The organism is Bacillus sp. NTK074B, assembly GCF_017303375.1.
GTDB lineage: Bacteria > Bacillota > Bacilli > Bacillales > Bacillaceae_B > Rossellomorea.
The window spans coordinates 1-56,627 of the sequence record NZ_JAFKOH010000012.1; the positions used below are offsets into that span (position 1 = coordinate 1).

At 45.1% G+C, this 56,627-nt stretch carries 62 protein-coding genes and 1 riboswitch (1 of these 63 running past the window's edge); of the genes, 27 read left to right on the plus strand and 35 right to left on the minus strand.

Annotated elements, in window-relative coordinates:
• Positions 1–462: 462 nt before the first annotated feature.
• The 3 genes from JI667_RS17730 to speE form a co-directional block, all read right to left on the minus strand.
• Positions 463–1,503 (minus strand): SDR family oxidoreductase, encoded by a 1,041-nt coding sequence (locus tag JI667_RS17730; protein ID WP_206857560.1) that lies wholly within the window; start codon positions 1,501–1,503, stop codon positions 463–465.
• 127 nt (positions 1,504–1,630) lie between these two features.
• The gene (gene speB / locus JI667_RS17735) at positions 1,631–2,503 is read right to left on the minus strand and encodes an agmatinase (RefSeq protein ID WP_206857561.1); all 873 of its coding nucleotides are present in this window, start codon (positions 2,501–2,503) and stop codon (positions 1,631–1,633) included.
• Positions 2,504–2,609: 106 nt separating this feature from the next.
• Positions 2,610–3,440, minus strand: coding sequence for a spermidine synthase (speE, locus tag JI667_RS17740; protein WP_206857562.1), 831 nt, complete (start codon positions 3,438–3,440; stop codon positions 2,610–2,612).
• Positions 3,441–3,850: 410 nt separating this feature from the next.
• Between speE and JI667_RS17745 the strand changes: the two genes are divergently transcribed.
• Positions 3,851–5,911 (plus strand): transglycosylase domain-containing protein, encoded by a 2,061-nt coding sequence (locus tag JI667_RS17745; protein WP_206857563.1) that lies wholly within the window; start codon positions 3,851–3,853, stop codon positions 5,909–5,911.
• A 603-nt stretch (positions 5,912–6,514) separates the two neighbouring features.
• Here JI667_RS17745 and JI667_RS17750 read toward each other — a convergent pair.
• Both JI667_RS17750 and JI667_RS17755 read right to left on the minus strand, forming a co-directional pair.
• Positions 6,515–7,018, minus strand: a complete 504-nt coding sequence (locus JI667_RS17750) for a YwhD family protein (protein ID WP_206857564.1) — start codon at positions 7,016–7,018, stop codon at positions 6,515–6,517.
• Between the two features lie 14 nt (positions 7,019–7,032).
• Positions 7,033–7,638 (minus strand): site-2 protease family protein, encoded by a 606-nt coding sequence (locus tag JI667_RS17755; protein ID WP_206857702.1) that lies wholly within the window; start codon positions 7,636–7,638, stop codon positions 7,033–7,035.
• Between the two features lie 259 nt (positions 7,639–7,897).
• Between JI667_RS17755 and JI667_RS17760 the strand changes: the two genes are divergently transcribed.
• Positions 7,898–8,083, plus strand: a complete 186-nt coding sequence (locus tag JI667_RS17760) for a 2-hydroxymuconate tautomerase (RefSeq protein WP_034765056.1) — start codon at positions 7,898–7,900, stop codon at positions 8,081–8,083.
• 414 nt (positions 8,084–8,497) lie between these two features.
• A complete protein-coding gene (locus JI667_RS17765) occupies positions 8,498–8,686 on the plus strand; it encodes a DUF4083 family protein (protein WP_206857565.1) in 189 nt (62 codons plus the stop codon).
• Positions 8,687–8,744: 58 nt separating this feature from the next.
• Here the strand turns inward: JI667_RS17765 and JI667_RS17770 are convergent, their stop codons facing one another.
• From JI667_RS17770 to JI667_RS17780, 3 genes are all read right to left on the minus strand, one after another.
• A complete protein-coding gene (locus JI667_RS17770) occupies positions 8,745–9,254 on the minus strand; it encodes a YwgA family protein (protein ID WP_206857567.1) in 510 nt (169 codons plus the stop codon).
• A gap of 61 nt (positions 9,255–9,315) precedes the next feature.
• The gene (locus JI667_RS17775; protein ID WP_206857570.1) at positions 9,316–10,617 is read right to left on the minus strand and encodes an HD domain-containing protein; all 1,302 of its coding nucleotides are present in this window, start codon (positions 10,615–10,617) and stop codon (positions 9,316–9,318) included.
• Positions 10,618–10,884: 267 nt separating this feature from the next.
• Complete coding sequence (locus JI667_RS17780) at positions 10,885–11,109, minus strand: DUF1450 domain-containing protein (protein ID WP_034765044.1); 225 nt, start codon at positions 11,107–11,109, stop codon at positions 10,885–10,887.
• 246 nt (positions 11,110–11,355) lie between these two features.
• Between JI667_RS17780 and JI667_RS17785 the strand changes: the two genes are divergently transcribed.
• Entirely contained in the window at positions 11,356–12,171 is an 816-nt protein-coding gene (locus JI667_RS17785) for an RsfA family transcriptional regulator (protein ID WP_280515513.1), read from the plus strand.
• Between the two features lie 339 nt (positions 12,172–12,510).
• On the opposite strand, the gene JI667_RS17790 is transcribed toward JI667_RS17785, so the two are convergent.
• A complete protein-coding gene (locus JI667_RS17790) occupies positions 12,511–13,353 on the minus strand; it encodes a lipoate--protein ligase family protein (RefSeq protein ID WP_206857572.1) in 843 nt (280 codons plus the stop codon).
• 242 nt (positions 13,354–13,595) lie between these two features.
• Positions 13,596–14,567: a phosphate acetyltransferase gene (gene pta, locus JI667_RS17795; RefSeq protein ID WP_206857574.1), complete on the minus strand. Its 972-nt coding sequence runs from the start codon at positions 14,565–14,567 to the stop codon at positions 13,596–13,598.
• A 299-nt stretch (positions 14,568–14,866) separates the two neighbouring features.
• On the opposite strand from pta, the gene hemQ reads away from it, so the two are divergent.
• The 3 genes from hemQ to gerQ all read left to right on the plus strand — a co-directional run bounded on the left by hemQ (position 14,867) and on the right by gerQ (position 16,951).
• Positions 14,867–15,613, plus strand: a complete 747-nt coding sequence (gene hemQ, locus JI667_RS17800; RefSeq protein WP_206857577.1) for a hydrogen peroxide-dependent heme synthase — start codon at positions 14,867–14,869, stop codon at positions 15,611–15,613.
• A 414-nt stretch (positions 15,614–16,027) separates the two neighbouring features.
• Positions 16,028–16,450: a cell wall hydrolase gene (locus JI667_RS17805; protein ID WP_206857579.1), complete on the plus strand. Its 423-nt coding sequence runs from the start codon at positions 16,028–16,030 to the stop codon at positions 16,448–16,450.
• A gap of 51 nt (positions 16,451–16,501) precedes the next feature.
• A complete protein-coding gene (gene gerQ / locus JI667_RS17810; RefSeq protein WP_206857704.1) occupies positions 16,502–16,951 on the plus strand; it encodes a spore coat protein GerQ in 450 nt (149 codons plus the stop codon).
• 48 nt (positions 16,952–16,999) lie between these two features.
• On the opposite strand, the gene JI667_RS17815 is transcribed toward gerQ, so the two are convergent.
• The 5 genes from JI667_RS17815 to JI667_RS17835 all read right to left on the minus strand — a co-directional run bounded on the left by JI667_RS17815 (position 17,000) and on the right by JI667_RS17835 (position 19,410).
• Positions 17,000–17,371: a DUF423 domain-containing protein gene (locus JI667_RS17815; RefSeq protein WP_206857580.1), complete on the minus strand. Its 372-nt coding sequence runs from the start codon at positions 17,369–17,371 to the stop codon at positions 17,000–17,002.
• Between the two features lie 20 nt (positions 17,372–17,391).
• On the minus strand, positions 17,392–17,679 hold the full coding sequence (locus tag JI667_RS17820) for a YwdI family protein (protein ID WP_206857581.1): 288 nt from the start codon (positions 17,677–17,679) through the stop codon (positions 17,392–17,394).
• 80 nt (positions 17,680–17,759) lie between these two features.
• Positions 17,760–17,936 carry a uracil-DNA glycosylase gene (locus JI667_RS17825; protein ID WP_098351453.1) on the minus strand — a complete coding sequence of 59 codons (177 nt, stop codon included), beginning with the start codon at positions 17,934–17,936 and terminating at the stop codon, positions 17,760–17,762.
• 37 nt (positions 17,937–17,973) lie between these two features.
• Complete coding sequence (locus tag JI667_RS17830; protein WP_206857582.1) at positions 17,974–18,645, minus strand: uracil-DNA glycosylase; 672 nt, start codon at positions 18,643–18,645, stop codon at positions 17,974–17,976.
• 15 nt (positions 18,646–18,660) lie between these two features.
• Positions 18,661–19,410: a DUF4230 domain-containing protein gene (locus JI667_RS17835; protein WP_206857583.1), complete on the minus strand. Its 750-nt coding sequence runs from the start codon at positions 19,408–19,410 to the stop codon at positions 18,661–18,663.
• Positions 19,411–19,562: 152 nt separating this feature from the next.
• Between JI667_RS17835 and JI667_RS17840 the strand changes: the two genes are divergently transcribed.
• The 7 genes from JI667_RS17840 (at position 19,563) to JI667_RS17870 (ending at position 24,730) form a co-directional block, all read left to right on the plus strand.
• Entirely contained in the window at positions 19,563–19,913 is a 351-nt protein-coding gene (locus tag JI667_RS17840) for a general stress protein (RefSeq protein ID WP_206857584.1), read from the plus strand.
• 153 nt (positions 19,914–20,066) lie between these two features.
• Complete coding sequence (gene pdxK, locus JI667_RS17845) at positions 20,067–20,876, plus strand: pyridoxine/pyridoxal/pyridoxamine kinase (RefSeq protein ID WP_206857585.1); 810 nt, start codon at positions 20,067–20,069, stop codon at positions 20,874–20,876.
• A gap of 201 nt (positions 20,877–21,077) precedes the next feature.
• Positions 21,078–21,425: a YojF family protein gene (locus JI667_RS17850; RefSeq protein ID WP_206857586.1), complete on the plus strand. Its 348-nt coding sequence runs from the start codon at positions 21,078–21,080 to the stop codon at positions 21,423–21,425.
• Between the two features lie 35 nt (positions 21,426–21,460).
• Positions 21,461–22,144: a bacillithiol biosynthesis deacetylase BshB2 gene (gene bshB2, locus JI667_RS17855; protein WP_206857587.1), complete on the plus strand. Its 684-nt coding sequence runs from the start codon at positions 21,461–21,463 to the stop codon at positions 22,142–22,144.
• Positions 22,145–22,314: 170 nt separating this feature from the next.
• Entirely contained in the window at positions 22,315–23,043 is a 729-nt protein-coding gene (locus tag JI667_RS17860; protein ID WP_206857588.1) for an ABC transporter ATP-binding protein, read from the plus strand.
• Positions 23,033–24,049: an ABC transporter permease gene (locus JI667_RS17865; RefSeq protein ID WP_206857590.1), complete on the plus strand. Its 1,017-nt coding sequence runs from the start codon at positions 23,033–23,035 to the stop codon at positions 24,047–24,049. Before JI667_RS17860 ends, JI667_RS17865 begins: the two co-directional genes overlap by 11 nt.
• Before the next feature lie 33 nt (positions 24,050–24,082).
• Positions 24,083–24,730 (plus strand): TetR/AcrR family transcriptional regulator, encoded by a 648-nt coding sequence (locus JI667_RS17870; RefSeq protein WP_206857591.1) that lies wholly within the window; start codon positions 24,083–24,085, stop codon positions 24,728–24,730.
• A 42-nt stretch (positions 24,731–24,772) separates the two neighbouring features.
• On the opposite strand, the gene JI667_RS17875 is transcribed toward JI667_RS17870, so the two are convergent.
• Complete coding sequence (locus JI667_RS17875) at positions 24,773–27,154, minus strand: immune inhibitor A domain-containing protein (protein ID WP_206857593.1); 2,382 nt, start codon at positions 27,152–27,154, stop codon at positions 24,773–24,775.
• A 326-nt stretch (positions 27,155–27,480) separates the two neighbouring features.
• On the opposite strand from JI667_RS17875, the gene JI667_RS17880 reads away from it, so the two are divergent.
• Positions 27,481–28,275 carry an SDR family NAD(P)-dependent oxidoreductase gene (locus tag JI667_RS17880; RefSeq protein WP_206857595.1) on the plus strand — a complete coding sequence of 265 codons (795 nt, stop codon included), beginning with the start codon at positions 27,481–27,483 and terminating at the stop codon, positions 28,273–28,275.
• Between the two features lie 46 nt (positions 28,276–28,321).
• On the opposite strand, the gene JI667_RS17885 is transcribed toward JI667_RS17880, so the two are convergent.
• Positions 28,322–28,711, minus strand: a complete 390-nt coding sequence (locus tag JI667_RS17885) for a hypothetical protein (RefSeq protein ID WP_206857597.1) — start codon at positions 28,709–28,711, stop codon at positions 28,322–28,324.
• A gap of 236 nt (positions 28,712–28,947) precedes the next feature.
• On the opposite strand from JI667_RS17885, the gene JI667_RS17890 reads away from it, so the two are divergent.
• From JI667_RS17890 to JI667_RS22810, 6 genes are all read left to right on the plus strand, one after another.
• Positions 28,948–29,523, plus strand: a complete 576-nt coding sequence (locus JI667_RS17890; RefSeq protein ID WP_206857598.1) for a sigma-70 family RNA polymerase sigma factor — start codon at positions 28,948–28,950, stop codon at positions 29,521–29,523.
• 3 nt (positions 29,524–29,526) lie between these two features.
• Positions 29,527–29,748 carry a hypothetical protein gene (locus tag JI667_RS17895; protein WP_206857600.1) on the plus strand — a complete coding sequence of 74 codons (222 nt, stop codon included), beginning with the start codon at positions 29,527–29,529 and terminating at the stop codon, positions 29,746–29,748.
• 205 nt (positions 29,749–29,953) lie between these two features.
• A complete protein-coding gene (locus tag JI667_RS17900; protein WP_206857601.1) occupies positions 29,954–30,586 on the plus strand; it encodes a D-Ala-D-Ala carboxypeptidase family metallohydrolase in 633 nt (210 codons plus the stop codon).
• Between the two features lie 21 nt (positions 30,587–30,607).
• Entirely contained in the window at positions 30,608–31,153 is a 546-nt protein-coding gene (locus tag JI667_RS17905; protein ID WP_206857602.1) for an N-acetylmuramoyl-L-alanine amidase family protein, read from the plus strand.
• Between the two features lie 28 nt (positions 31,154–31,181).
• Entirely contained in the window at positions 31,182–31,334 is a 153-nt protein-coding gene (locus JI667_RS17910) for a YvrJ family protein (RefSeq protein WP_206857603.1), read from the plus strand.
• Positions 31,335–32,299: 965 nt separating this feature from the next.
• Positions 32,300–32,398 carry a putative holin-like toxin gene (locus JI667_RS22810; RefSeq protein WP_224944134.1) on the plus strand — a complete coding sequence of 33 codons (99 nt, stop codon included), beginning with the start codon at positions 32,300–32,302 and terminating at the stop codon, positions 32,396–32,398.
• Between the two features lie 39 nt (positions 32,399–32,437).
• Here JI667_RS22810 and JI667_RS17915 read toward each other — a convergent pair whose 3' ends face one another.
• Complete coding sequence (locus tag JI667_RS17915) at positions 32,438–33,529, minus strand: PQQ-dependent sugar dehydrogenase (RefSeq protein ID WP_206857604.1); 1,092 nt, start codon at positions 33,527–33,529, stop codon at positions 32,438–32,440.
• Between the two features lie 58 nt (positions 33,530–33,587).
• Positions 33,588–34,457 carry a Cof-type HAD-IIB family hydrolase gene (locus JI667_RS17920; RefSeq protein WP_206857605.1) on the minus strand — a complete coding sequence of 290 codons (870 nt, stop codon included), beginning with the start codon at positions 34,455–34,457 and terminating at the stop codon, positions 33,588–33,590.
• Between the two features lie 159 nt (positions 34,458–34,616).
• Here JI667_RS17920 and JI667_RS17925 point away from each other — a divergent pair, with 159 nt between their 5' ends.
• On the plus strand, positions 34,617–36,134 hold the full coding sequence (locus tag JI667_RS17925; protein WP_206857607.1) for a BCCT family transporter: 1,518 nt from the start codon (positions 34,617–34,619) through the stop codon (positions 36,132–36,134).
• A gap of 123 nt (positions 36,135–36,257) precedes the next feature.
• Positions 36,258–37,571 carry a short-chain fatty acid transporter gene (locus JI667_RS17930; RefSeq protein WP_206857609.1) on the plus strand — a complete coding sequence of 438 codons (1,314 nt, stop codon included), beginning with the start codon at positions 36,258–36,260 and terminating at the stop codon, positions 37,569–37,571.
• A gap of 90 nt (positions 37,572–37,661) precedes the next feature.
• Here the strand turns inward: JI667_RS17930 and sda are convergent, their stop codons facing one another.
• Positions 37,662–37,793: a sporulation histidine kinase inhibitor Sda gene (sda, locus tag JI667_RS17935; RefSeq protein ID WP_206857610.1), complete on the minus strand. Its 132-nt coding sequence runs from the start codon at positions 37,791–37,793 to the stop codon at positions 37,662–37,664.
• A 362-nt stretch (positions 37,794–38,155) separates the two neighbouring features.
• Between sda and JI667_RS17940 the strand changes: the two genes are divergently transcribed.
• Positions 38,156–39,514, plus strand: coding sequence for a YjiH family protein (locus JI667_RS17940; RefSeq protein ID WP_206857611.1), 1,359 nt, complete (start codon positions 38,156–38,158; stop codon positions 39,512–39,514).
• A gap of 60 nt (positions 39,515–39,574) precedes the next feature.
• Here JI667_RS17940 and JI667_RS17945 read toward each other — a convergent pair whose 3' ends face one another.
• The 9 genes from JI667_RS17945 to JI667_RS17985 form a co-directional block, all read right to left on the minus strand.
• The gene (locus JI667_RS17945; protein ID WP_206857612.1) at positions 39,575–40,822 is read right to left on the minus strand and encodes an ATP-binding protein; all 1,248 of its coding nucleotides are present in this window, start codon (positions 40,820–40,822) and stop codon (positions 39,575–39,577) included.
• Positions 40,823–41,113: 291 nt separating this feature from the next.
• Positions 41,114–42,055: an L-threonine 3-dehydrogenase gene (locus JI667_RS17950; protein WP_206857613.1), complete on the minus strand. Its 942-nt coding sequence runs from the start codon at positions 42,053–42,055 to the stop codon at positions 41,114–41,116.
• Positions 42,056–42,134: 79 nt separating this feature from the next.
• Positions 42,135–43,325 carry a glycine C-acetyltransferase gene (locus JI667_RS17955; protein ID WP_206857614.1) on the minus strand — a complete coding sequence of 397 codons (1,191 nt, stop codon included), beginning with the start codon at positions 43,323–43,325 and terminating at the stop codon, positions 42,135–42,137.
• Between the two features lie 486 nt (positions 43,326–43,811).
• A complete protein-coding gene (locus tag JI667_RS17960) occupies positions 43,812–44,990 on the minus strand; it encodes a MalY/PatB family protein (protein WP_206857615.1) in 1,179 nt (392 codons plus the stop codon).
• A 123-nt stretch (positions 44,991–45,113) separates the two neighbouring features.
• Complete coding sequence (locus JI667_RS17965; RefSeq protein WP_206857617.1) at positions 45,114–45,797, minus strand: DNA alkylation repair protein; 684 nt, start codon at positions 45,795–45,797, stop codon at positions 45,114–45,116.
• An 852-nt stretch (positions 45,798–46,649) separates the two neighbouring features.
• On the minus strand, positions 46,650–47,294 hold the full coding sequence (locus JI667_RS17970; protein ID WP_206857619.1) for a YczE/YyaS/YitT family protein: 645 nt from the start codon (positions 47,292–47,294) through the stop codon (positions 46,650–46,652).
• 338 nt (positions 47,295–47,632) lie between these two features.
• Positions 47,633–47,767: a VOC family protein gene (locus JI667_RS17975; RefSeq protein WP_206857621.1), complete on the minus strand. Its 135-nt coding sequence runs from the start codon at positions 47,765–47,767 to the stop codon at positions 47,633–47,635.
• An 11-nt stretch (positions 47,768–47,778) separates the two neighbouring features.
• Positions 47,779–48,798: an S-adenosylmethionine:tRNA ribosyltransferase-isomerase gene (locus JI667_RS17980; protein WP_206857623.1), complete on the minus strand. Its 1,020-nt coding sequence runs from the start codon at positions 48,796–48,798 to the stop codon at positions 47,779–47,781.
• Positions 48,791–49,525 carry an SDR family NAD(P)-dependent oxidoreductase gene (locus JI667_RS17985; RefSeq protein WP_206857624.1) on the minus strand — a complete coding sequence of 245 codons (735 nt, stop codon included), beginning with the start codon at positions 49,523–49,525 and terminating at the stop codon, positions 48,791–48,793. Before JI667_RS17985 ends, JI667_RS17980 begins: the two co-directional genes overlap by 8 nt.
• Positions 49,526–49,721: 196 nt before the next feature.
• Positions 49,722–49,817, plus strand: a riboswitch (ZMP/ZTP riboswitch).
• Between the two features lie 46 nt (positions 49,818–49,863).
• Here JI667_RS17985 and JI667_RS17990 point away from each other — a divergent pair.
• The 3 genes from JI667_RS17990 (at position 49,864) to JI667_RS23010 (ending at position 52,657) form a co-directional block, all read left to right on the plus strand.
• On the plus strand, positions 49,864–50,718 hold the full coding sequence (locus JI667_RS17990; RefSeq protein ID WP_414635248.1) for a bifunctional 5,10-methylenetetrahydrofolate dehydrogenase/5,10-methenyltetrahydrofolate cyclohydrolase: 855 nt from the start codon (positions 49,864–49,866) through the stop codon (positions 50,716–50,718).
• Positions 50,719–50,830: 112 nt separating this feature from the next.
• Entirely contained in the window at positions 50,831–52,372 is a 1,542-nt protein-coding gene (locus tag JI667_RS17995; RefSeq protein ID WP_206857625.1) for an FAD-dependent oxidoreductase, read from the plus strand.
• 150 nt (positions 52,373–52,522) lie between these two features.
• Complete coding sequence (locus JI667_RS23010; protein ID WP_280515512.1) at positions 52,523–52,657, plus strand: hypothetical protein; 135 nt, start codon at positions 52,523–52,525, stop codon at positions 52,655–52,657.
• A gap of 102 nt (positions 52,658–52,759) precedes the next feature.
• Here JI667_RS23010 and JI667_RS18000 read toward each other — a convergent pair whose 3' ends face one another.
• From JI667_RS18000 to JI667_RS18025, 6 genes are all read right to left on the minus strand, one after another.
• Positions 52,760–53,371 carry a hypothetical protein gene (locus JI667_RS18000; protein WP_206857626.1) on the minus strand — a complete coding sequence of 204 codons (612 nt, stop codon included), beginning with the start codon at positions 53,369–53,371 and terminating at the stop codon, positions 52,760–52,762.
• Positions 53,368–53,997: an ATP-binding cassette domain-containing protein gene (locus JI667_RS18005; RefSeq protein WP_206857627.1), complete on the minus strand. Its 630-nt coding sequence runs from the start codon at positions 53,995–53,997 to the stop codon at positions 53,368–53,370. Before JI667_RS18005 ends, JI667_RS18000 begins: the two co-directional genes overlap by 4 nt.
• A 10-nt stretch (positions 53,998–54,007) precedes the next feature.
• Positions 54,008–54,724 (minus strand): DUF2705 family protein, encoded by a 717-nt coding sequence (locus tag JI667_RS18010; protein ID WP_206857628.1) that lies wholly within the window; start codon positions 54,722–54,724, stop codon positions 54,008–54,010.
• On the minus strand, positions 54,724–55,452 hold the full coding sequence (locus JI667_RS18015) for a WxPxxD family membrane protein (RefSeq protein ID WP_206857629.1): 729 nt from the start codon (positions 55,450–55,452) through the stop codon (positions 54,724–54,726). Before JI667_RS18015 ends, JI667_RS18010 begins: the two co-directional genes overlap by 1 nt.
• Entirely contained in the window at positions 55,442–56,212 is a 771-nt protein-coding gene (locus JI667_RS18020; RefSeq protein ID WP_368077918.1) for a DUF2705 family protein, read from the minus strand. The genes JI667_RS18015 and JI667_RS18020 overlap by 11 nt, the downstream gene beginning before the upstream one ends.
• A gap of 90 nt (positions 56,213–56,302) precedes the next feature.
• Positions 56,303–56,627: the 3' portion of a DUF2712 domain-containing protein gene (locus JI667_RS18025; protein WP_206857630.1), read on the minus strand. The gene runs 101 nt beyond the window's last position; 325 of the gene's 426 nt are visible here — the last part of the coding sequence; its start codon lies off the right edge, out of view — the gene reads right to left on this strand; its stop codon occupies positions 56,303–56,305.

A 56,627-nucleotide genomic window follows, 5' to 3' on the forward strand; every position in this document is an offset into this window, starting at 1 on the left:
CGCCCCGCGGAAAGCGAGCACCTGTAGCGGAAATCAACCGCCACTCGTTACATCCAAAAGCAACAATGTTTACGAAAGCAGCCTATTAAATAGAGGGGAGGCACTTATCCGTTAGGAGATCAGGTTAAGCCCCTGTGCCGATAAATAGACGGAGAAATTCCGCTAAATAGTCATTATTTCTTCATAATAACTGAAATAGACGGAAAGATTCCGCCTATTCACTCGAAAAATAGTAAAATGGCTGATTCTTCTATGCATAAGCGGAAATTCTCCGCTTAATTATCCCGAAATAAGTTCCATTCTAGATGTAACCGGAAATTCTCCGCTTATTTTACTTATACTGGTTCTTCTATAGAGGGCGAGAGATCACGATAAAAAAACTCGCCAAGTGTACTGCGGCGAGTTCAATTCATTTCGTCAAAAAGTGCCCCACTTCATAGAAGCAAGGCACTTTGTAACTGTCTATTTTCTGATAAGCCCGTCCCGTTTCATCTGATTCACTTGATCTGTGAATGTCGTTTCGAGACTTCTATAGGTCATGCCAAGCTCTTTGATGCTTTTCTCCGTATTAAATTTCACCGGAAGCCCGACATTTTTGCTCACATAAGGTCTTGTAAGGCCCACTGCAGGTGCGATCAGCCAGATGAGAGGCTTGGGGACGACCCTGGTCGGAAGGGGATACTCGTTAGGGAAGTTCCTTTCAATCAGTTTCGCGATTTCTTTGAACGTGATTTCTCCGCCTGAAAGGATGTAGCGTCCTTTCGCTTCCGGAGTGAATGCCGCGAGCATATGGGCTTTCGCGATGTCCCTTACGTCGACGACACCTGTTGCGAGATCCGGTACGCCGGTTTTAAAACCTCCGGTCAGAAATGATAGAATCGTAGACGTGCTTGTGGAGTCTGTCCGTTTGGTGAGGGCCGGTCCCATGACGAAGGACGGATTGATGGTGACGAGATCCCAGCGGTCCTGGGATTTCACCATCTTCCAAGCTTCCTTTTCCGCCACGGTCTTGGAGTAATTGTAAGGCTGATGTTCCGTGGAACTCGTCGTATTCCAATCCTCTTCTGTGAAATGGGGTTTGCCCTTCATATCGAGATGATCCCCGAAGATCGCGACGACGCTGCTCGTCAACACTACACGCTTGACAGACTCAGCTTTATTCACGGATGACAGCACATTTTGCGTCCCTTTTTTCGCCGGCTCCACAAGTTCTTTTACTGGGTCTTTGATGCCGTTAATCAAAAATGGCGATGCTGTATGGAAGACGTACTCCGCCCCATCGGCGGCTTTATCGAAGCTTCCTTCCTTCAAAAGGTCCGCTTCGAAGAGTGTCAATGTCCCGGGAGTCGAGCTTTCGATGTCTTTAAGATGCTGGTATTTTTCTTTTTTTTGCAGGCTGCGGACGGTTGTTCTCACGTCATGACCTTGTTCCAGGAGTTCTTTCACGAGCCAGGAGGCCACAAACCCTGTTCCGCCGGTTACGAGTACGGTTGTTTGATTCATGCGATCACCCTTCTTTCGTTTTTTATACAAGAGGTCCGTCCCTCTAATTGGTTTATATGTTTAAAACTTTAAACATATAATATAAAAGCAAAGCCCCTTCTGTCAAATAGAAAGGGCTGTCAGCTGATTACTTTACCCAGCCAAGAAGCATTTCACGGATCAGCTTGCTTGCCGTGTTCGCTGTCTGCTCGGATGGGTCGTAGATCGGCGCTACTTCTACAAGGTCTGCTCCCACGACATTGACGTCTGAGTGAGCAATCGCGTGGATGGATGCCAATAATTCCTTCGATGTGATTCCGCCGCAATCCACGGTTCCTGTACCAGGAGCATGGGCAGGGTCCAACACGTCAATATCGATCGTCACATAGACAGGACGTCCTGCAAGCTCTGGAAGGATTTCCTTCAATGGCTCAAGCACCTCGAATTTCGAAATGTGCATACCGTTATCCTTCGCCCATTGGAATTCTTCTTTCATGCCGGAACGGATCCCAAATGAATAGACGTTCTTCGGTCCGATATGCTCGGCGATCTTGCGGATCGGAGTCGAGTGGGATAATGGCTCTCCTTCATACTCTTCACGAAGGTCGGTGTGAGCGTCCATATGGATGATCGCCAGGTCCGGATATTTCTTCGCGATGGCTTTCATGACGGGCCATGAAACCAGGTGCTCTCCACCCATTCCGAATGGGATCTTTCCGTCGCCCAGAACGCCGTCGATATAATCTTCTATCATATCGATGCTTCGCTGCGGATTACCGAATGGCAGTGGAATATCACCGGCATCATAGTATTTCACTTCTTCAAGCTCACGGTCTAAATACGCACTGTACTCTTCCAACCCGATCGACACCTCGCGGATACGGGCAGGACCGAAACGGGAACCCGGTCGGTAGCTCACCGTCCAATCCATGGGCATCCCATAAAGAACAACCTGGCTGTCCTCATAAGATGGATGACTCTTAATAAACACATTACCTGAATAAGCCTCATCAAAACGCATATTCTTCAACCTCTCTTTTTTAGGAGAGGGACGGACCTTTGTTAAGGTCCGTCCCTCCTTGATATTATAGGATTTCACCTTTAAATTTGAGGTCCGTCCCTCAAACTTATTTTGTCAGGTCTTTGACGAATTTCGGCAGGGCGAATGCTGCGTTGTGCAGTTCCGGTGTGTAGTATTTGGTTTCGATGTCGTGGAAACGCTCTGCCGGTACTTCGATCGGGTCGTGCTTTTTGGAGCCGATGGTGAATGCCCACAGTCCGCTTGGGTATGTCGGGATATTCGCTGTGTACAGGCGTGTAATCGGGAAGATTTCCTTCACGTCGCTTTGTACCTGGCGGATAAGATCCGCTTTGAACCAAGGGTTATCACATTGAGCAACGAAGATTCCGTCTTCTTTCAATGCTTTTGAGATTCCTGCGTAGAATCCTTTTGTGAACAGGTTGACTGCTGGTCCGACTGGCTCAGTGGAATCCACCATGATCACGTCATATTCGTTTTCACTTTTCGCGATGTGCATGAAGCCATCGCCCACTTGTACGTCCACGCGCTCGTTTTCAAGTTCTCCCGCAATCTCAGGAAGATACTTCTTGGAGTACTCGATCACTTTCCCATCGATTTCAACAAGAACGGCTTTCTTCACGCTTGGGTGCTTCAATACTTCACGGATGACGCCGCCGTCTCCTCCGCCTACAACCAATACGTTTTCTGGATTCGGGTGCGTGAATAATGGAACATGTGCCACCATCTCATGATAAACGAACTCATCTTTCTGGCTCGTCATGACCATGCCGTCAAGGAACAGCATATTGCCCCATTCTTCTGTTTCAGCCATTTCAAGATATTGAAAATCCGTTTGCTCTGTATGTAAAGTCTTCTTGATTTTCATCGTGATTCCGAAGTTTTCTGTTTGTTTCTCTGTGTACCAAAGTCCACTCATTGTTTCAACTTCCCTTCTTGTTTTCATATTTTTATCGGTTTTTCCAGCATAGGTCGATCTTCGCCGTCAAAATCATATACCACTAGTTTGAGTTTTCCCACATTCATCTAAAGGACAAGGTCAAGCGAAAGCCTGACATAACGGTCTTTACTCCTATTTATAAAAACATCCGCGTCGGACATCATTTTTATCCTTCCCTATCATGATAAATACAAACATGAGAAAAAGTATAGTGGAATCTAGCAAAATTTCAAGTGAAATTTTTTCTAAACCTTTGATGTTTAAAATCTCGTAAATCTTTTCATACTAATACTACACGTTAATCAGTATAAACCAATGCACTGATATAAAAAAATCCAAGGTCCGTCCCTCAAGAGATGCGGGCCATTGTAGAGAAAGTAGGGAGAGGTATGGAACTGATGGCTCGAATGGAGAAGACAAAGAAATATGCGAGATTTGCAGTGGTGGGGGCCCTCGCGGCTATGGTCCTCTTTATGATCGGGATCATGGGGGTTTTGATTTATGCCAAGGTACAGGGTCCCCCGCCCCTTGCCGTCCCTCAATCTACTTTGATCTACAGTGAGGACGGTTCTGTCATAGGAGAAACGAATACAGGGGAGAAGCGCTATTGGGTGGGGCTGAAGGAAATCTCGCCGGCCCTCATAGAAGCGACCATTTCCATTGAGGATAAAATGTTTTACGAGCATTACGGGTTTGATTTAAAACGGATGGCCGGAGCCGCACTCGCCGACGTCAAAGCCATGTCGAAGGTACAGGGAGCAAGTACCATTTCCCAGCAGTACGCTCGCAATCTATTTCTTTCCCATGACAAGACGTGGAAACGAAAGATCTCAGAAGCCCTCTATACGATTAGGATCGAGATGAACTACTCCAAGAAGGACATTCTAGAAGGCTACTTAAATACCATCTACTACGGACACGGAGCATACGGGGTCCAGGCAGCGAGTCAGTACTATTTCGGCAAGGACGCCAATCAATTATCCGTTTCAGAAGCGGCCATGCTCGCCGGGATACCGAAAGCACCGTCCTACTATTCGCCGGTCACCCATATGGACAATGCCAAGAAGCGCCAGGAACTCATCCTTCAGTCCATGACCGGGGACGGATTCATCTCTAAAGAGCAGCAAACCGTTTCCAAAGCAGCACCGATTCGCATCACAGGGGAACACGCTCATCAAAAGGTGGAGACCGCCCCATATTTTCAAGATGTGGTCAAAAGCATCCTGCGCTCCGATTTGGGGATCGAGGAACGCACCATCGAAATGGGCGGGCTAAAGGTTTACACGACCCTCAACCCCGTTCATCAAAAAATCGCCGAGAAAGTCGTGAAGGAACAGATTTCCGATGAATCCGATATCCAGCTTGGGTTCGTATCCATGAATCCGAAAAATGGAGATGTGACGGCTCTCGTCGGGGGACGGAATTATGAAGAAAGTCCGTTTAACCGTGCCGTACAGGCAATCCGCCAGCCGGGGTCGACCATCAAGCCGCTTCTCTACTATTCTGCTTTAAAGCAGGGGTTTACGCCCTCTACGACGATGAAAAGCGAGATGACGTCTTTCACGTTCGATAATGGGAAAAAGTATACACCACATAACTACAACAATAAATACGCAGATGGCGATATTACCCTGGCACAGGCAATCGCCCTGTCCGATAACGTCTATGCCGTGAAGACCCACCTCTTCATCGGCCAGGATACCTTGACGGAGACGGCTAAAGATAAGTTCGGATTAACCACCAAAGTGAAGAAATACCCGTCATCCGCACTCGGTACATCCGGTGCTAGAGTCATCGATATGGTCAACGCCTACAGCATCTTTGCCAACGGCGGTTACAAAGTAAAGCCCGTCTTCATCACCAAAGTGGAGGACTGGTCAGGTAACGTCATTTATGAACGTGAATCGAAAAAAGAGCAGGTATTGGACCCCGACCTGACGTATGTCATGACTCATATGCTAACGGGAATATTCGACCCCAAGCTCAACGATTACTCGACGGTGACAGGAATCCAAATTCGGAAAGACGCCACCCGCCCCTATGCAGGGAAATCCGGGACGACCAACACGGACAACTGGATGATCGGCTACTCTCCTCAACTGACGGCGGGCGTCTGGACCGGATATGACAGAGAAAAAGAAATCTCATTGGTCGACGATAAATACTATGCCAAGAAAATCTGGGTCCACTTCATGGAAGAAGCCCTGAAGGACGAACCCGTCAAAAACTTCAAACCGACAAAAGGCGTTGTCGGCGTAGCAGTGAATCCGCATAACGGACTGCTTGCAACCGAAGACTGCCCGGTGCAGCGCTTCACCTACTTCGTCAAAGGAACCGAACCGACTGAATACTGCCATGAACATCTAGGTGAGAAAGAAGAACCTAAAGAAAAAGCGCCGGAGAAAGAGAAAAAATCTTGGTATGATAAAGTGAAGGACTGGATTTTTTAACAGAAAAGCGGAAGGGGCTTGCCCTGGGGCGACAAGCATAAGACGAGTAACCCGGAAAGGCGCTCTTTGCCTTTTTGGGTTACTTGGCTTATGACCTCGAGCCCCAAGCCCCCGGAGCTGGACAGGACGAAAAGCGGAGGCGGCTCGGTCAGAGGCGACAAGCATAAGGTGAACCTACCGGAAAGGCGTTCTTTGCCTTTTTGGTAGGTTCACCTTATGACCTCGAGCCTCTAGCCGCCGGAGCTGGACACCTCGAAAAGCGGAGGCCTCTCGATCAAGAAAAAACGAGTGTTCACCATTTGGCACGAGTTTGGTCGAAGGTGGCACAAGTTTTCCCGGAATTGGCACGAGTTCGCCAGAAACTGGCACAAGTTCAACCAAAACTGGCTCAACGAAATCCTATTTTTCCCCACTAAACCTTAACCACACACGATATATCTATAAAATCAAAACGAAAGACCCCGGGTTTGTGCGAACCCGGGGTCTTTCATGTCCTAGTTTATGTGCAAACTGTGATTTAAGTGTACTTTTTTTCTTCCATAAGGGCAAGATGTGAACGACGAATTCAAATAAATGTCACACTTTGTTCACAAAAGGACATGTTTATATTTTTAACGCTTCCTTCAGCTCATCCTTTGAACGTTCCCACATGCCTTCATCATGTTTCTTTAAGAAGTCTGTAAGGATGCCTTTTGATTTGTCATCCAGATGGTCAAGGACGATCTTCCGTTTGATGGATTTATCCATATTGTTCACGTGCTCCGGCATGGACTTGTAGCCTCTTCTCTTCCCGCGGTTCACGACGAGCTCACAAGCTGTCACACCGGCATAATACGGGCCGTCTTCCATCCGGTCGATGGTCACCCAGATCAGCCAGTAAAGCTTACCGCCTGCGGAGTCCTCACGGTTATTCGTAAATTTGATTCCCTTTTCAATCGGGCTTCTTGCGTGCATGGCACCGATTTCGATTGTCGCTTCCCCTTCTTCCACATCGATCATCACAGGAGAAACATGATCAAGGCTTAATGACCCTACCCCATAGCCACCGTGGCCGTCTGTCGGATCACTTTTGATGATGTTGAATCCAATGTTCTTTTTCTTTTCCATGAAACTTCACTCCTCTAACTAAAGATTGAAAATATCGTCGTGAATATGGCACTGAATGCCTGGTTGGTTGCCGTCATTCCACCCTGTAATAACGGCCAGATCGTATATTCATCAAGCGGCGTGATCACAATGATTAAAAAGAGTAATACGCCGTATTGCTCATACTGGGACAATTTTGCCCTGACATGGTTCGGGGACAGATCTTCTATGATCCGGTACCCGTCCAGTGGAGGGAACGGCAGTAAATTAAAGACGAACAATAATACATTTAAGTAAACGATCATCTGCAAGAGATCGATGATGAACGGCGGCACACCGACACCACCCGTCACCCCTACAAAAAAGTAAAAGATCCCAAATGCAATAAACGCAAGCAGGAAGTTACTCAGTGGCCCGGCAACGGATACAAGCACACCCGCCAAACGCGGATTTTTGAAGCGGGATCTCATGACCGGAACCGGTCGTGCCCAGCCAAAGCCTGCAATTAATATTAAAAGGGTCCCGAACGGGTCCAGATGTTGAATCGGGTTTAGTGTGAGTCTTCCTTGATCCTTCGCTGTCGTATCCCCGAATTTATATGCCACGAAGGCGTGGGCAAACTCATGGACCGTAAAGGCCATGATGAGGGAAATCACCACAAACGGAAGCTCTTCCAACCGAAAGACGGAAATCGACTCAAAAAGTGAGCTAATGGTATCCAAAGTATGTATACTCCTTTAAAAAAAATGATTTACTTCCTTATTCCATAGTATACAGAAAAATTCCTGCATTCATGACAAGATCCTATCAAACTTGCTCTCTGATCCCCTACCCATTACATTTAAAGAGTACGAGCCTACCACAGATTGTACCAAATCCCAAAGCAAGGAGCGAATCATAATGCCTTATATCACCGTCAAAATGCTCGAAGGCCGTTCAGAAGAACAAAAACGCGCCCTCGTCGAAAAAGTGACCGAAGCCGTCAGCGAAACAACGGGAGCCCCTGAAGAAAAGATCGTCGTCTTTATTGAAGAAATGACAAAAGGTCACTATGCCGTCGGCGGCAAAAGATTAAGCGATCAATAACCTGTCTAAGTCTGCCTGTTCTCCAGGCAGGCTTTACTTTATCCCTCCAAATGGATCTTTTCAGAAGGCTGTTTTCGTAAACATTGTTGCTTTTGAATGTAACGAGTGGCGGTTGATTGCAGCGAGTGGTGCTCACTCTAGAGGGTGAAGGGAACTGCGTAGACTCCTACGGAAAACGGGCGTGCCGAGACCCCGGAAGCGGTTTTTGCTGAGGAGGGTCGGCCGAACGTCCGTGGAAAACGGGACTGTTCCCTTCACCCTCCTGCACCACATCCTACATGACAGAGCATCGTAAATCTTAGTTTGTGTGCGAATAGCAACAATCTTTGCGAAAACACCCATTCAGAAAAATGGGGTACCATTCTCATCTGAAGAATACGATATACCATACACATACGGAAAGGATAGAGTGAAATGGACTTCAATATCGGTGACGTCATCTTCCAATTGTTCATGGTGGCTCTCCTGTTAGCCATTGTCATATTCGCTTTTGTGTTGGCAAAAGGATTGCGGAATAAACGGCTCCAGCAGCGGAAACAAGATGAACAAATTGAAGAAAAGCTTGATCGGATCATTGAAAAACTGGATCACACGCCTAAATAGTGTGAAAAGGGGATCCCCTCAAAACGGGCGATCCCCTTGTCTCATATAAGAACGTTCTCTACTGAACGATTTTTTTCGTTTTTAATCCTTCGATGTAGGCGAAGGCTTCGTCTATTTCTTCTTCTGTATATTTCTGCTTGCTCTTGAGTGTGAATACTTTCTCCACGACTTCTTCTTTAGGAAGGTTGTCAAAATATAATACGGTTGAAACCAGTTCAAGGAAGCGTGCTGATTGGACGTTCATATCCGTGAGGCAATCCTTCAGAAAAGGCATTTCTTTTTCATAGATCTGCAGGAAGTCTTCCCCTTCTTTCGTGACCGTGTAGCGATATTGGTAGTATCCGCCCTTTTTCTCCTTTACTTCCGAGATGAACCCCATATTGCAGAGTTCCTCGACCCGAAGCGTCAATTCTTCCGAGTACGGACCATAAAAATGAAATTGGAATTTTTCCTGAAACGGGAATTCAAGCTTCTTGGCGATGAATATCATCTTCTGAAGCTTCTTCCTTCCCACCACTTCACCCGAGGCTAAGAAGGCACTCATCAGTTTTGCATGATCTTTCAACAATGTACGTCATCTCCTACTCCTAGTATTGCATATATCAGATCCTCATTGGCTGTAGTGTCCTTTATGTCAGTTCTAGAATCTTTCTTATTTGTCTCTTAATATTCTTCCTCGTTGATTCGTCATATAGTAAATCCACTGGATAGTATAATTTGTGATCGGTCCGGCGCTTTCCGGAGATGGAATCCACAATGTCCGACTGTCTGGACAATTCGCGCAGTTCCTCATTCTTCATCAGCAGATGGATCGGGAGCCTCTCCTCTTCCTCGCCCGGCCTGTAGAAATCGTATGGAAGGTCTGAAGATGAGTCCACCACCAGGTAGTAATCTGGATTGATTCCCGCCTTTTTGAAGAGGGCTTCAAGCTCACTGTGCTTCTTGTATTCCTTCGCAGGATCGAACTCCACGTACTTGAAGAGATTCCGGTTCATGAACCGCTCGCACAGGTCCCGTAGAATCGGATCTTCTTCTTCCTGCCAAATTTGAAAATAATACATGATGACCGCTTCATCCAGCTTTAGATAGTCCTGAAGCGACACTTCCCCTTCAAACAGGGAGTAGAAATGGATCGGGCTTTGCTTGAAGGAGTAGGACTCTTCATGAAGCTCCTTCGCCCTATGTAAAATCTTCGTCAGGATGACTTCGGCACTTCTCGTAACCGGATGGAAATACACCTGCCAGTACATCTGATAGCGGCTCATGATGTAATCTTCCACGGCATGCATCCCGCTCTGCTTGATTACGACCTGATCCTCACGGGGCCTCATGACGCGAAGGATCCGCTCCATGTCGAAATGTCCGTAGCTCACACCGGTAAAATAGGCGTCACGCTGCAAATAATCCATGCGGTCTGCATCGATCTGGCTTGAAATGAGGCTGACGACCAGCTTGTTTCTATACGTCTTCGCAATCACTTCTGCCACATGCTTCGGAAAATCCGGCGCCACCTTGCTTAGAACCGCATTCACCTCGGTATCCCCTAGTATAATGGCCTGGGTGAAATGCTCGTGATCAAGATGGAACACTTTTTCAAAGGAATGGGAAAACGGCCCGTGCCCGAGATCATGCAATAACGCCGCACATAGGGACAATAAACGTTCATCCTGGTTCCATTCAGGCCTTCCTGCGAAGACATCATCCACGATCCGGCGGATGATCTCATATACGCCAAGAGAATGGTTGAACCGGCTATGCTCCGCCCCATGAAAGGTCAAGTAGGTGGTCCCGAGCTGCCTGATTCTGCGGAGTCTCTGGAACTCCTTCGTACCAATCAGATCCCAAATCACGCGATCCTTTACATGAACATACCGGTGAACAGGGTCTTTAAATACTTTTTCTTCATGTAATTTCTGCTTGGCATACTCCATCTTCTACCCTCTTCCTAAACTAGCATATTTCTATTATAGCGACTTACGTCCTGGTCTTCATCTCGAATTTTGTCGAAAAAAATAGGTATTTCGCTTCTGACTGATCATTCCCAAGCGTTCCGATTCCATCAAAAAAAGTTGGACGCTTGACAAAGAACCCCTCCTCATTTAATTCTCTGCCTCTTAACTAGTTTCCTTTTCCTTCAGGATGCAAACCTGAATTTTTTCAAAAGAAAAGAAAAAACTTCCTCAGGTGGAAGTTTCCCTTTATTTCTTTATTTTCTTGATTACCTTTTCCATAAGCTCTTCTTCAGTCAACGCCGCTACAGGACGATTATTCACAAACGCGAATGTTTTTTTGCGCCCTGGACCACAATAGGATTGGCACGCAATGTCGATTGGTGCATCCGGGTCGATTTCTTTTAATTTCGGAATCAAGGTCTTTAGGTTAACGGCCTGACAATCATCGCAAACACGAAATTCGTTTGCCATCTGTCCCCAACCCTTTCTATCTATTGAAATGGATATTATTCATCGTAAACATCGATTTATAGAATACAGTCTTCTGTCATGATTTGCAAGAAAACATCGTTTCCAGCTGGTGGAAAGCCCATGGTTCCAACGAAACTAGCAGACAGAAAATAATTTTAGCATATTCGTATAAAAACGGTGAAAATGGTCCATCCTTTTATCAACGAATACTTTTAAGAAAACTTTGGGAGTTGAGATGAAATGATGATGAAAACAAGACAGGATGCCTGGACAGAAGAAAACGATCTATTATTAGCTGAAACGGTCTTACGTCATGTCCGTGAAGGCAGCACTCAATTAAATGCCTTTGAAGAAGTCGGGGACAAACTGAACCGTACGTCCGCCGCATGTGGATTCCGCTGGAACGCCGTCGTTCGCCACCAGTACGAGAAAGCTCTTCAACTAGCAAAAAAACAACGCAAGCAGCGCCACCGCATTCTCGGTAAAGATCAAGGCGGCAAGAAAAAGCTGCTCTATCAGCCACCGACGCCTTCATTCGAAGATTTAGATGCTATGTCTCTATCAATGTCTGAAGCTGAAGAAGAAATGGAATTCGCCGAGTACGAAAACTACGTGCCTGAAACGGAACAGCTTGGGAAAGAAACCGAACAAGCACCGCAGAACTATGAGATGGAAGCAAGTGAGGAACAAGTCCATGTTAAAGAGCAGGCCCCTGCCCCTAACCATGTGGTGAAGCCATCCGGATTAAAAGGGGAAGTGACACTCGAGAAAGTGATTGCCTTCCTGCAGAACCTGGCCCAAACCAACATGAACTCAGACTACGTAAAGATCGAAAACCAACGATTGAAGCAGGAAATTTCCGACATACGCAGGGAAAACGCCGAACTTGAAAAGAAAGTCAAAGCCCTTGAAAACAATTCCGTCACGATGCAGGAAGACTACGAAACACTGATGCAAATCATGAATCGTGCCAGAAAACTTGTCGTGTTCGACGAAGATGAGTCAAAGGCTCCCCGGTTTAAGATGGATCGGAACGGTAATTTAGAAAAAGTGGCTGAATAACGTGCTCCCCAACCAGTGTGCCTGTGGGCGTGCTGGTTTTTTATTTGAAATGAAGAGAATCTCTTTCTACAAAACTTAAAGTTTGTCCTTCAAAGCCTATTTTAGCTGAAAATGCGATGCTTTAGAGCGGTAGATCGGCTTAAAAAGGGGGGAGTCTCATCACGATTGCGTCAATTTCCAATGTATTGCGCCAAAATAGGGGATGATTGCGTCATTATTAAATTTATTGCGTCATTCTCTGCTCGGATAGCGTCGTGATTCTCTTTTTTGCGTCTTTTTAAAATTTTTTCCAAATAAAAAAGCCGGACCCCCATACAATCCGAAGTCCAGCTCTCCCATCTATCCCAATACCTTTTCATTCCGATCAACAACCCGCTGATAATACGTTTCGTACATCCCATATTCTTCCCCCTGAAGGGCACTGCTATAAAATTCAACGCTGAACCCTTTCAACGACTGCAGCAAGCGCAGCATCACATCTTGTATCGATAATTCAACTCCCAGGAGCTCCGATAATGAGGCCATCACTTCAGGATGAATGTCAGGGAACGTAAACTTCGTCATTCCATCCTTCAATCCTGTCTCATAAAAACGCTGGATCAGCTCTGCCCGTCCAGAGCCGCTTCCGTTCACGCAGAGATACACCTGGACAGCTACCCCGTTCCGGATCCTCCGCTGGGAGATCCCGGCAAACTTCCGATCATTGATGCTGAGGTCATAGCTTCCTGGACAATACGACTGTGTAATCTCCTTGGCTTCGATTTCCACGTCGAAATCCTTGAATATGTCCTGAACGAGTATCCACATGGCGTCGTATCCACGGTTTATATCGATTCCCTTTTCAGAATCAGGGAATACCAATGAGAGATTCAATACCCCTTCATCCAATACCACCGCTAATCCGCCGGAGTTTCGCACAATATATTGATAGCCTGCCTCTTCCAACACCTTCAGGGCATCGGACAAAAACGGCAGCTTTGTATCCTGTATACCTAACACAACCGTTTGATGATGGACCCATGAGCGTGCCGTCGGGTCTGACTGGCCTGCTCCGACCGCCGTGCACAACGTGTCATCCATGGCGAAGGACTGCAGGGCCCCGAACATCGGTCCTAAACTTGATTGATCAATCACTCTCCATCGGTCTTGACGAAGCAGTGCATATGCTTTTTCTTTATCCATAACGCTTCTCCTTCACTTACAAACATGCGTGATCATTATACCATATGAATGGGGTTTGCTAAAAAAGGGGTAGGACAATCCAGGGTTGGTTTTCGGTTTGCCTGTTAAAAAAGGCATTTATTTTGACAGGTGGATTCCCTTCATTCTTTACCTGTCAACTGTCAAAAATAGAAAGAACTTCAACAGGCAAACAAAAAAACCGGACCCCCAAAAGGATCCGGCCTTCCAATACATCTATATCCTTACAGCGCCTGAGCAGCCGTAATCAATGCAAGCTTATACACATCTTCTTCGTTACATCCCCGGGAAAGATCGTTCACAGGAGCGTTCAATCCTTGGAGGATCGGTCCGACTGCTTCGAAGTTTCCGAGGCGCTGGGCAATTTTATATCCGATGTTTCCAGCTTCGAGGCTTGGGAATACGAATACGTTCGCATTACCTTGGATGTCGGCACCCGGTGCTTTTTTCTCTGCTACCGAGGGAACGAAGGCAGCGTCGAATTGGAATTCACCATCGACTGTCAGTTCCGGTGCTTTTTCTTTTGCGATGGATACGGCTTCAACCACTTTTTCCGTTTCCGGTGATTTGGCCGAACCTTTTGTAGAGAAGCTCAGCATCGCAACACGTGGATCGATGTCGAACATTTCAGCTGTCTTCGCACTTTCAATCGCGATTTCGGCTAAGTCCTGGCTGTCAGGCGTTATGTTGATAGCACAGTCAGCAAATACATATTTCTCGTCTTCCCGTACCATGATGAAGACACCGGACGTTTTCATAACGCCTTCTTTTGTTTTAATGATTTGCAATGCCGGGCGAACGGTATCAGCTGTTGAATGGGCCGCCCCGCTTACAAGACCATGAGCCTGGCCCGTGTAAACAAGCATCGTTCCGAAATAGTTTCCGTCCAGGAGGATTTTCTTCGCTTCTTCTTCAGATGCTTTTCCTTTACGACGTTCTACAAATGCTTTCACAAGCTCGTCCATACCAGGGAATGAGGCAGGATCGACAACGTCACATCCGGCAAGCTTCACACCCAGTTGATCCGCTTTTGTATTTACTTCATCCACGTTTCCGACGACGATCGGCGTCAAGATACCGTCGCTTGCCAAACGGGATGCTGCTGTCAGAATACGTTCGTCTGTCCCCTCAGGGAATACGATCTTTAACTCTTTGCCTTTAACTTTATCTGTTAATGTGGTAAATAAGTTGCTCAATAGAGGAACCTCCTTGATTTATACATATCCAATCTTAGAATACTCTTCTCATATAGGAATTCAAGGAAAAGGAGAAATGATATCGGTTACACGCAAAAAGTCTTTGTTTTCTAACAATTCCTTTTCCTTTTACCCGTTCCTTTATACTCCTAAGCACGCTACCTAGGATAGTGTGTTCCAGAATTCACCGGTCTATCCACGATCTGTGCCATTTTGTCGACATTGGGTTTTGTAATCTTACTCTAAGGTCAAACTATGATATAGTAAAGTTGGAAATAGTACACTAAGGAGTGATTACGTTGGCAGAACCGGCACAAACATTAGATGGTTGGTATTCCCTGCATGATTTTCGCGCGATGGACTGGACTTCATGGAAGATGCTTCCGGGAGAAGAGAGAGACTCTGCGATTGCGGAATTCCACGGTTTCTTAGATCGAATGAACAGTACTCAGGATGCGAAAGAAGGAAGTCATGCCCTATACACGATCGTCGGGCAGAAAGCAGACTTTATGCTCATGATCCTTCGTCCGACAATGGAAGAATTAAATGAACTTGAAAATGAATTCAACAAGCTGAAAATCGCTGAATTCACCATCCCGACTTTTTCCTACGTTTCCGTTGTGGAACTTGGTAACTATATGCCTTCAGAAGGTGACCCTTACGAGAATCCATACGTACAGGAACGCATCTATCCGATCCTTCCGAAAGCAAACCACGTTTGCTTCTATCCGATGGACAAGCGTCGCCAGGGTAATGATAACTGGTATATGCTTCCGATGGAAGAGCGTCGTGACATGATGAGAAGTCACGGGATGATCGGGCGTCAGTACGCTGGAAAAGTAAAACAGATCATTACAGGTTCGGTTGGCTTTGATGATTATGAATGGGGCGTTACCCTGTTCGCCGATGATGTGCTTCAATTCAAAAAGCTTGTATATGAAATGCGTTTTGATGAAGTAAGCGCCCGTTTCGGTGAGTTCGGTGCCTTCTACGTAGGAAACCTATTAAAAGAAGAAGCTATCTCAAAATTCCTTCACGTGAACTAAATACATGACAAACGACAAGTCCCTGTGGCTTGTCGTTTTTTTATCAGAAAGGTGTTGGTTGATTTCTTATTAGTATTTCAATATTAATACCTATATGAAAATGAGAAAACAGGATTTTTAAAATGCGTTCGATTTTCGCTCCATTAGAAGAACTGCTGTTTTCTTTCAGACGTTCTTTCCTCATTTGTAAGCTTTGTCACGTGCTTTCGTAAAGCTAGTGAGGGGCAAAGAAGACACTACATACGTAAAAGCGCTGAGTAGAGCGGAAAGGAACGGTCCACTTTCAAAACAACCACTCATCTTAACAAACCATTCCCCCCACTCCTTCCTTCAAAAAACACAAGAATATATTATTCACCCACAACATAGACATGAAATAGTGAGACATAGCCTCTTCTAAAGTGAGGTGGGAAGATGGGTGTTATTCCTTATAACGAGAAGGAAGTGAAGCTCCTCGCTCGACTGATGAGAGCTGAAGCCGAGGGTGAAGGACAGCAAGGAATGCTGATGGTAGGGAATGTCGGGGTGAACCGGGTCCGATCCGATTGCCTTGACTTCAAGAAGTTGGCGAATCTTCAGGATATGGTATTTCAAAGCCCAGGTGGATTCGAGGCAACCCAGAAAGGATACTTTTATCAGCGGGCTCGGCAGAAGGAAATCGATTTGGCCCGGAAGACCATTAAAGGCAGCAGGTACCATCCTGCTTCCTATTCCCTTTGGTTCTTTAAGCCTGCCGGGAATTGCCCGGCCGAGTGGTATAACCAGTCCAACGCGGGACGATTCAAATCCCACTGTTTCTATCAACCCACTCAAGGTGATTGTCCGAAAGTCTATTAATTTCATTCAAAGGAGGTATTCGGTTTGGCGAACCAACAATCAAACCCTTATATGCAAGGGTATAATCAATCTGCCTATAATCCTTATGGTCAGTATTACGGTGGTGGGCAAGGGCAAGGTCAGGGACAGTATTATCCCCAGCAGCAAGGTGGCGGGAATTATTCGATTCCTTCACCAACAAATGCTCCGGCCCCTTCTCAAAATGTTCCGGGCATGCTCCCGATTGAAGAATCGTATATCGAAAACATTCTCAGGTTGAACAAAGGAAAGGTAGCCACAGTGTATGCGACGTTTGAAAACAATAAGGAATGGAATGCCAAGATCTTTAAGGGGATCATTGAAGCCGCCGGACGGGATCATCTCATCCTGAGCGATCCACAAACCGGGACACGGTACCTCATTCCGATGATTTACTTAGATTACATTACATTCGATGAAGAAATTGAATATGAGTACCCGTATGGTGCAGGCGGTTCAATGCAGAGTTACTCACAACGATAAAAAAACACCCTGTGAGGAAGCTGACTTCCTTACAGGGTATTTTCATGTTTATAATGTTTTTGCCGCAAATATAATGAGAAGGATCCAAGCTGCCAGGAAGCTGACCCCACCAAGGGGTGTAATCGCCCCAAGCACCTTAATGCCGGAAAGACTAAGTACGTACAGGCTTCCTGAGAAAAGAACCGTTCCGATCAGCATCAGCCATCCTGACCAGGAAAGCAGGGATGTCGGGGTTACATTACCCATCAATACGCCGACGATGATAATCCCGATTGCATGGAACATCTGATAAAGAACGCCTGTATTCCAAGTATCAATGTATTTCTGTGAAATCTTCCCTTCCAATGCGTGAGCACCGAATGCCCCCAGTGCCACGGATAAAAAGGCATTGATGGCACCGATAATGATAAATGTTTTCATGGTGAACCTCCTACGTTTGTTTAAAAGTCAAATAATGAATTTCCATTTGCTCCGTCATCCGTTTCAAGCGGCTCTTCCTTTTGAATCGTGACAGGCTTCTGAATCGGCTGGGATTCCTGGAAGTAGGTTGGCTGGGGCTCTGAATAGGTCGGTTGGACAGATGCCCCATTGTTCTCCTCCAGCAATACTTCGCACAGCGCTTTTATTGAATACACATGTTCACGGATCTGCTGGGACTTTTCTGCAGACTTCGCTTTGCCGAGTTCATGTTCAATTTTCTTGATTAATGTTTGATGTGGGATATTCACTCCTGTTGACTCCTTCCACAAGATCTCTCATACAGTATGTACGTCTTTATCCTAATTCTTATTGAAGGATTTCGCAAATATCATCTTTGTTTAGGCTTGAATTTCATACAGGGACTGCCCGAGGATTGAAAAACCACCAGTGAAGGCATCGCTTTCGTTTTAAATCCGTACCCTTTGCACCCTCTGGGATGAGCCTGTTCCCACGTTGTATAAAAATAGTGGCATTGAAAGCAGTTGATTCTTTCTTCTTTTTTCATGCCGCATCCTCCCCCGAGTGTTTCACGTGAAACATTTCTATTCTATGCACCAGTCGATTTCGTCCATGCCGGCTCCATGGAGGAACGCATTTGTTTTCGAAAAAGGTCTGCTTCCGAAAAAACCCCGGTGGGCAGATAATGGACTGGGATGTGGTGCAGACACTACACAATGCCTGGAAGAATCAATGAGGGATTGTTTCGTTTGGGCAGGCTTCCCCCATAAAATAAACACCATAGGCTTCTCCCGCTCATTCAATACAGAAATGACGTGATTCGTGAAACTCTCCCACCCCTTCCCTTTATGGGAGTGAGCCTTGCCATCCTGCACGGTCAGCACGGTGTTCAACAACAGGACACCCTGTTCCGCCCATTTCACTAATGAACCATGAGGGGGAACCGTACATCCAAGGTCCTCTTGAAGCTCTTTGTACATATTTCGCAATGATGGAGGGATCTTCATCCCTTTTTTCACAGAAAAGCTCAGTCCTTCTGCCTGGTGTGGGCCATGATAGGGATCCTGGCCAAGCAGGACAACCTTCACATCCTCATATGCCGTGTAGTGAAAAGCATTGAAAATGTCGTGCATATCAGGGTATATGGTGTTCGTTTCATATTCCCCTTTCAACCATTCTCTTAAATGTTGATAGTATTCCTTTTGAAGTTCATCTTCCAATATATGTGCCCAATCATTTTGAAAAATTGTCGTCACTAAGAGACACCCTTTCTAATTATGGAAATCAATCGTCAAGCTGTAGCCCATTTGCTCAAAGAACCCCTTTAAGGACTTTTCTGCATTTTTCTCCGCTGCCTGAAGGATCCCCTGTTCGATTGCTTCCTGACTGATTTGATCCTTAGCCACTTCAGCAAGGGCAAACCCCTCGTTCCAACCCACATCGTTACGGAAGATCCCTTCTACCGAAAACGTCTTAATGTTGTCCGTATCGATCGAAGGTTCTTGCAGGATCTTCGCCCGGGGCAACGTGAGTCTGATCTCTTTCTTCTCATCATCTACTACTATATCCTTCTCATTAATCCCTTGTAAATCAACACCCGCAAGGACCGTTCCAGGAACGACCATCAGAAGCTTCCGTTTCGTACCGGGCAGGTCGGCATTGATTTCCTTACCGAATAATTGATTATCTTCCTGCTCGATCACGGCCTTCACAAACCCTTGAGCCGTAGCCAGCGAGCTCATATCCTGTATCCGTTCGACAAATGAACCCTTTTCTTCTGTGAAAGTCGAGCCTGATAACCAGGAGTGAATCCCTATATATGCTCCTCCCGCCAATAGTGCGACTACCAGAAGGGTCAGTCCCACCCTCCTTTTCCACATGGTCACAAAGTTTCTTGTCATGCTCCACCGTCTACTGCTTCTATTGTCAATCGCCAAAGAGGCACTTGTTTCTCTTGCAGTTGCTTTCAAATCGGCCAATATCGCTTCCATTTCTTGTATCTTTTTGTATTGACTTGTCATTTCTTCCACCTTCCTCTCTTCTATTATAGGAAATAATGTAGAATCTTGGAAACAATTATTCTGCCGGAAAGAATTTCCATATTATAGAAAGTTTGATATTGGAATAAACGGGAAAAGAAGGGGCAAGACAAAAAAACTGGAGGGTATTGAACATGTATAAAGTCCAGACTGCTGAAAACGCGTTAGAAGCAAAAAAAGAAATTGAAACATTCACAAGCGAAGGATTCACAAAAGATGACATCTACGTATTCGCACATGACAAACACCGCTCTAAACACATTACCGAAGCAACAGGGACGGAATCCACCGGAATAAAAGAACAGGGTATCCTTGAATCCATGGGGAATATGTTCAACAGCCGCGGAGATGAACTGCGTTCAAAAATGAAGTCTGTCGGCATGAATCAGGCAGAAGCCGATGCCTATGAAGAAGAATTGGACAAAGGAAAGCTGGTCATCGTCGCTTCCAAGGAAGCAACCGATAATGATGCCAAGCCTTTCTAAACTTGTTTAACAGTCTTGTAAAGACGTCGATGGATTTTCACTCGACGTCTTTTTTTGTCGTCATCGTGAGTCCCAAGGATTTGTAATTACCCGGTCGATATTATATTCTTTAGTCAGACTTTAACGAGCTATTTTCTTAGGAGGAATGCAACCATGACATTAAAGAAAACACTGACGATCGCCGGTTCCGATACGAGCGGAGGCGCAGGGATCCAGGCCGATCTTAAAACATTCCAGGAGCACGGTGTATACGGTATGACCGCCCTCACGACAGTGGTGACCATGGACCCGAATAACCACTGGCATCACAATGTTCATCCATTGTCCATCGACACGCTGGAAGCACAATTGGAAACGGTCCTGTCTGTCGGGATCGACGCCATGAAGACAGGGATGCTTGGCACCGTTGAAATCATCGAGCTTGCAGCGAAAAAGATCGATGCATTCGGATTGAATAAAGTGGTCATTGACCCCGTCATGGTATGTAAAGGCGAGGATGAAGTCCTCCATCCTGAAACCACTGACGCCATGAGGGAACATCTCTTGCAACGTGCGACCATTGTAACGCCTAACCTGTTCGAAGCTGGTCAGCTTGCCCAGACGGGTCCTCTCAAAACGATTGAAGAAATGAAAGAAGCAGCCAAGAAGATTCACGATCTCGGCGCGAAAAACGTCGTCATCAAGGGCGGGAAGCAATTACAACACGACAAAGCTCTCGATCTATTCTATGACGGAAATGAATTCACTCGCATGGAAGAAGAAAAAGTGGAAACATCTTATAACCACGGGGCAGGATGTACATTCGCAGCAGCGATCACCGCCAACCTCGCTAACGGACAAGGCGTAAAAGAAGCGGTACAAAACGCCAAAACATTCGTCACAGCCGCCATCAAGCACGGCTTCAAACTAAACGAATACGTCGGACCCGTCATGCACGGAGCCTACAACCGATTCGAAAAATAAACACTTGGTGCCAGGCACAAATCAATGATTTCGTGCCTGGCACCTTTTTGGGAGGGACGGACCGCTGCTTAGGAATATTACGAATCCTTCACCTCGTATGAACATCCCTCCCTCAATCATAGTTTTCGCAATCACTCATGAATTTTAGTAAGATAGTACATAATGGTTATGAGTCTTTTCTGTACTTAAGGAGGAAAAAGAATGGAACCGATCAAGATTGCCGATGTGCAGGGGATCATTACTCAGCTTGCACGTCAGGACGTTTATATACATTTAGAAACCACCAATGGAGCCTATGCCTCCCACTTCAACGAAGGCTTTTTCTCTGCGGGAGCGTATATCCGCAACGCGAAAGTCAACTATGAGCACGGAAAAATCATCGGGGACGGACCTTACCGTGTCGGCCTGAAGATCGAACTCGGCTGGATTTACGCCGAAGGACTGACTCATTATGAACTTGATGAACACGGCCGTCTGCTGCTTGCCGGGCATGGCGGGGACGGAAAACTCGCCGTTGCCCTTGAAGTCAGCCCGACACCTTTCAATTAAACTACTTGAACTTTATAGATAAAGGAGAGGTAAAAATGGAAAAAGAAAGACAGGTGCTTGTCATCTTTCCTCACCCGGATGATGAAGCATTCGGCGTATCAGGGACGATTTCCACGCACGTCAACAATGGAACGCCCGTCACCTATGCATGCCTCACATTAGGGGAAATGGGAAGAAACCTTGGGAATCCCCCCTTTGCGACCAGGGAGTCCCTACCTTTAATTAGGAAAAAAGAGCTGCAAAAAGCTGCCGATGTGATGGGAATCCAGGATCTTCGAATGATGGGCTACCGGGATAAGACCCTGGAATTTGAAAATGATGAAAAGCTCTCAAACATGGTGACAGAACTGATTGAAGAATTAAACCCGTCCCTTATCATCACATTCTATCCCGACTACTCTGTGCACCCGGATCACGAAGCAACTGCAAGAGCCGTCGTACGTGCCGTCAGAAGCCTTCCGAAAGCGTCAAGACCGAAGCTTCACTGCCTGGCATTCTCTAAGAATTGCGAAGAAGAATTGGGCAAGCCTGATATCTTTGTGGATATCACACCGGTCAAAGACCAAAAAATCGGTGCCATGAAGGCCCATATCTCCCAAACAGCCTGGATGCTGAAAGATCTTGAAAAAGGGATCCAGCAGAATGACCCTGAATCATTGAAATGGGTCACCGTCGAACGATTCTGGAGCTATCAATGGGAAAATGACAACGTAAAATAATCTTTTCGAAAAGAGTTTGAGCCATTGCTCAAGCTCTTTTTTTATTGTCCTCTTCTATAAATACATTTGGAGAATATAATTTAGTGAGTGATTACTCACTTTACAAAAGATCGTACATAGCTTATAGTATAAGTGAGTAATCACTCATTATCTTGAAAGGTGTGATTCATATGGATTCCATCCTCCAACTAAAGAATCTTTCGAAGTCATTCGGCTCTCAGGAAGTACTAAAGAACATTTCCCTCCACATCCCAAAAGGGAAGATCTACGGTTTATTAGGTCCTTCCGGTTCAGGGAAAACGACGTTAATCAAGCTGATGATCGGTCTTGAAACACATTCATCAGGCAGTGTCACCTATAAAGGAAACAAGTTGAAAGGGAGTGAGCTGTATCCGACCATAGGATATATGGCTCAATCCGATGCCTTGTATGATGAATTGACGGCAAAAGAAAATTTAGCATTTATGGCTTCCCTCTACGGATTAAAGAAAGCCCAACGGAAAGAACAAATGGAAAAGGTGATGACGACAGTCGATTTGTTAGAACACCTCAATAAGCCTGTCCATCAGTATTCAGGGGGGATGAAACGACGATTATCCCTTGCCATCGCCCTCCTCCATGAACCTGAAGTCCTGTTCCTCGATGAACCGACGGTCGGGATTGACCCCGTCCTGCGAAAAGAAATCTGGGATAGCTTCCACCGGCTGAAAGAGGAAGGAAGGACCCTGATCATCACGACCCACGTCATGGATGAAGCAGAAAGATGCGACCAGCTCGGCCTGTTGCAGCATGGAGAGATCATTTCCAGCGACACGCCTGATGCCATTAAAGAAACATATGGCGTCTCTTCCATTGAAGATGTCTTTTTGAAAAATGGAGGTGTTTCCATTGAGAATTAGAGGATTTGTCATACGTATCCTGCAGCAGCTTCTTCGTGATAAACGGACATTGGCACTGATGTTCCTGGCTCCGCTGTTGATTCTCAGCATGCTGGCCCTTGTGTTCAACTCGAAGGACTATGATGCCAAGGTAGCGATTGTGGACCTTCCACAGCAGCTGGAAGCGAAATTCGATACAGAGGATTTCCAATCATACAAAAGTCCGGATAAGGCATTGAAGGACATTAAAAATGGCGAACTCGATGGCTATATTTCATTTGAAGACCCCACATCACCGTCCATTGTTATCGAAGGCAGTGATCCCACGGTCAACGGGGCCGTCATGAAAAAGATTCAGACCTTGCTCCCTTCCGATTCACAGAATCTCTCAGATGAAGTAAAGTATGTGCACGGAAGTAGGGACATGGAGATGTTTGATTCCTTTGGACCGGTACTGCTTGGATTTTTTGTCTTCTTCTTCGTCTTTTTAATCAGCGGGGTATCTTTTTTAAGAGAACGGACAACGGGAACATTAGAGAGACTTCTCGCTTCCCCGATTAAAATCTGGGAGATGGTTGTCAGCTACGTCATCGGATTCGGAATCGTGACACTCTTACAGGCTTCCTTGATTTCATGGTACTCGATCTACGTTCTGGATATGATGATGAAAGGCAGCTTCTTCAACGTATTGATCATCATCGTTTCCTTATCGTTCACCGCACTGACTCTTGGAATATTGCTGTCTGCATTTGCTAAAAATGAATTACAGATGATGCAGTTCATTCCGATTGTTGTCGTTCCACAGTTATTCTTCTCAGGACTCTTTAACTTAGATACCATTTCCGATTGGCTGAGCTGGATCGGACCTTTCACACCGCTCTATTATGCCGCAGACGCATTAAGGGATATCATGATCAGGGGCTATGCATTTGAAGATTTACTCTATAATCTAGCGATTCTGATCGGTTTTTCTCTGCTCTTTATCGTCCTGAATGTTGCAGCCCTCCGAAAATACCGTAAAATATAGGGTAGGAATGAACGACAAGTTAGGGGTTTAAAAATGTCTGAGGAAAAGAATATATTCAAACAATTATTCGACCAGGAAGAAAACCTGACGGATAAACAGCAGAAAATTGTGGAGGCCGCCATTGAAATGTTTGCCGAAAAAGGCTATGCCGCAACCTCCACCAGTCAAATTGCCAAAAAGGCCGGCGTCGCAGAAGGAACCATCTTCCGGCATTACAAAACGAAGAAGGACCTGCTTCTCTCGATTGTATCCCCTACGATGGCTAAACTGATTGCCCCGTTTGTCATCCGGGATCTTAATAAGGTCCTAGATGCGAAATACGAACGCTATGAAGATTTCCTGAAAGCGATGATTCTGAACCGGCAGGAATTCCTGAAAGAGAACATGGCCGCTTTTAAGATTTTGATACAGGAAATCCCCTTTCATCCCGAGCTGAAAGAACAGTTCCGGGAGCATATCGGTGAAAAAGTATTCGAGAAATTCGTGAAGCTCGTTGATCATTATAAAGAAAAGGGACAGATCATCGACATGCCCTCACATGCAGTCGTACGATTTTCAGCCTCCAGCATCTTCGGATTGCTCCTTGTCCGGTATCTCTTCCTCCCTGAAGCCGATTGGGATGATGAGAAGGAGATCGAGATGACGGTGAGGATGATTGTGGATGGGATTGGAAGAGAGTAAAAAAAGGCGACCTTGGAACGTTTCCAAGGTCGCTTCTCTATATTATTTGTGGATCCAAACCGCTCCGGCAGTATTATCTTTCGCTTCACCAATGACCTCGAATTTCAGTCCGAAGTTAGGCGTTTTACGTCCGGCATCTGGGATTAAATTGTTCATATAGGATTTCGAGTCATCGAAGGTACGCACTCCAGCCAGTCCTTTGTAGTCAAAGATGCCACGGGATGGAGAGTCAATGTACCAATCAGGTGCTTTGTCTAATGAGAAGGCCGCATCTGCTACTTGGTAGCGGGTACTTTGATACGTAGAAGGAGACCCGTTTCTCATCCCAATTATAGCTTCTGGATGTGAATCCACAACTCCAATGAACCCTTCACCTGGGTGAACTCCCACCCAGTTATCCGTGAAGCTGTCGTCACCGTACCAGACGACTAAACCAGTGTTATATTTCACTCCGCGTGAATAAGCTAACGCTTTATCGGAGCCTGCATAGTTTCTCCACTCGAGGTAGTAATACTGATTTTTTTTGTCAAAACCGTTGGATACAACGAAACCGGCTGTCGTAAATTTCGGTTCACCTTCAGCATCATCTGAGAATACTTCATTACCATCTACAGTCAAAATTATGTTATCCATTGCAAAGCCATCAAGGGCGAGTCCACCATCCGTAACGTACTCAAAATAAAGTTTGACTTTCTCGCCTGCAAACTGGCTTAAATCATACCCTTTATCGACCCATTCACCCTTAGTCGAGTCCGCTCCACCACCTGAGTTGAAGTCTCCTAATACATCCAGCTCAACTTCCTTACCGCTATCCGATACAGCCGTGACATACAAATAATCATAGTCATACTCAATATCATATAGCGTTTTAAAATCAAACGAAGCCGTTTTTGCAGTAGTCAAATCAAACTCAGGAGACACCAACGTAGTATTGAGGTCATCACCCTTCGTACTGTAATAATACTTTTTCCCGAAGGCCGGCTGAATTCCCTTTACTTCCTTCTTAGGAAGATTCACTTTCACGATGCCTGGGTTCTTAGATTTCGTTACACTCTGATCAATAAATGTAGCCAGCCCATTTTTATCGATTTCTTCATAATTCACCTCAGTAATATTCGCCCAGTTTCCACCCATCGTCTTCTGGAAGAACTCCTTATTCTGAGGAGAGAAGCTTGTCGGTGCCGTTCCCGCAATATTTCCATTCCAGCTACCTCCACTCATGATGGACCAGGAAGCGACCGGCTCTCCTTGACCGGTGTATTGGGTGTCGTATTCATCAGGCAGTCCTAGATCATGACCGAACTCATGGGCGAAGACTCCGACTGCACCGTCTTCTGGTTGGATGGTGTAATCGTATGCTGCCATTTTACCGCCCCAATAATCTACCTTAGCAGTAGTGTTTGATACGGGAAATACTCCATTTAAGGTCCAACGATGAGACCAAATCGCGTCATCTCCAAGAGCACCACCGCCAGCTTCTTGTCCAGTTCCAGCATGAATGATCATTAAATGATCTACTAAACCGTCGGGCTCGTTTAGATTTCCGTCTTCATCCATATCATATTGATCATATACATCGTATTGAGATAAATCCATCCCAGATGCCACTGCTGCATTCAAAGCATCTTTGACCAAATCGCGGGGACCTTTCGGAGCTAAATTGTCATGTCCGCCAGCCGGGCTGTCATCACCATATTCACTGGCCTTTCCTGGCACCGTCAACCAATCAGATACAGCCCCGTCCAACGTATAACTTCCCCCTGACTGCTCTTCATAAAACTGCTTAAAGGTTTTTACTTTTTCCCCATTAAACAATTTGAAATCCTTATCTCCGAACATTAACTTTTCATAATGCTCTTTATTGAAATCATTAGAGAACATATATCCTTCTTCTTGCTCAATATTATTATGTTTAAAGTCAGCGAACTCAGTTAGGAGTACTAACACCTTATCCGTACGAACATCTCCATTGTATTTGTCCTGTTTAGCAGAGTTTACTTTTACAGTTCCGGTAGGCTTCCCCTTTTTAAAGTTGCCATGACCTTTTTCAAGCTGTTTCATCAGTTTATCTTTTTGTTTAGTCAGGAAGTCTTTTGTCTTTTTATCCATTTCATCATGCTTTTTGGTCTCAGAACTTTTGCTTCCTTTCACACTTTTTTTCTTGTTTATGTACTCTTTAACAGCTTTCTGGATCTCTGCAGATGAGGCATTCTTGGAAATAACCCCTTGATCTTTGAGAGCTTTTGCCAACCGGTCTTCGTTAATGATGTTTAAATCGATCGGTGCCGATTCTATCGTAGTAGATGCAGTAGACACAGGTACCACCTTGGATCCTGCCACACTACCTGCAAATAATGTCGATGCTACTATAGTACTCGCGGTGATGCTTGTAAAAACTTTTAATGCCGTCTTTTTCTTCCCCAACTGATTCACCCCTGTAATTTAATAGATTACTAGTTTCGTTCTTATTGAAGAACAGATTGATCATATCAATTAGTCTGAATATTGTAAATACTAGTGATAAAACTAGTCAAAAGAAGTGAAAAAGTTACAATTTACGAGGTATTTCGTCTCTTACTTTCGGCATGAAACGATATTAGAGGGGGTTGGTTCTACTAAGACAACATATATTTTCAATTCCATCCAACTTAACTATAAGACTGGGGTATTATTTTTCAAATACGCTCCCTTCCGTTTCCCGCCTCCCCCCATCGGGTAAAACCAACTATACATCACAAGGAGGTAAAGAAATGAGTTTTCTTTTTCACGAAAGTACGTTGAAAGACCAGCACATCCTCATCACCGGAGCCACCGGCGGCATCGGATATGAGACGGCGAAGGTTGCCGTCCAGGCGGGTGCCCGCGTGACGATTACCGGGCGGAATGAAGATAAGTTGAAGGAGCTGAAGGCAGAGTGCGGGGATTCAAGTAAAGTGTTCCTATACAAAGCGGATCTTACGAGTAATGATGACCGAGAACACCTTCTGTCAGCAGCAACGAAGCAGCATGGTTCCATTACGGGTCTTGTGAATTCAGCCGGCATTGGCGGCGGTGATATGGTGGAGAACGTATCTGAAGAAGATCTCCGCAGTATTATGGAGCTCAACTATTTCTCCCTCGTTCAACTCTCTCAGGCAGTTTACAACCATATGAAGGATAATCAAAAAGGAGCGATCGTCAATATCTCTTCCCTTTCAGGACTGAGAGGCACCAAGGGAAACAGTGCGTACAGCGCGTCGAAGTTTGCGGTGACTGGCTTCACCCAGGCCTTTGCCCATGAAGCGATTGAGCATAAGATCAGGGTGAATGCCATCTGTCCTGGGTATGTCGATACGGAGATGGGCCGTAACGCCATTAAATCAAAAGGGGAACGAGAAGGGCGAAGCTATGAGGAGCAGTTGGAAGTCGCCAAAGGCAGCATTCCTTCAGGAAAACTGACTTCACCCGTCGAAGTTGCCAACACCATTGTCTATCTTTTAAGCGACGCTGCCGAAAACATTGTCGGGGAATCGGTTAAAATCTCAGGGGGAAGCGTGATGCGCTGACCGGTTATAAACAAAAAAACGGGGCAGGGATGTTTCACCCTTGCCCTTAACTGCCCTCTTGGATTTTCTTTTTGATCTCATCAATATACTTTTGCTTTTCTTTTTCATTGTTGAGCTGGTCATTGTTTTTATCCTGCAGGTATTTTTGCAGTGCCTTTTCAATTTCTTCATGTGAGGCATCTTCCGATATGACTCCGGTCTTCTTTAACATCTCGATGATTTTTTCATCATTGGCCAGAACATCCATCTTGTTTGCAGGCTTCTCTGCAGGTACATCCGAGTTGACTTCAGTAGAATCCTGCTCCTCTTCCGGGTCTTCAGAAGCACATCCGTTCAATAGAACAGGAACGAGTATAAATGCGAACATCCATTTACTACGCACAGTATCACTTCCCTTCAAAGAGAATGGGCGATTATATACTATATTAGATAACATACCCTTCAACCCCTCTATCAATCACAAATCTACCTGATATTAGGGAAAATTAGTGCATTCATCACTTACTTCATTCTGTAATATATGGTTTAATAGATAGTACTATGGAACGATATAAAAGAAGAAGGTTGTGGAACCGGGTTTGTTCCGCTTCTTTATAAAGTAAAAGCCGAGAGAGATTTTCTCCTCTTTTTTTTACTTTAAAATCGAACATACGTTCTATTGGTGGTGAAAAAATGGACACATTAGTGAAAGAGTTTTATCGTCATTATCCTCATCTCAAACATAATAAAGCCGTTGAGTCCTTCATCAGTCAAGGAGAGAATCAGAAGTTAGTGGAAGAATTTTTACGTCACCCCAGTGCACTTAAGGAAGAACGCTTAAACGACGCTTTCAAAGCCCATTATTTCGATATCCGGTTTACCTCTTACGTCAGTTCATCCCTCTATTTTCACAGCGTGAACTTTGACAAGCATATAAGGAAATACAGCGAGCGCCACCCCCTTACCCTGGATGACCAGGCAGGTGAAGAGGGCGGATCGTTCATCGACCTTGTTCCGGATCCGTCCCCGGATATTGCTCCATTTACCAATTATTCGACCTTAGGGGATTGCCTGGAGAACGAAGAACTCCTCTTGGCCTATAAATCATTGACGGACAAACAGAAGCATATCCTGGATCTTGCCTATGTGCAGGAATTATCTGATACGGAAATCGCCAGAACGCTTGGTGTATCGCAACAAGCCGTCTCCAAGAGTCACAGAAAGGCTTTGAGCCTATTAAAATCCATTTTAAAAAAAGGAGAATCATAAACGATGGGAATTCTATACGATCTCGTGAAAGAAGCGAAAAGCAACACGGAATATGAAACGAAGGTCATCCGTTCGTTCGAGCCCAAAATCAAGAAGTCATTGTATCTGACACGACTTGAAAACAGGGACGATCTCGAACAGGAGTTAAAGATTAAATTGATCCGCTATGTCCGGGACTACTCAATTGAAAATGTACCTGGACTCTTTGATTTGAAGAAGCAATGAAGAAAGGACAAGTGCCCGATTCCGGGTGCTTGTCCTTTTTTTCATCCATGATCCATCCATAGAATTTTAAAAGATAGGTTGTCATTTTCCCTTCTGGCTCTTCTTTATACAGTGTAAGGCAAACAGCACCGAGCGAGAGGGATTGGGATGGTCTCTCTCACTCATCATCCCCTTTGCCTAGAAAAAATTAAGGGAGCGATGTTGGATGAATTGGACACGAACACTACGACAAGGTGATTCAGGCAGTGATGTAAAGGAACTTCAAATCCGAGTGGCTGGTTGGGCAGCGGATTCCCCTTCAAAAACGCATGTTTCAGTAGACGGGGCATTCGGGCCCGGCACGGAAGCCGCGGTCAAACGATTTCAAAATGCTTACGGTCTGTCAGCGGACGGAATCGCAGGACCTCAGACACACAGCCAGTTAAACGCCCTGGAAGCGAGCGACGGGTCGACGGCCAACTTCGCATTCAGCGAATTTTACTCCAAGGACGGTAGCGGCTTCTCCGGAGGAAATGTCGGCTCGACTCAGGTAAGGGAGAATGTCCGTCGACTGATGTACAAGCTTGAAGCCCTCCGAAAAAAATTGGGTAATCCTCCTGTTGTCATCAACTCCGGCTTCAGGAGCATCACCCACAACCGCAATGTGGGCGGTGCCTCTAACAGTATGCACACGTATGGAATCGCTGCCGATGTCGATCCTTCAGGAAAGACACCGACTCAAGTGGCAGAAGTCGCCAAAACATGTGGTTTCAGCGGGATCATCAAGTACTCTACATTCGTTCATAATGACAGCCGCATTGAATACCCGTATGGTGCCGGGGCTTATTACTGGGCTTAAAAATAAGAGGGGGAATAGTATATGCCAATCATCGTACTTGATCCAGGCCACGGGGGAACAGACCCTGGTGCGTCTGGTAACGGATTGCAGGAAAAGAACCTGACGTTAACGATCGGTTTGAAAGTGAAGCAATTACTCGAAGCGAACTATGTCGCAGACGTGAGGCTGACGAGAGCCACGGATGTCTATGTAGGGCTTTCGGAGCGGGCTGACTTTGCTAATGCCACCGGGGCCTCTTACTTCGTCTCCCTTCATCACAATGCCGGTGGAGGCACCGGGTTTGAAAGCTACATTTACCCGGGGACAAGCTCCTCGGAAACAGGAAGGCGCCAGGACGTCATGCATGGAGAAATCATGCATTTCCTCTCGGGGTATGGTGTACGGGACCGGGGACAGAAGGAAGCGAACTTTGCCGTATTGAGAGAAACAGCCATGCCAGCGATTTTGTTGGAAAACCTCTTTATAGACACCGTGAATGATGCCAATCTCTTAAAGGACCCCACTTTTATCACGGGGCTTTCAAGCGCCATTGCCACGGGCATCGGAAAGGCATTGAAACTCTCATAACCAAGCCTATTGCAAAGGAGGAGCACGAATGGATTATTCCGTATTCGTTCAATTACTTGGTAATTTCGGATTTCCCATTGCCGTCACACTCTTTCTGTTAGTGAAGCTTGAGAAAAAATTGGAGCAGCTGGAACTCGCGATTCATGCTCTATCTAAGTCTTTAAATAAAAACGTGAAATGATTAAGAACTGCAATATAAAAAAGCATGAAACCCTGATTTTCAGAGGTTTCATGCTTCTTTGTATTTGGCTGTTTTCGCAAAGATTGTTGCTGTTCGCATACCCATTAAGATTTTCGATGCTCTGTCATTTAAGTTGTGGTGCAGGAGGGTGAAGGGAGCAGTCCCGCTTTCCACGGACGTTCGGCCGAGCCTCCTCAGCAAAAACCGCTTCCAGGCTCGGCACGCCCGTTTTCCCTAGGAGTCAACGCAGTTCCCTTCACCCTCTAGAGTAGTAAGTGTTGACAGAGCAAAATAGATCGTGAACATGGGTTGTGGAAGGGTAATGTACGATTAAATAAAATCGTTCACTACAACAAATGAATAAGCAGTGGCATAAGCGATCTCCACATTTTCTTTATGGTTGTAAAACATAGTTGATTCTCGACTCCTGAGGGAAACGCTGGACAGCACGAAATGCGGAGGCGGCTCGTTCAGCCCCGACAAGCATAAGCTAAATGGACTAAGAAGGCGTCCTTTTGCCTTCTTGGGCCATTTAGCTTATGACCTCGAGGGGCTAGCCGCCGTAGCTGGACAGCACGAAATGCGGAGGCGGCTCGTTCAGCCCCGACAAGCATAAGATCAATGGACTAAGAAGGCGTCCTTTTGCCTTCTTGGGCCATTTAGCTTATGACCTCGAGGGGCTAGCCGCCGTAGCTGGACAGCACGAAATGCGGAGGCGGCTCGTTCAGCCCCGACAAGCATAAGATGAATGGGCTAAGAAGGCGTCCTTTTGCCTTCTTGGGCCATTTAGCTTATGACCTCGAGGAGGCTCACCGCCAGTCCCGCGGAAAGCGAGCACCTGCAGCGGAAATCACCAGCCACTCGCTACATCCAAAAGCAACAATGTTTACGAAAACAGCATTGTATTTTTACGTATAGGACAATCTTAGATCCGGGAAGCCTTAGAGTAAGGAGGCGATGTATACATGGATACATTCGAAGTATTATCTCTGATGCTCAGCTTTGGGATGTTTGTGATTGCGATTCTGAAATATAAAGACAATGATGAGAATAAACATTCATAAACACGCTCTTGCAGCGTGTTATTTTTTTGCACCGAACCTCTATTCTTCCTTCATCAACGATTTCAAATCCACCTCATACAGCTTATCATCGTTCTCACGGGGAATCCCGCGGCCGTCCGTATTATTGGATACAAAGTAAAGGGTGTCCCCTTCGACCAGCACATCTCTTACGCGCCCAAACCCTGTAAGCAGGTCGGATACGCGGTGAGTCTCTGTATCAAATCGCTTCACGCTTTGACCGGCAAGGGACGCAAACACCAGATCACCGTTCCAGAAGTCTGCGCCTGACGGGGCCCATGACGGTTCTCCTGAATGGGCCAATGGTGAAATCAACGACTCTTTTTGTTCATCCCCAGTGATTTTAGGCCATCCGTAATTGTCTCCAGCCTTGATCAGATTGATTTCATCAAACCCATTCGGACCATGTTCGGTATCATAAAGCTCTCCATCCTGATTCCAGGCAAGGCCTTGGGGATTCCGGTGACCGTAGCTGTAAACATAAGAATCTTTGAATGGATTATCAGGGGGCATTCTTCCATCCAGGTCCATGCGGAGGATTTTCCCTCCCAGATACGTGAGATCCTGTGCCTTATCCTGTTTGGTGGCATCCCCCGTAGTAATGTAGAGCTTGTGATCGGGACCGATTTCCAGCCTGCCACCCTGGTGATACTGTCCACCGGGAATCCGGTCCAATAATACTTCTTCCTCGGTCCACTGGTTTTCTTTCCGCTTCAGTACGACGACCCTGTTGTAGGGGTCCCCCGCTTCATCATACGTATAATAGGCAAAAGCCTGCTGGTTACGTTTATAATCCGGATGGAGCACAAACCCTAATAAGCCGGCTTCTGGCCTTCCCGATAGATCTTTGGAGAGATTGGTTTTTATAACGGACTTCTTACCTTCCGTTATCTCCACGATTCCGCCGGTTCGTTGTGTGATATAGAAAATACCGTCAACCTTCTGGATGGACCAGGGAATGGTGAGATTCTGTGCCACCACTTTACTTTCAACACTCGGCCTTGTGACAGACTCGCTTTCTTCCTGTTGCCTATCTGGATGTCCGAAAGAGCACGCACTAAGCAGTATGATCTGACTTATGAACAACACGAGCCAACTTATCTTGCTTTTCATACCAACAGCTCCCCTTCCTCACCCTTTTAACCAGTATGGACAACAGATGCTGTTCTCATTACTTTGCCGGAAGTTTGATCGCCTCCTGTATCGCTTTGGCTACACCGTCTTCCTTGTTCGTTGCCGTGATGAACGGACAGAATTCTTTAATCTGATCCAGGGCATTTCCCATGGCTACCGGTCTTCCCACTACTTTCATCATGGACAGGTCGTTCAGATTATCACCCATGGCCATGCTATTCTCAGGGGATAGCCCTTTGTCCTTGAGCAATTTTTCAAGTGCGACTCCTTTTTGGGCTTCTATGCTGTTCACCTCAATATTTTCTTTCCCTGATGAGCTAATGGCGATTCCTGACAGTTCACGTAATTTTTCGTTTGCTTCTGCCAACTGGTTCTCTTCAAATGAGAAAACAAGGAATTTATAGACAAGCTCGGAATCACCTTCGAAAAGAACCCCGTAATCGTCCACAAGTTTGATATGACCTTTTTCAAATCGTTCACGTGCCGTTTGTCTCACTTGCTCCTCCGATACATTCGGGTTGGCTGTGGTGAAAATGTCGACGATCAGTTCGACTCCCATTTCATAGTTTTCCGTATACGTCCCACGGTCTGTGTAGATTTCAAAATAAATGCCGGTTTCATTCAGTACTGCAGCAATCTCTTTTGCCTTTGCTGATTCAATCCCCGCCTGGTAGATGATCTCTCCCTGTTTATTTCGGACCTCAGCCCCATTGGCACAGACGATTTCACAGGTAATACCGGCTTCCTCGATGACATATCGCGCCTCTTCATACGACCTGCCTGTTGCCACGACGACTTCAATCCCTTGCTGTTGTGCGTCGAGGATTGCCTGCTTATTTGCTTCACTAATTTCCTGATGTTCGTTCAATAGTGTTCCGTCCATATCTGTCGCAATCAATGTAATCATGTATAAACACCTTCCTCTTGTTGAATATTCTTAATTTAGCCATTGTATCATGAATTATTTATCGGGTTATACTGAACACCCTCGTGAGATGAATACCTTTCAAATTTTAGGGTATGGGAATAATGAGAACGTTCGTCTATTCTATCGGGAGGTCATGTCATGGGTAATCGTACTTATTTGAACAAAGTGTTTTGGATTTCAGCTATTATTGTGTCCATCTTAGTTATCTTCGGCGCTTCTTTTCCGAAACTTTTTGCAAAAGGAGCGAATGCAGCCTTTGGTTTCACTACCTATTCCTTCGGGTGGTTTTATCTAGCAGCGGTGTTTTTCTTCGTGCTATTCCTTCTGTTTCTCATGGGGAGTAAGTATGGAAAAGTCCGGCTTGGGAAGGACGATGAACGCCCTCAATATCCATTCTTCACCTGGATCGGAATGTTATTCTCAGCCGGTTTCGGAATCGGACTTGTGTTTTGGGGAATCGCTGAGCCAATGAGTCATTTCTTTGAAACCCCGATTCCGGGTGTGGAAGCCCAAACGGAAGAAGCCGCCCGCCTTGCCATGGGCTATGCTTTTTTCCATTGGGGAGTCAGTCAATGGTCTGTCTTTACGATTGTCGGATTGATTATTGCTTACTTTCAATTCAGGAAAGGGGAGAATGGACTCGTTTCCACCTCCCTTTCTACCATAATCGGGCGGCGTAAAGGCTCAGCAGGCCTTAAGGATACCATTGATATCCTTGCGGTCATTGCTACTGTCATGGGTGTAGCGACGTCTCTTGGTCTCGGGATTCTGCAGATCAACGGGGGTCTGAGCTCAGTATTTGGTCTAGGGAGTGGAACCGTGACTCAGCTCGTCATCGTGCTCATCCTCCTCGTCCTTTATTTAGCATCCTCCACAACCGGACTGGATAAAGGGATCAAATGGCTCAGCAACCTCAACCTATCCCTCGCCCTGATCTTGATGCTGTTTGTCTTTATCGTCGGTCCGACGGTGTTTATATTAAATACCTTCACGCTCGGAATCGGCGATTATATCTCCAATTTCATTCGTTACAGTTTGCGTCTGACCCCTTATCAGGGCGGGACATGGGTACAGGATTGGACGATATTCTATTGGGCGTGGGCCATCGCCTGGTCTCCATTTGTCGGTGCCTTCATTGCCCGTGTCTCACGGGGAAGGACCATCCGGGAATTCATTGTCGGTGTGCTGGTCGTTCCACCACTGATCGCCCTTATGTGGATCGCCGTATTTGGAGGAACCGCCCTTCATTTAGACTTATTTAACGGAACATCCATTGCCGAAGGCGTCAATAAAGATGTCACGAGTGCTTTATTTTCAACGTATGGGGAGCTTCCCTTTACAATGGTCATGTCCGTATTATCCATTTTATTGATTTTCACTTTTCTCATTACATCGGCTGATTCAGCTACGTATATATTAAGCAGCATGACGACGGAAGGGAGCTTAAATCCCCCGATGATCGTGAAGATCGTGTGGGGAGTCCTGATCGCCGCCATTGCCGCCGTCCTCTTGGCTTCCAGTGGACTGGAAGGATTACAGACCGCCTCCCTCGTCTCGGCGCTGCCATTTACGGTCATTCTGATCCTGATGTGTGTGACCTTATTCCGGCTACTTCGGAAAGAAAGGAAAGGTAACCACCATCCCTCAAAAAAATAATCAATTGCGCCTGAACTCTTATATAAGAGTCGGGCGCTTTTTCATTTTTCCGAAATTGAAAGGGTTTTCACACATAATGATAGAACAATAGGAAAGGTGTACTTTTTTAAAAGGGGGATTAAGATGAAAGGACTTATTTCATTATCAAACAGAATGATGCAACGTTATTTGCCCGATCCATTTTTATTTGTGGTCATACTGACGCTGGCCGTTTTCGGGCTTGGTCTCATCTTCACCGATCGTTCGAGTCTTGAGATGGTTCAGTTCTGGGGAGATGGTTTCTGGAGCCTTCTTGCCTTTTCCATGCAAATGGTGCTTGTCCTTGTAACAGGATACGTTCTTGCGAGCAGCCCATTGTTTAAACGATTCCTCGGCTTTCTTGCATCTTTTGCGAAGTCTCCTGGTTCCGCTATCGTGATCGTGACCGTCGTTTCCATGATTGCAAGCTGGATCAATTGGGGATTCGGACTTGTCATCGGAGCACTTTTTGCGAAAGAACTCGCCAAGCGGGTGAAGGGCGTCGATTACCGCTTGCTGATTGCAAGTGCCTACTCTGGATTTGTCGTCTGGCATGCAGGATTTTCCGGATCGATTCCGCTCTCGATCGCGACAGAAGGGCACCCGTTCCAGGATTTAATCGGTGTCATCTCTACGAACGACACCATCTTTGCTACATCCACTCTTATCATTGTAGCAGCACTCTTTCTTATCCTGCCCATCACCAACCGGATGCTTATGCCGTCTAAGGATGAGACGATAACGGTTGATCCCGAAATCTTCAACGAGACGGCTGTCGCCATTGAAGAAGAGGCAGTGACACCTGCGGACCGTTTGGAAAACAGCATGATATTATCACTTGTTGCAGGGGTGCTGGGAATTGCGTTTTTATTTTCATACTTTATCAAAAATGGTTTCGCCCTTAATTTGGATATTGTAAACTTTTTATTCTTATTTCTCGGCATCCTGTTTCACGGGACCCCGAAACGGTTTCTTGCTGCAGTCCAGGAGGCGATCAAAGGGGCAAGCGGAATTGTCATTCAATTCCCTTTCTACGCCGGCATCATGGGGATGATGACGGCATCTGGACTTGCTGTCATCATGAGCGAAGCCATCGTATCGATTTCAAATGATGTAACGTTTTATTTCTTTGCCTTCCTGAGCGCCGGGATCGTCAACTTCTTTGTTCCTTCCGGCGGTGGACAATGGGCCGTTCAGGCCCCGATTATGCTCGATGCCGCCCAAGCCATGGATGCTTCTGTGGCTAAGACAGCCATGGCCGTCGCCTGGGGTGATGCTTGGACCAATTTGATCCAGCCGTTCTGGGCGTTGCCGGCATTAGCCATTGCAGGCTTGAAGGCAAAGGACATCATGGGGTACTGTGTCATGATCCTGGTCATCAGCGGCGTCGTCATTTCCCTTGGATTACTGCTTCTATAAAGAACCTTATATCCAATAAAAAGGCTGGTCTTCTCAAGGAAGGCCAGCCTTTATGTATGGACGTTCATTATTTATCTATGCACTTATTTGTTACCGTACACTTTCCCTTCTTTCCAGCTCCCCTTCTAACATCTCAATAAACTCCTCTTCCAAACCTTCTTCCTGTGCCAGCTGATAAACATTGGCCAATTGCTCTTCTGTAAGTATTGTTAAAGATGTCATCGATTACAACTCCTGATTCATCAAGATATGAATTCTTAATACCCTCTTAAACAAAAGGTAAACCTAATTTTCAAAATAAATAATCTATTTATTTGAACAACTAAACCATCTGGCGGACTAAGTTATTATTGAAATTTTTTAAAATTTTAGTAAAATAGTATAGGTACGAAAGAGAGCGCTTTCTTTTCTGTATAAACTTATCAAAAAAATATATATCTACATTTTATGTTTCAGCTTTACTGCCTTCGGGAAAATCATCTGAGGAATACAGCATATCCGAATTTATAATAGACAAATTTATATGTATGCATTAGAATGAATAATGTTTCATTTTTTGTGACAACTACTTCTGAGGTGAATTTATGAATCAGCATCGCTATACGCTATCAAGTCATTTACGATTTATCATCCCTTCCATATTGGGAGTTTTTCTATTTATGATACCGATTCCGGGTGAAGACGGAATCACGATTCCCATCGCAGTCTTATCAGGACTTCTACAAGACTGGATCGGCAGCTATGTACCGGCCATCATGACGGGCTTGATCATCCTCACAGTCATCGGGACGTTCATCACCAAGCTTGCACATCCGGATTTCATTGAAAAATCCCCGTTTTTCTCGAGTTTATTTGATGTTCGACCTGTATGGGCCATCGTAAGGGTGGTTGGAGCCATCTTTGCCATTATGACTCTATTTAAATTAGGTCCTGAGTGGGTCTGGTCAGATGCAACAGGTGGACTTTTACTAAACCCGGACGGACTCTTAACCATTCTTTTTTCTGTGTTTTTATTTGCCGGGCTTTTCCTTCCGCTATTACTCAATTTCGGTTTATTGGAATTATTCGGAGCGTTATTAACAAAGATCATGCGCCCTGTGTTCGGTCTCCCTGGTCGTTCATCCATTGACTGCTTAGCCTCCTGGCTCGGTGACGGTACGATCGGAGTATTATTGACAAGCAAGCAGTATGAAGATGGGTATTATACGAAGAAAGAAGCTGCGATCATTGGGACAACCTTCTCTGTTGTGTCCATCACCTTCTGTCTCGTTGTCATTTCACAGGTGAACCTCGGGGAATATTTCATTCCTTTCTATCTTACGGTAGCTGCCTCTGGACTGCTTGCAGCCATCATATTGCCACGGATCCCACCCTTATCCCGTAAGCCTGACACTTACTTCAACGGTCAGGAAGGCAAGGATACGATGGAAGTGATTCCTGAAGGATATAGCCGTGTTGGATACGGATATGAACAGGCACTTGTTCAGGCGAAAAACAACAACAGTGCGTCCAAATTCTTCACGGATGGAATGAAAAACGTGTTGGATATGTGGATGGGCGTAGCTCCCATCGTGATGGCGATCGGTACTACAGCCCTGATTGTGGCGGAGAATACGAAATTCTTCGAATACATCGGTATGCCACTCATCCCGATCCTGGAACTTCTTCAAATCCCTGAAGCGACGGAAGCATCACGTTCCATCCTTGTCGGATTTGCCGATATGTTCCTTCCATCAATCTTTGGTTCGGGTATTGAGAGTGAGCTGACCCGCTTTGTTATCGCCTGCTTATCTGTTACTCAATTAATCTATATGTCTGAAGTTGGTGGACTGTTATTAGGATCCAAGATTCCGGTCGATTTCAAGGATCTGGTCATCATCTTCCTGCAGCGTACATTCCTGACGCTGCTGGTAATTGTGGCTATTGCACATATGCTATTTTAATAGTGAAGAAAACCCGTGTCCGAAATTCGGACACGGGTTTTCTTATTAAGGGGTGCAGGATTATCCTTCCACAGGAACCGTGACTTCCACTTTCGTTCCCTTATTCACTTCTGACTCAATGTGGAGCGTTCCTTTATGATCTTCGATGATTTTCTGACTGATGGTGAGGCCGAGTCCCATTCCCTTTTCTTTCAATGTAAAGAACGGCTCCCCAAGTCTTTTTAATCGATCCGAGGGAATTCCTGAGCCCTGATCCGTGATAATCACGTGAACTGACTGATTCCGGAGTTTCCAATCGACGTCGATTTCTCCTTCATCCATGGATTCAATCGCATTTTTAATAATGTTGATGAACACTTGTATGCATTGATTCTTATCGCCGAACACAGTGATCGGGGATGAAGGAAGCTTGATATTCAGCGTAATCCCCTTCAGAAGTGCTTCATGCCCCATGACCTTGACCACATATCTCAGTACTTCACTCATGTCAAAGGACTGGTATTCCCTCATTTGAGGTTTGGATAAAATAAGCAGCTCCCCGACAATTTGATTGATCCGGTCCATCTCGGAGGACATGACGGTAAGGTAATGACCGGATACATGCTCGTTTTCTTCCAATAACTGAATGAATCCTTTAATGCTTGTGAGGGGATTCCTGATTTCATGTGCAATCCCTGCTGCAAGTTCTCCCACCACGGAGAGCTTTTCTTTTCGTAACAGCATTTCTTCGGCGATCTTCTGCTGGGAAATATCCCTGCCGATGATGACCAGTCCCTTTCTCTCATGATTCCGGTAGAATAATGGGACTTTAATGACATCGAAGGTTTTAAACTCCCCGTTTGGAAGATAGAATCCTTCTTCACACCGTGTCACTTGTTCCGCTTTCCATGACTCTTCATCAGAGTCAATGCAATACTCGAAGGCATCTTTGAAAAACGGTACAAGTTCACCTAGCTCCTTGTCCGTCTTGCCCACATAATCGACATCCTCCAGATTATACAGCCTGCGACCAAATTGATTGACCTTCAGCCAGCGTCCCTCACCATCCTTGAAGCAGACAAAATCCGGGAGGGAATGAAAAAGGGTGGATAGTTGATTCTCTTCTTCCAACAGCTTTTGGTGTCTGGTCATGAACCGATTTCCCTCTTTTGAAAGAAGGAGGAGAACCGCTACTAAGATGCACATCAAAAGGAGCGAGGCGATTGCGTCCCATGGAGAGTCAAGTATGAGTATGGCGATGACCTGGAATATGGAAAGAGCCATAAGTATCATGATTAACTTATTAAATATCTGTTTTTTGCCATTCATTCTCTCTGCCATCTAAGTCACCAGCCTCTCACTCATACAGTCATTACATTAAACGGTACAACAGGATCAAAAGATTAGGTTCATATAGTTCACATGTACCACCATCCGATTTGGTAGAAACCATTCATTTCTGAATTTTTACACAACTGAACTTTTTTTCTTTTTCTATTAATTGAAGTATACCATTTCCCTATGAGTTGTTGTCATTTTTTGTCGCATTTTCAGCAGGAGTCATCGATTACTCTTTCACATAAAAAATCCCCATGAATGATTTCACAGGGACTTTTACTATTACTTTGTTTTTAGTTTATCCAGCATATCCGCCGTCATTTTGCCTAAATCGTATTCCACCTTGAAATTCCATTCGTTCTTGGCAGCACTTGAATCGATGGCATTTGGCCAGCTCTCGGCGATGCTTTGACGAACGGGATCTACATTGTAATCGAGGCTAAAGTCCGGCTGGTGTACGCGGATTGCCTCCGCAATATCTTCAGGTGCCACGCTCATGGCCGATACATTGAAGGAATTACGGTGCTCGAGATTGGAACCGTCCGCTTCCATCAGGTCGATGATGGCATTGAGGGCGTCCGGCATATACATCATATCCATGTAGGTTCCATCACCGATATAGGACGTATACCGATTGTTCTTAATGGCCTCGTAGTAGATTTCAACAGCATAATCCGTCGTCCCGCCGCCTGGAAGGGTTTCATACGAAATCAGGCCGGGGAAACGAAGCCCTCTTGTATCCACCCCAAATTTCGTGAAGTAGTAGTCTGAAAGAAGCTCGCCTGATACTTTGTTTACTCCGTACATGGTCGTCGGACGCATGATCGTGTCCTGAGGAGTGGAGTCCTTAGGTGTCGATGGACCGAATGCTCCGATTGAACTCGGGGTAAAGAACTGACAATCCAATTCTCTTGCCGTTTCAAGAGCATTTACAAGTCCTCCCATGTTTAAATTCCATGCAAGCAGCGGTTTCGCTTCTGCAGTGGCAGATAGTAAGGCGGCTAAATGAATCACTGTATCCACATGATTCGTTTTAGCAATATCGAACATCTTCTCTCCGTTGGTGACGTCAAGTTGCTCAAATGGTCCATTTTTCACGACCGGACTGTCCGTTTCGCGGATATCTGTAGCGATGACATTATCCGAACCGTATACGTCGCGCAGTTTGTTGGTGAGCTCAGAACCGATTTGTCCCAGGGCACCCGTTACTAGAATCTTTTTCATCGTCTTTCCTCCTGCATTTCCCTTTGGTGATATCATAAAAAGATAGGGCTGACTGTGTGCCAGACCCTATGCTGTTTTCTTAAATAATTCCCATTTCTTTTCCGACTTTCTCGTACGCTGCAATGGCTTGGTCAAGCATTTCCTTCGTATGGGCAGCCGAAGGCATGTTTCTGACACGTCCGGTTCCTCTTGGTACGGTTGGGAACACGATGGATTTCGCATAAACCCCTTCTTCAAACAGACGTTTACTGAAATTCTGCGTCGCCTGCTCTTCCCCGATGATGACAGGCGTGATCGGTGTTTCGCTGTTTCCGATATCAAAGCCGAGGTTCGTCAGTTCTTCTTTCAGATAACGGCTGTTTTCCCACATATTATCCTGAAGTTCAGTCGAATTCATGATGAGATCAAGTGCTTCCGTACAAGCCGTCACATCTGCCGGAGTCAAAGAAGTTGAGAATAAGAACGGACGGGAGCGGACTTTCAACCAATCAATCAGGTTTTTCGTACCTGCTACATACCCACCGACCACTCCGATGGCTTTCGATAACGTACCCATTTGGAAGTCTACTTTATCAGACAGACCAAAGTGCTTGACCGTCCCTGCACCCTTTCCAAGGACACCTGAACCATGGGCATCGTCTACATACGTCATGATATCGAATTCTTCGGCGATCTCTACGATTTCTGGAAGCTTACATACATCCCCGTCCATTGAGAATACACCGTCCGTGATGATCATGATTTTGTTGTACTGACCGGATTCCTTAGCCTCTTTTGCCTTTGCACGAAGATCTTCCATGTCAGAGTGACCAAAGCGGATGATCTTGGCTTTTGAAAGACGGCAGCCGTCAATGATGGATGCGTGATTCAATTCATCGGAGAGGATGGCATCATGTTTGTCCATTACCGCTGAAATGGCTGCCATATTACAATTGAAACCGGATTGATACGCAATCGCCGCTTCTGTTCCTTTGAATTTCGCAAGCTTTTCCTCAAGCTTCACATGTAGGTCAAGGGTACCATTGATCGTACGCACGGCACCGGCTCCAACCCCGTATTCTTTCACCGCTTCAATCGCTACCTTTTTAAGACGTTCATCTGTCGCAAGTCCCAGATAGTTATTAGAAGAAAGATTTACGAGTTTTTGGCCATTCACCGTGATCATCGGTCCATTTGCCCCTTGCAATGGATCGATTTCATTATACAAACCGCGTGATCTTAAATCTTCCAGGTTTTCTTGTAAAAAGTGATCTAATGTCTTGCTTGTCATGTACTCGTCCTCCCGTTATGTAAGCGTTTTAAAAACAAATGTCCATTCCAAAAATACAATATTTATCAGTTGATTCTTTGTGTTTGTTGAGGTTTTTTCTATTTTTTAGTTTAACATGTTTTTTCGTGATGGACAAAAGTAATCTTAATTGTTTTGCCTTAATAGTAGTGTACCCTTTAAGTGAAAAAAGCATTTTAACAAAAGGATAGTTTTTGATGAGGCGAGGTGCTGGTTGATTACAGCGAGAGGTGCTCGCTTTCCGCTACAATCAACAGGCTATGTATAAGTTCTTCACTAAAGTAAAAGCATTACTTCAAAAAATTTCGGAAAGCTTGATTTACACCCATTTACAGAGAAAGCATTAAACCTAATTTCACATCCCACCATTTTCGAATGGTAATAGGTAAAATTTTCAAATGACACACAAAGTGCCTAATGAAAAAGGATGAACAAAAGCCGTCAATCACTTCTGTTCATCCATATGCATCATTTTATCACTTTTCGATCAACCCTGTACTCAAGGATCGCTTCGTGCATCCTTCTTAGGGCCAGGTCGACTCGCTCTTTGGGACAGGCGATGTTCATTCTTACGAAAGCTTGTCCGGTTTTTCCGAATTTGAAGCCTTCATCGAATTTGACTCTGGCTTTTTCTAAGAAGAACCTGCAAAGTTCTTCATTTTTCATTCCTAATTCTGTGCAGTCGATCCAAATCAGATGTGTAGCCTGGGGCTGGATGGCTTTAAGCTCCGGAATATGCAGCTCCAGGTAGTTCTGTACGTACTGCTTATTCTCCTCCAGCACCATCAAGAGCTCATTGAGCCAGGGCTCCCCTTCCTCATAGGCGGCGATGGTTCCTTCAATGCCAAATACATTGGGCCTCATCAATCCGAATCCCGTAAGCTTATCCTGATATTTCTCTCTTAAGTCTTTGTTTGGTATAAGAAGGATCGAGGTTTGAAGACCTGCAATGTTAAAGGTTTTGCTGGGAGCGGCACACAGGATGCTTCTTTCATGCAGGCTCTCATTATGTTTAAAAAGGGGAATATGCTCATACCCCTCATATACCAGATCTCCGTGCATTTCATCAGAGATGATCCATACATCATGTCGTTTGGCGATAGCGCCGATTTTCGTCAGTTCTTCCCTCGTCCATACGCGGCCGACAGGGTTATGCGGGCTGCACAGTATAAGGACCTTGGCCCTTGAGAGGCTTGCCTTTTCTTCAAGATCCTCGAAATCGATCGAATACACTCCATCCTCATATAGCAGAGTATTCGTTATCACGTTACACCGATGATGTTCGATCGTGCTATAGAAAGGATAATAAACGGGATCTTGAATAATGACGCTGTCCCCAGGCTCCGTCAATACACTCAGCAGCACATTGATTCCCGGGATGATACCCGGACTGAAGCTGATCCACTCTTTGTCTATATCCATGCCGAAGCGTCTCTTCCACCAAGAAATGATGGATTCAAAGTATCGGTCGCTGAACGTAGTATAGCCGTATATACCATGCTGAGCTTTCTTGTTCAGTGCGTCCACAATGGCCGATGAAACTTGAAAGTCCATGTCTGCAATACACATAGGGATCACATCCCCATCAGGAAACGACCATTTCACAGAGTGAGTATTCGTTCTCTCGATGCAATCATTCCAATTCATGTCTGTATGCCCCTCTCGCATTTATCTTTCTTTACTTTATCCTAGATGACGGGCGGGGTGAATACCTGCACAATAAATAGGAATTTTCTCATATCTTTGTATGGACGCCCGCCTGATTTCCGGCTATTTCTTCACTGCTTTGCGATTCAAATGCTTTAACCCTTCCCGTGCACTGAGGGGGGAAAGCTTTTCTCTTGCAATGAAATCCTTTACGGCTTCTGGAGCCGTTTTGGAGTATTCCCTGAGAGCCCAGCCGATGGCTTTCTGTATAAAGAACTCCTTCGATTGATTATGCATTAATATGTACCGAAAGAGACGGTCTTCATCCGTTATTTCCTTGTACTTTAATTGAAACAGGATGGCGATTCGGTTCAACCATATGTTATCTGATTGGATCCATTTCTCTAAGTATGTATCGTCTTCTTCGGTCTGATAGATCTTCCCTACGTGATTCGGACCGATATGATCAATCGTATCCCACCAGGATTTCGTCACGATCAACTCTTCCAAAAGAGGGAGATGCCCTTTTGTTAAATCCCTTGCTCTTTTATCAATGAGACCAAGCGCGACGTATTGACATTCTCTTTGAGGCATAGTCCATAGAGAACGGACAATGTCGGGGAGTTCTTCAATGGATGGTTTGCCATTTTCCTTAAGAAAATCCCTCAATAAGGCATTCCGCTCCGGAGTCTTGATGCCAAAGAAAGTGAATTGATTTCTCATATAGGCTTCCATGGCTTTTTGGTTTTCACTGTTTTGATTCTTTTTTAAAAGGATAATCAGTTTATCCGCATATTCATGGTTCATTTACAGTCTCCTCCTCTTGTCTTCGTTCTTCACATTCAAAGCAGCAGCTTTTTCCCCCCTCCAAGTGAACCCCGTTAAAGAAACCGTCCAAGCAGTAGAGGGGCTTTTGGCAGAAAGTACAGTAGTCTACAAGCTCTTTCATTTCACGACCATCCCCATTCTGAATCTCTCTTTCATACTTCTTGATGATGGGATGAAAAACCTTTTATAAAAGGAGTATTCGTAAACATTGTTGCTTATTGATGAAGCAAGTAGCGGTTGATTTCCTCTCCAGGTGCTCGCTTTCCGCGGGGCTGGCGGTGAGCCTCCTCAGCCTGCGGGATCTCACCTGTCCAGCTACGGCGGCTAGCCCCTCGAGGTCATAAGCTAAATGGTCCAAGAAGGCAAAAGAACGCCTTCTTAGCCCATTCATCTTTTGCTTGTCGGGGCTGAACGAGCCGCCTCCGCTTTTCGTGCTGTCCAGCTACGGCGGCTAGCCCCTCGAGGTCATAAGCGTGCTGTCCAGCGTTTCCCGCAGGAGTCGGGCACCTGCAGCGAGAATCAACAATATAGGTATATTTAACAATAACAAAAGGAAAAATTATTTCCTTATTCCAAACCTCATCTTTTTAATAGATTGAAGAGAATAATTATCGCTAAAATAAAATCGACCTTGATCTTCAAGTACTATGAGGTGAGGGAAACTGCGTAGACTCCTACGGAAAACTGGAGCGTCGATACCTAGAAGTGCAATTTTACTGAAGAGGCTCGGCTGAACGGTAGCTGCAAGCCAAGCAGTTCCCCTCTCTCGTTAGCAAAAACTGATTGACCTTTTTTACGAATAGAGCCCTTATTAACGAAAAAAGACAACCCTTAGTTCGCTAAGGAGTTGTCTCTTTTCGTCACCTGCCGCTCTATGAGAGAGTGGAGGAGCTTTTTGCTTTGAGGCAGTGAGAATCCGACGATGGATCCGAGTCCCAATGCAATGATCACAGTTCCGACCCCGACAGGACCGCCGAGTAACCAACCGAAAAAGAATACGATGATTTCCATTCCATTCCGTACCCATTGAACCTTCCAGCCAGTTTTCTCCACTACCAGCAGCATAAGGCTGTCCCTCGGGCCTGCTCCAAGATCTGCTGATACATATAAACCGATCCCATATCCGATCACCACGATCCCCATGGCAAACACGACAGCTTGAGCAACGAGAGAATGAGGGTCGGGCAAAACAAAATTGAATAAATCTATGAAAATTCCAATTAACAGCATATTGATAAAGGCACCGGCTTTAGGAAATGACTTTGTTCCAACACCCGTCACAAACAGGATGATAAAGCCCACAATGATGGACCATGTCCCGATGGTCAAGCCGAGCTGCTTGAACAACCCATAATGAAACACATCCCAGGGACCGATTCCAAGGTCTTTCCCTTTGATGGTCAAACTGATGCCAAACGACAGCACAAGTAAGCCGATAAAGAAAAACGACCAGCGTAACATTTTTTCTCTATTCATGAAAATCCCTTCCTACACCATAGTCAGTTCATTTATTACCCGGATAACTGTATCACAGAATCAGAGGTAAAAAAATTTCATAAAACCTATGGGGTTGGTAGGGATAGAGACTGTCCCTTTTGATGTTTTACATATTTTGTTAACCGGCTGGATTTTTCACCTTTTTGGCTGGTTTTTTACTGAAATCAGCTGAATTATCGGGATAACCCGCTGGATTAACACGAAAATCGGCTCGATTATTTGCCAAATCAGCTGGATTCCACACAATGCTCCTCTCAAAAACCAACAAAACAAGAATACTCGACCGCTACCCTTCCACCAACTCAACGATCTCTCCATCAGGACCGAAGAAAAAGGATGTTTTCACTCCCCCATCTGAACTTCAGCTCTTCTTCATAGCCGAAATACGTTTGGTAGAATTCCTTCGATGTCTGTAAGTTCTTCACGTTAATCCCGATATGATGTAGTTTCACCTTCTATCTCCTTACAAAATGAGGTTCATATCACCGAACTCATGCCATTTATAGTTTTTATCAAGGGCTGTCTGATAGGCATCCTTCAATCTTTCCTCAGAAATGAACGCCTTTAAGAGATCCAAATGACTCGCTTGTGGTTCGTGAAGCCCTGTAATGAGTCCGTCCACGATGCGGAGGGGGGTGTCACCGGAAAGATAAAGATTCGTTACTCCTTCAGCAGGCTGAAGCTTTCCATATTCATTCATCACCGTTTCAAGAGCGCGAACGACCGTCGTACCCACTGCGACGAGTTTCTTCCCCCGATTCTTGGCACGAAGGATTTCATTTACTGCTTCAGAACCGACAAGATAGTCTTCCGGATGGTACTTGGGGTGTGGCCACTGGTCACTTCCATAGTAGCTCAAGCCGGCGTGAAGCTGTATGAACACAATCCCTACGCCTTTATCCTGTAAGTCTTTCAACAACCTCCATGTAAAGGCTCTTCCGGCAGAAGCCATCTCAACGGAACCTGGAACCGACCCATAGACGTTCTGATAAAAATCAAGGGGCCACGGGTCATGAATATACTCATAACGGACCGGCTCCCCGTACTTGAAGATGAAATCCATCAGCTCACTGCCACTCCTGTCAAATTCCAATTGTACAAGCGGTCTTTCACTTCCTTCCCCCTTCACGCGGCCCGTTACCCCTTGCGGAAACCCGATGTGTTCCCCTGCCTGATGGAAGTCTCCGAGGATAAGGGCGTCCCACGTGCCTTCTGCTCTTCTACGGGAGAGTCGGACTTCGACATTCCGATTTCCCTGTTTTCCTTTGAGGGACGCGGGAAGGGTCCTGCTATTATTCAAAACAAGCACATCTCCCTCATTCAGAAAATCAGGCAGCCTTTTAAAGGTTGAATGATCACACTTGCCGGTTTCCCGGTTCAACACCATCAGCTTTACATCATCTCTCTCCAACCCTTGAAGCTCGATTGGGGTCGTGGCGTTCAACCGGGATGGGATATGGAATGCATGCGCCGATTCATTCATGACCGCCACCCCGCTTCCACTCGAATTCCTGAGCTTCAAACCGCTTTCCGTTTTCTCCCTTCGAAGCATGGGACGCCAAGTACAGAAACACATCAAGGTGATCCTGTGGATCTGCAAGGAAATAATCACAATCCGGGACTGCTCTGTCGTGCATCTCTGTATCCATCTCCCCCGGGTCCACCATATTCACCCTTACTCCTGTATCCCCCAGCTCATCCGCCCACGTCCCAGTCAGGCCTTCAACTGCAAATTTCGAAATGCCATACGCCCCCCACTCTGCAAAGCCTGTTCGACCCGCTTCTGACGTGAGATTCACGATTGAACCACTCCCTCTGCTCATCATGCCCGGAAGTACCCTCTTCGTGACTAAAAAAGGGTTCAGCGTATTGATTCTTACCACTTCAAGGAATGCTTCCTCGGGATAATCTGCCAATAGACGAGGTCCCGGTCCAAATACTGATGCATTATTGAACAACACATCGACGCTTCCCCACGCTTCCTCCGTTACCGACACAAAACGATCAACATCCCGGGCATTAGAAACATCCGCCTGTAAAGCGATCACTTCCGTCCCCAACATTCTCAATTCTTTTTCCACTTCCTTAAGCGGCCCGGGGTTTCGCGCACAGATGGCCACTTTTGCGCCTCCTTCCGCGAACTTCTTGGCAAGGGCCTTCCCCAATCCTTTTGAAGCACCTGTAATCATGACTACTTTGTTCTCAAACATTTTCCATACCCCTTTCATTGTTCTTGTTACTCACATTTTATGAAAAAGACGAAGCCGGCAAATCGTCTATAAGGAGTCGGATACTCTAGAAAATTAGATGTAGCACGCTCTCAGCCTTTTGATGTACGTCTTATAAAAACACGAACATTAATACTGGAAAATCACTTTATATTCGTGTTATAATGAATTTGAAAATAAATCAGGCAGTGACTGGCGAAAATGTGGAATCAACCACAAGGGAGCTGCGAATCTTACTTTATTTAGCCATTAGCCGTTCGCCTGGGCAGAAGGCAAGGGGACACCCTTGTCTTTTTTTACTATAATCAGGAGGGATAGCAGTGGAACCACTAGTATTAGACGGTAAACTTGTTGCATCTGAGGTCAAGGAAAGCCTGAAATCGAGAGTCGGGGGATTAAAGGAGAAGGGCATCACTCCATGTCTCGCAACCGTACTCGTTGGAGATGATCCATCTTCTGCGACGTATGTAAAGATGAAAGGGAATGCGTGTGCGAAAATCGGAATGGAGTCACGACGAATCCACCTTCCTAATGAAACGACAACCAATGAACTCCTGGACATGATTCAGGAGCTGAATGATGACACTTCCGTTCACGGGATCCTATTGCAGCATCCCGTCCCCCACCACATTGACGAACGTGCTGCCTTTGAAGCGATTTCCATTGAAAAGGACGTGGATGGGGTCACAAGCCACGGGTTTGGTCAAAATTCGTTGGGATTCGGTGAGTACCCTTCCTGCACCCCTGCGGCGATCATGAGTATCATCGATTACTATGATGTTGCTCTTGAAGGAAAACACGCTGTCGTGGTTGGAAGAAGCCCGATTCTTGGAAAGCCTGTTTCCATGATGTTATTGAATCGTAACGCTACAGTGACAACATGCCATTCTTATACAGAAAACCTGCCTGCCATTCTTGCATCTGCCGATCTTGTCGTCGCGGCAGTCGGTAAACCGAATTTCATTCAAGGAGATTGGATCAAAGAAGGTGCCGTTGTTCTGGATGCAGGGTACAACAAAGGGAACGTCGGGGATATCGATTACGAGGCTTGCTATGAAAAAGCCGGTGCCATCACACCGGTTCCTGGTGGAGTAGGTCCTGTAACGATTTCCATGTTGTTAAAACAGACCGTTGATTCCGCCGAAAAATATGGACGTGTGCCACAAAATGCATAGAAGAGTGAGACTGACTCTATTAAAGGGGTCAGTCTTTTTTTACTTTCAGCACTTATTTTTTCTGATTTTCAGGAGAAAATGGTAAGGACTAGAATGGGAAAGGAGCGTTCAAATGGACTCACAACATCATAATGCTTTTTCCGAAACACCTGAGCCCTATTGGAGGGAGAGTACTAAGCTTCCACTGTTTAAAAAACTTGATCAGAATGTGAAAGTGGATGTGACCGTAGTCGGAGGAGGGATAGCCGGTATCACCACTGCGTACCTTCTGGCAAAAGGCGGCAAGAAGGTAGCGCTCATCGACGCTGACCAGCTATTGAACGGTACGACGGGACATACAACGGCGAAAATATCCGCCCAGCATGGACTGATCTACGAGGAACTCATCCAGCATTTCGGAGAAGAATTCGCAAAGAAGTATTACCTGTCTCAAACGAAAGCAATGCAGTTTATCCAGGACACGATTACAAATGAACATATCGAGTGTCATTTTTCAGAACAAGATGCTTACGTGTATGCAACGACTGATCACTATGCAGGCAAGGTCCAAAAGGAATATGAGGCTTATCAAAAGCTCGGGATCAATGGGGCGATCATGGAGAACATCCCCCTCGACCTACCCATCAAAAACGCATTGGTGATGAAGAACCAGGCTCAGTTCCATCCATTGAAATACCTGAAGGCCCTGATTGATTCGTATACTGGGATGGGCGGGCAGATATTTGAAGGAACGAAGGCAAAGACCATCAATGAAGGAGACAGCACGCAGGTGGTGACAGAAGACGGTTATCACCTCGACAGTGAATACGTGGTCATTAGCTCTCACTTCCCCTTTTATGATGGAATGGGATTTTACTACACGAAGATGCATGCAGAGCGCTCGTATATTCTCGGTGTGAAGGCCAAAAAGGATTACCCGGGTGGAATGTATATAAGTGCAGATGACCCTACCCGTTCTTTGCGTTACGAAGAAGATGAAAATGGGGAAAAGCTCATCCTCATCGGCGGGGATAAACATAAAACCGGACAGGGTAAAGATACGATGGAGCACTACAAGGCATTACAGGCATTCGCTGAGGAAGTGGTCGGTGTAGAGGAAGTCCGTTATCGCTGGTCGGCACAGGACCTAATCACCCTGGATAAAGTACCCTACATCGGTAAACTGACGGAAAAACATCCGGGCATATTTGTCGCTACAGGCTTTAACAAATGGGGTATGACTTCCGGTACTCTTGCAGGACAGATTCTTTCCGATCAGATCCTGGGAAATCATCACATCTACGCTGACGTGTACTCGCCTTCCAGGTTTGTAGCGGATCCAAGTATTAAACATTTCTTTAAAGAGAATCTGAATGTGGCTGGCGAGCTCATTAAAGGGAAATTGCACATCCCAGCCAGAAAGCCCGAAGATTTGAATAAAGGGGAAGGTGATGTCGTCAACTTAAATGGTCGCCGATGCGGTGGCTTTAGAGATGAATCTGGGAAGCTCCACATCGTGGATACCACCTGTACCCACCTGGGCTGCGAAACGGAATGGAATCACGGAGACCACACCTGGGACTGCCCTTGTCACGGCTCCCGCTTCTCCATAGACGGAGAAGTCATCGAAGGGCCAGCCAAAAAACCGCTTGAAAAATTCGAACTAAACGATTGAGGGACGGACCTTCATCAGGTTTGTCGAATATAGCCCGGGAAATAAACAGAACGATAAGGATATTTGACATATTTTGTCGCAATGCGTAAGAATATTTCCCTGTTTTCTCCCCACACTAACAATGAGCTACTATTTTGGGAGGGATTCTGAATGGGCCGTACGAAAAAAGGAAACCGCAATGCTCAAAGCAATACCAATGCCAAAAAGGGAAATCGCACAAGTTCTGAACTGGTGGAATTCACGACAGGACAGGAAAATCCTAAGAAGAACCGCATACAGGAGTAACAAGTCACAGAAACGAGTAATTAAAAGCTGTTTTTTAACCGCTTTTGATTACTTGTTTTTTTTAAACTTGTATTCCTCCTACACCCAATTAAAGGGAGGTGGCTATTGGATTAATTTTAGCTTTACCTCAACATTTTGAGCTTCAGTGAATAGAAATTTATTCACTTCTAGCGTATTCTCTTCTTTTAAATGAATGGTGTACTGTTCTTCTCCATCAAAATAATAAGAATGGAGAATATCTCCATTTGGTTTCAATATCTGCACCAATGGTTGTTCCTTGTAGTCAGTCTCTGATGAATAGCTGAGTTGATACTCCCCCTCCGGCAACTGCTTCCCGATATCATAAAATCCAGAATGAGTAATAACATATTCATTACCCTTAGTACTCTCGATTTTGTCAAAAGATGCTGGTACTAATGTAACAGCCCCCTTTCCCTGGACAGAAATCTTTTCGTCAACATGCAGTTTAATGCCAAGCACTTTGTCACCCTTGGACAGTTCTCTCTGCATAAACTGTATGTGGTCATTCTGAGAAATGATATCATAAAAACCAGGCTCAATTTCGTCTCCGACAGTATAAACCCCTCTATCAAGTTCGATTTCTGTGGCCTTATCATTGTGATCACCCATCCACGACTGAACATATGGATATCCGGTAAAGACCACTGACACGGATACAATTATTAAAAATACAATTCTTTTGTACGATTTCATATTTCTTGAATGAGACCATCATTCATTTTTAGTGAATAGTCACAAAGGGGCTCGATATCTTCTTTATGATGGCTGGCAATGATCACCACAGCACCGCGCTCTTTTTGCTCTTCTATTACCCGGTGTATCAACGTAACCCCATCATCGTCTATAGCATTCGTTGGCTCGTCTAATAAAAGGATATCCGGCTTTTCAAAAATAGCTTGCGCAATATTGAGTCGTTGACGCATACCAAGGGAAAACTTTTTCACTTTTAATGTTGATGAAGGATCCAAGCCAACCTTGATGATCGCTTGTTCTATATCTTCCTTCGTGGCTATATTCTTGATTTTAGATAGAATGAGTAAGTTTGTAAAAGCATCATATTGAGGGAGTAACTCCATATTTTCAATAATGATTCCAATGCTCGGAGGGAAAGAAACGTCCTTATGCAAGACCTTTTGACCAATTTTGATTTCTCCTTCCGTAGGGATAATCAATCCCGCAATGGAACGCAGAAGCATGGTTTTCCCTGAACCATTCTTGCCAAACAGCCCATATATCCTCCCCGGTTCAAATTCATAATTGATGTTATTCAACACAGTAGTCTTTTTTATCGTTTTGCTTACACCTGATAGTTTAATCATGTTTAACACCTCATCTTAATAGATCCATTTTTTTAACTTTCTTCATAGAAATCCACGCAATCCCAAGGAGGAGGACCATGAGAATGACAACACCGCTGAATAAATGGATGTCATGTGTCTGGAATTGAATAATATCTGACAGTCCGTTTCTAAAGCCCATTCCATAAAGGGGAACGAAAAAGTAGTGACTGCCTTCTCCGAGTATAGTGGAATCTAAATGACTTGATACCAAAATTGAAAATACGATGTAAATATTAATTACTAGTTGAGCAATTTCGGATTTGAGATAGAGCTCCAATAATAATTGCATAGAAAACAATAGGTACAGAGTCAGAAAGTAAGCAAGTAGTGCAAAAGCAGGGAAAGTCCATTCCCGGATGGTTACAATAGAAAGCATCCATTGAAACAAGACAAAGATACTCAAAATAACAGCCATGTAGAATAATCTTTTCATAACCCATTTAGGTTTACTGTAGCTTCTTATAAAGAAAGAAGGTCCATAGGTATGAATAGTATCTTTTAGATAACCTGTAAAGAAGAAGCTCATACTTATAATAGGAAGATACCAATTCAATAGATATCGATAATTCAATGACTCAGATGGGGTAGCCGGGACTCCGTCGAGAAATGGGTAGTCGGAGTAAAGCAGATTAAATTTATTGATAAATATTGTCTGCATCAAGATGGTGACCATGACAAATAGAAAGAACCATTTTCTCTCTATCATTAGTAAATATCCTTTCTAACAAAAACAAACGATCCTATAAAATAGATAAATCCGATGAACAGCAACTGCCTTACATATGTATACAATAACTCCCTTATGCCCCACTCATTTTGAAGGAATTTCGTGTAAATAACCAGATCTTTTAGTAATGCTCCGGTCTGGCTTAAGAATAACTTTTCCACAAAGAACAGCACTCCAACAAGTATAACCGTAATAAATAATGAAAGGCCCCTGGAACCGATTCGATCGTTGATCAATCCGTATAGAAGACCAATGAACGAATAAAAAAAGAAAATGCCAACGGTGTTAAATAAAGCCACCTGAAAGAAGTTCAGTTCATGAAGTACACTGGTTTCAACATAGAGATAAGTCAGTATAAGATTCACCATAGTATGTCCCAGAGAAAACAAAAGTGACGTAAGTAATATCTTTCCAAACCTTTCTCTAAAGATATGATCACGTGAATGATTTCTTACTATACTTTCTGCACGATCAGACAGAAAGAATAACTGGAACACAATGAGAAACGGAGCTACATAGAACAGAGCATAGGCCTGAATGGAACTATAGCCGAAAGCACTATTATTCAGGAGGACAATCTCATCATAAATGTTTAAATTAGCAGATTTCACGAAAGATAAACCTAAAATATTCTTACTTTGATAGAACCATATGACCGCGAAAAACAGACCCAAACATACGAGGATTAATAATCGTTTAGTCCTCATGGTATTTTATCCCCAAGATACTCACTATAATTGGAATCATGATAAAGACCACTAATGCAATATATAAAATCGGTAACAGGACATTCCAATCATACTCAGCAAAGGGCTGAAATAAATACACGATGGAATTCTCCCTCAATACAAATAAAAACCAAATAAAGAATGAAGCAGGATACACATACTTAGCGTCCTGAAAAAACAGACTCATACTGGCACCCAATAGCCCCGCAGAACCGGCAAACACACATGTTATAACGGTGAAAAGGAGAACGGCGGAATACGGATGGTCAGCACTGAAACTCATGAGTGTACCCGCTTCCTGGTCCATTTCTAATATCCCTTTGGAAAATGTTCCTTTTCTGAAAATGAACGATACTAAAATGAAATTAAGGAATAAAGAAACAGCCATTACCGTGAAAGAAATAATAAAAGACGTTCCTAATTTTTCAAGGTAATAGTTTCTTTTTCCAATCTTGCTAATGAGGATATTCCGGTAACCCGTCTTTTTATCTTGTATGGCATCATCACTGCCCAAAAGAAGAAAATAAATGGGTAAAAACCAAAATAGGATGATTTGTGGAGCATGTCCTATGCTGGAGGCAGACAAAAAAAATGCGAATGCCGGATGAAAGACCATTTCCGAGTTGCTCTGATAATGTAACAACTGCATGATTTCCAACATGGGTATAGTGAGAATGAGAAGAAGAGCTAATATACTTTTTTTGTTAATGGCAATTCGATGAATATGACTCTTGAACACTGTGTATCACTCAATTCTATTATTCTTTTCTCGTGAAAGCTTAAAAAGGAAACAAAAGTGATACGAACGATCACTTTTGCTCATTTTTATTTAGTTTGTTTCTTCGTCCCAATAACCGCTGATGGAATATGAGTTCGCTGATGGATTGTTATTCTCTGCACCAAGTCTTACATAGTTTTCGTTTGCAGTACCATAGGCATTATAATAATGTGCTCCCGAACCTTGTTTTACATCGTGTACATCTGAAACTCTCGTACCGCTCTTATCCAACCAGAAAGTTGCATATGTACCTGACCCTTCCGATGAGTAAGTCAAGTTGACTTTCCACTTATTTGTAGAGTCTGATGTTTGACGGTACCTTGAAGCCGAGTAACTATTACCATAGTTTGGTTTCAAGGAAAAACTGAAACCTACA

What these genes read in the sequence shown, in the direction of transcription:
- JI667_RS17730 (WP_206857560.1), bottom strand. Translation starts at nt 1,503, where the DNA reads ATGAATCAAACAACCGTACTCGTAACCGGCGGAACAGGGTTTGTGGCC.
- speB (WP_206857561.1), bottom strand. Translation starts at nt 2,503, where the DNA reads ATGCGTTTTGATGAGGCTTATTCAGGTAATGTGTTTATTAAGAGTCAT.
- speE (WP_206857562.1), bottom strand. Translation starts at nt 3,440, where the DNA reads ATGAGTGGACTTTGGTACACAGAGAAACAAACAGAAAACTTCGGAATC.
- JI667_RS17745 (WP_206857563.1), top strand. Translation starts at nt 3,851, where the DNA reads ATGGAACTGATGGCTCGAATGGAGAAGACAAAGAAATATGCGAGATTT.
- JI667_RS17750 (WP_206857564.1), bottom strand. Translation starts at nt 7,018, where the DNA reads ATGGAAAAGAAAAAGAACATTGGATTCAACATCATCAAAAGTGATCCG.
- JI667_RS17755 (WP_206857702.1), bottom strand. Translation starts at nt 7,638, where the DNA reads ATGGCCTTTACGGTCCATGAGTTTGCCCACGCCTTCGTGGCATATAAA.
- JI667_RS17760 (WP_034765056.1), top strand. Translation starts at nt 7,898, where the DNA reads ATGCCTTATATCACCGTCAAAATGCTCGAAGGCCGTTCAGAAGAACAA.
- JI667_RS17765 (WP_206857565.1), top strand. Translation starts at nt 8,498, where the DNA reads ATGGACTTCAATATCGGTGACGTCATCTTCCAATTGTTCATGGTGGCT.
- JI667_RS17775 (WP_206857570.1), bottom strand. Translation starts at nt 10,617, where the DNA reads ATGGAGTATGCCAAGCAGAAATTACATGAAGAAAAAGTATTTAAAGAC.
- JI667_RS17780 (WP_034765044.1), bottom strand. Translation starts at nt 11,109, where the DNA reads ATGGCAAACGAATTTCGTGTTTGCGATGATTGTCAGGCCGTTAACCTA.
- JI667_RS17785 (WP_280515513.1), top strand. Translation starts at nt 11,356, where the DNA reads ATGAAAACAAGACAGGATGCCTGGACAGAAGAAAACGATCTATTATTA.
- JI667_RS17790 (WP_206857572.1), bottom strand. Translation starts at nt 13,353, where the DNA reads ATGGATAAAGAAAAAGCATATGCACTGCTTCGTCAAGACCGATGGAGA.
- JI667_RS17805 (WP_206857579.1), top strand. Translation starts at nt 16,028, where the DNA reads ATGGGTGTTATTCCTTATAACGAGAAGGAAGTGAAGCTCCTCGCTCGA.
- gerQ (WP_206857704.1), top strand. Translation starts at nt 16,502, where the DNA reads ATGCAAGGGTATAATCAATCTGCCTATAATCCTTATGGTCAGTATTAC.
- JI667_RS17815 (WP_206857580.1), bottom strand. Translation starts at nt 17,371, where the DNA reads ATGAAAACATTTATCATTATCGGTGCCATCAATGCCTTTTTATCCGTG.
- JI667_RS17825 (WP_098351453.1), bottom strand. Translation starts at nt 17,936, where the DNA reads ATGAAAAAAGAAGAAAGAATCAACTGCTTTCAATGCCACTATTTTTAT.
- JI667_RS17835 (WP_206857583.1), bottom strand. Translation starts at nt 19,410, where the DNA reads ATGACAAGTCAATACAAAAAGATACAAGAAATGGAAGCGATATTGGCC.
- JI667_RS17840 (WP_206857584.1), top strand. Translation starts at nt 19,563, where the DNA reads ATGTATAAAGTCCAGACTGCTGAAAACGCGTTAGAAGCAAAAAAAGAA.
- pdxK (WP_206857585.1), top strand. Translation starts at nt 20,067, where the DNA reads ATGACATTAAAGAAAACACTGACGATCGCCGGTTCCGATACGAGCGGA.
- JI667_RS17850 (WP_206857586.1), top strand. Translation starts at nt 21,078, where the DNA reads ATGGAACCGATCAAGATTGCCGATGTGCAGGGGATCATTACTCAGCTT.
- bshB2 (WP_206857587.1), top strand. Translation starts at nt 21,461, where the DNA reads ATGGAAAAAGAAAGACAGGTGCTTGTCATCTTTCCTCACCCGGATGAT.
- JI667_RS17860 (WP_206857588.1), top strand. Translation starts at nt 22,315, where the DNA reads ATGGATTCCATCCTCCAACTAAAGAATCTTTCGAAGTCATTCGGCTCT.
- JI667_RS17870 (WP_206857591.1), top strand. Translation starts at nt 24,083, where the DNA reads ATGTCTGAGGAAAAGAATATATTCAAACAATTATTCGACCAGGAAGAA.
- JI667_RS17880 (WP_206857595.1), top strand. Translation starts at nt 27,481, where the DNA reads ATGAGTTTTCTTTTTCACGAAAGTACGTTGAAAGACCAGCACATCCTC.
- JI667_RS17885 (WP_206857597.1), bottom strand. Translation starts at nt 28,711, where the DNA reads ATGTTATCTAATATAGTATATAATCGCCCATTCTCTTTGAAGGGAAGT.
- JI667_RS17890 (WP_206857598.1), top strand. Translation starts at nt 28,948, where the DNA reads ATGGACACATTAGTGAAAGAGTTTTATCGTCATTATCCTCATCTCAAA.
- JI667_RS17895 (WP_206857600.1), top strand. Translation starts at nt 29,527, where the DNA reads ATGGGAATTCTATACGATCTCGTGAAAGAAGCGAAAAGCAACACGGAA.
- JI667_RS17900 (WP_206857601.1), top strand. Translation starts at nt 29,954, where the DNA reads ATGAATTGGACACGAACACTACGACAAGGTGATTCAGGCAGTGATGTA.
- JI667_RS17905 (WP_206857602.1), top strand. Translation starts at nt 30,608, where the DNA reads ATGCCAATCATCGTACTTGATCCAGGCCACGGGGGAACAGACCCTGGT.
- JI667_RS17910 (WP_206857603.1), top strand. Translation starts at nt 31,182, where the DNA reads ATGGATTATTCCGTATTCGTTCAATTACTTGGTAATTTCGGATTTCCC.
- JI667_RS22810 (WP_224944134.1), top strand. Translation starts at nt 32,300, where the DNA reads ATGGATACATTCGAAGTATTATCTCTGATGCTCAGCTTTGGGATGTTT.
- JI667_RS17915 (WP_206857604.1), bottom strand. Translation starts at nt 33,529, where the DNA reads ATGAAAAGCAAGATAAGTTGGCTCGTGTTGTTCATAAGTCAGATCATA.
- JI667_RS17920 (WP_206857605.1), bottom strand. Translation starts at nt 34,457, where the DNA reads ATGATTACATTGATTGCGACAGATATGGACGGAACACTATTGAACGAA.
- JI667_RS17925 (WP_206857607.1), top strand. Translation starts at nt 34,617, where the DNA reads ATGGGTAATCGTACTTATTTGAACAAAGTGTTTTGGATTTCAGCTATT.
- JI667_RS17930 (WP_206857609.1), top strand. Translation starts at nt 36,258, where the DNA reads ATGAAAGGACTTATTTCATTATCAAACAGAATGATGCAACGTTATTTG.
- sda (WP_206857610.1), bottom strand. Translation starts at nt 37,793, where the DNA reads ATGACATCTTTAACAATACTTACAGAAGAGCAATTGGCCAATGTTTAT.
- JI667_RS17940 (WP_206857611.1), top strand. Translation starts at nt 38,156, where the DNA reads ATGAATCAGCATCGCTATACGCTATCAAGTCATTTACGATTTATCATC.
- JI667_RS17945 (WP_206857612.1), bottom strand. Translation starts at nt 40,822, where the DNA reads ATGAATGGCAAAAAACAGATATTTAATAAGTTAATCATGATACTTATG.
- JI667_RS17950 (WP_206857613.1), bottom strand. Translation starts at nt 42,055, where the DNA reads ATGAAAAAGATTCTAGTAACGGGTGCCCTGGGACAAATCGGTTCTGAG.
- JI667_RS17955 (WP_206857614.1), bottom strand. Translation starts at nt 43,325, where the DNA reads ATGACAAGCAAGACATTAGATCACTTTTTACAAGAAAACCTGGAAGAT.
- JI667_RS17960 (WP_206857615.1), bottom strand. Translation starts at nt 44,990, where the DNA reads ATGAATTGGAATGATTGCATCGAGAGAACGAATACTCACTCTGTGAAA.
- JI667_RS17965 (WP_206857617.1), bottom strand. Translation starts at nt 45,797, where the DNA reads ATGAACCATGAATATGCGGATAAACTGATTATCCTTTTAAAAAAGAAT.
- JI667_RS17970 (WP_206857619.1), bottom strand. Translation starts at nt 47,294, where the DNA reads ATGAATAGAGAAAAAATGTTACGCTGGTCGTTTTTCTTTATCGGCTTA.
- JI667_RS17980 (WP_206857623.1), bottom strand. Translation starts at nt 48,798, where the DNA reads ATGAATGAATCGGCGCATGCATTCCATATCCCATCCCGGTTGAACGCC.
- JI667_RS17985 (WP_206857624.1), bottom strand. Translation starts at nt 49,525, where the DNA reads ATGTTTGAGAACAAAGTAGTCATGATTACAGGTGCTTCAAAAGGATTG.
- JI667_RS17995 (WP_206857625.1), top strand. Translation starts at nt 50,831, where the DNA reads ATGGACTCACAACATCATAATGCTTTTTCCGAAACACCTGAGCCCTAT.
- JI667_RS23010 (WP_280515512.1), top strand. Translation starts at nt 52,523, where the DNA reads ATGGGCCGTACGAAAAAAGGAAACCGCAATGCTCAAAGCAATACCAAT.
- JI667_RS18000 (WP_206857626.1), bottom strand. Translation starts at nt 53,371, where the DNA reads ATGAAATCGTACAAAAGAATTGTATTTTTAATAATTGTATCCGTGTCA.
- JI667_RS18005 (WP_206857627.1), bottom strand. Translation starts at nt 53,997, where the DNA reads ATGATTAAACTATCAGGTGTAAGCAAAACGATAAAAAAGACTACTGTG.
- JI667_RS18010 (WP_206857628.1), bottom strand. Translation starts at nt 54,724, where the DNA reads ATGATAGAGAGAAAATGGTTCTTTCTATTTGTCATGGTCACCATCTTG.
- JI667_RS18015 (WP_206857629.1), bottom strand. Translation starts at nt 55,452, where the DNA reads ATGAGGACTAAACGATTATTAATCCTCGTATGTTTGGGTCTGTTTTTC.